The organism is Kitasatospora sp. NPDC001132 (assembly GCF_053598415.1).
Genome location: NZ_JBSFKF010000012.1, coordinates 169170 through 221115, shown reverse-complemented (window position 1 = coordinate 221115; position 51946 = coordinate 169170). Strand labels below are relative to the sequence as shown.

Sequence of the window (51946 nt, the reverse complement as noted above, 5' to 3'; positions counted from 1 at the left end):
ACGCCCTGCAGCAGCGTGCGTACCCGCACCCGGTCCTCGTCCCCGAAGTGCCGGCTGGCACAGATCATCCGCACCAGCGGGTCGTCGAGGACGACGGAGCGCCCCAGTTCCTCGGCCAGGCCGTCCACCAGCGCCTGCAGCACTTCGCCTCCCGCACGCGCGCGCCGGATCCACATCGCCATGATCAACTCCTTCCTGGCCCGCCATTCATACAAGGAGCGAAGCGGAAGGACAACGTTCAACAAACCGAGGATCCGACGGCTCCACCCGACCGGGGCGGGCGGTCACCCGGGACGGCGCCGAACCCCCGGAGGGAGCCGCACAGGGACTTCCGGGGCGAACCGGAGGAAGGCCAAAAGGCTTTCAGCGCGGCCGAGTTCACCCCTGATGGCGGCCGGGCCGGGATGCCCCTTCGGCCGTGCCGCTCCCCGGCCGCCGGACCGGGCGGACAGGACGGGAACGAGGCCGAGGAGCGCCCGCACACCCCGCGAACGGTGCGCAGAGTGTCGTATCGCGGTGCACCGCCAGCACATCGGCGCATGTCCGGACATCGGCCGGCCGGCCCCGGGGCCGCACCCGACCCGCCACCCTGAGCCGCCGGCCACCGCGTCGCCACGCCGCCGCGGGCCGTCAGCCCCGGATCGCGCCCGTCGCCAGGCCCGCGGCGATCCGGCGCTGGACGAGGAGGAAGGCGACGACCACCGGCAGTGCGGTGAGGGTCGCACCGGCCATCAGACCGCCGTAGTCCAGCCCGGCCCAGGGCGGGGCCGTGCCGGCGAACAGCTGCTTGCGGGTCATGTCCTCGAAGGAGAGCAGGACCATGTCGACCAGCGGGTAGCCGAGCTACGCCGTGCGACGGGAATTCTGATGGAACGTCAGATCGAGGGCGCCGGCACATGGGCGGATCCCCTCGGGGGCGCGGACGACCGACCGCGCCATCGGCCTCGACGATGGCGCAAAGAGGACGGAGATCGTCACAGTGGTCGACGGCGTGCGCCACCAGGGGGAAAAGGAAAGGGACTTGACGAACAGTCAGTTGACAACAGATGCGGATGCCGGCCGCTCAGGCACCGCTCCCCGACGCCCCGGGTTCACGGCCGAACGCCTTGAGGAAGGTGTCCACCGCAGCCCGGGCGATGCCGTTCAGCTCGGCGTCCGGGACCTGCCGGGTGCCACAGCGGGAACGGGCCTCCATCGGACCGGCGAGCAGCGCCATGAACTGTTCGGCGGCGCAGGCCGGGTCGGTGGCGTTCAGCCGCCCGGAGAGGGTCAGCCGGGCCAGCCGGTCGGCCATCGCCTCGGTGACCCGGTCGACGCCCCGGCCCTGGACGGTGTCCAGCAGGTCGGGGAAGCGGGCGACCTCCGAGTGGAGCAGCCGGCGCAGGGCCCAGGACTGTTCGCTGCGGTGGCAGAGCAGCAGGGCCTGGGCGACGGACACGAGCGCGTCGTGAAGGTCGTCGCAGGACAGGAGCAGGCCCTCGACGGCGGCCAGGTTCCGGGCCGTCGCCTCGTCGGCGGCGATGAGGACGGCCTGGCGGAAGAGGTTCGCCTTGTCGTTCAGGTGGTTGTAGACGGTCGGCTTGGCGACACCGGCCTCGTCCGCGATCTCCTTCACGCACGCGTTGGCGTAGCCCTGGCGGGCGAACACCGTGAACGCGGCGGTCAGGATGGCCTGCCTCTTGTCGATGCGGCCGCGCGGCGCCCCGCGTCCGGCCTCGACTGTCGCACGTGCTTCGGTCACCCGGTCATCGTACTCGCGGCGAACTCGACTTGGACTCACGGGTTCAAAATTGTGGACTTGTGGGTTGCGAACCTGACTGAGTGGCCGTTAGGTTCGAATCGTTGATCCAAAATCTTTGAGTCCGGCGCAACCCCACGCACTCGACCGGAGAAGCAGCCATGTCCCGAGACCGGGCCGATCGGCTCGCACCCCCACACCTGCTCGACGTCATGAGCGCGTCCGTCTCCCCCGGCGTCCGCCGGATCGTCCTGGACGCCGACGGCGCGGCCCTGTCCGCACTGCTCTGCGAGCCCGAGCACGGCTCCGCGCGGGCCGTGGTCGTCGCCCTGCACGGCGGCGGCACCAGCGCGTCGTACTTCGACGGCCAGGCCGACCCTGACCAGTCGTTGCTGACCCTCGGCGCGCACCTCGGCTACACCGTCCTCGCCGTCGACCGTCCCGGCTACCGCGGGTCCGCCGGGCGCTTCCCGGACGGGCAGCGGCTCGCCGACCAGGCCGGTACCGTCCGCGCGGCCCTGCGGGACTTCACCGCCCGGCACGCCCCCGGCGCGGACCTGTTCCTGCTGGGGCACTCGCTCGGCGGCAAGCTCGCCCTCGGCCTCGCCGCCGACCCGGACGGACTCGACCTCGTCGGCGTCGACGTCTCCGGCTGCGGCCACGAGTACGCCGTCGACCCGCGCGACATCCTCGCGCCCGGCGGCAAACTGTGGCGGCACCACTGGGGTCCGGTGCGGCTGTACCCGCCGGACACCTTCCGCGCCGGCGGCCAGGTGGTCGCCCCGATGCCCGACCGCGAGAAGGCGGACGCCATCGCCTGGGCCGAGGACTTCGCCGCGCTCGCCCCGCGCGTGCGGGTGCCGCTCCGGCTCACCTTCGCCGAGTACGAGGCCTGGTGGCGCCACGACGACCGGGCGCTGAGCGACCTCGCGGCCCGCTTCACCGCCGCCCCCCGGGTGCTGGTGGACCGCCAGCCGCAGGCCGGCCACAACATCAGCCTCGGCTGGGCCGCCCGCCCCTACCACCTGCGGGCGCTCGCCTTCCTGGCGGACTGCCTGGCCGCACGCGCCGCGGCCGGCCCCGCGCGGACGGCCGCCTGACCCGATCCGCCGCCGTACGGCAGTGGCCCCCCCGAAGCTCCGGTGCGCGCAGCCGCGCGGACCGGCCGCCGGACTTCCGGCGAACCCACCCACCCACTGGAGGACACCATGAGCACTGTCACCGCCGAGCTCGAGTTCGACCTGGACCTGGACCTGGAGATCGTCGTGGAGGAAGGCGCCGTCGCCGGCGCGAAGTCCTTCACTGGGACCGGCACCTGCCTGTCCTGCCCGATCACCTCCTGGCTCTGCTGATCCGGTGACCGGTGCCGGGCGGTGCGCGCACTCCGCGTCCTCCGCCCGGCACCGACGCGCGCGCCCACGGGCCGCGCGGGACGACGGACGGACGGGACGGACGAGCGGAACGGGGATGGACAGGATGCGGACGGACAGCGGGACCGGCTTCGAATCGGCGGGAGTGGCGCTGCTCCGCGCGGCCGTCCTGCCACTGCCCGCGGACGGCGGCGGGTCACCCTCTCCCGATTCCGGTGACCCCGACCGCCTGCGGGCCGAAGTCGAACGCCTGGCATCCGAAGCGGAGTTCATGGCCGCGGTGGACCTGGCGAGCCCCGCCCTGGCGGCCGAGGCCCGGCGGGTGATCGCCGGGGAGCCGCTCAAACCCCGCCGGTTGCGCCGCCTCGCCGTCTCGCTCCTCAAGTACCGGCTGCGGATGACCCACCGCGCGACCCCCTTCGGCCTCTTCGCCGGCGTCGCCGTCGCCGGCTTCGGAGCCTCGCCCGCCGCGGACCTGGGCACCGGGCACCGGCCGGTCAGCCGTCCGGACGCCGGGTGGCTGGACGAAGTGCTGAGCGCCCTGCTCGCCGACCCCGCGGTGCTCCGCGGCGGACGGCTCGTCGCCAACGCCCTGCGGGTCGAGCGCGAGGAGCGCCTGGTGCTGCTCGACGTCTACCAGGCCGACGGTGCAAGCCAGTTGCGCCACTCGGTCGGGCTGAGTCCAGCCGTGCGGTACCTGCTGGAGTGCGCGGCCGAGCCCGTCGGCTGGTCGGAGCTGCTGGCCCGGACGGCCGAGCGTTTCCCGCAGGCGGAGGGCGCCGCCGTCGACCGAGCCATCACCCAGCTCGTCCGCACCCGCTTCCTGTTAAGCGACCTCGTCCCGCCGCCCGAGTGCGCGGACCCGCTCCGGCACGTCCTGGACCGGCTGGACGGGCTCGACCACCCGGCGGCCGCGGCCCTGCGCGGTGTCCGGGCCTGCCTCGCCGCGCTGGACGCCGCCGCCCCGGGCGACCGGGGACGCGCGCTCACGGCGGCGCGCGAGCGGATGGCCGCACTGCACCCGACCGAGCACCCGATCCAGACCGACCTCGCCCTGGACGCCCGCGTCGTCCTGCCGGCGGAGGTCGCCCGCGAGGCCGAACGGGCGGCGGACGCCCTGTGGAGCGTCTCCCTGATCCGGCCCGGCAGTGCGCACCTGCGCGAGTACCACGAGGCCTTCCTGGAACGGTACGGCACCGACCGGGCCGTACCGTTGCTCGAACTGCTCGACGAGGGCCGCGGATTGGGACTTCCCGCGGCGTACCGTGCGGCCCCCGGACGCCCGGCCCCGCATCCGGGGGCGGAAGCCCGGGACCGGGTGCTCGGCGAACTCCTCCTCGCCGCCGTCCGGCGGGCGGCCGACGGCTCGGTGCCGGAAGTCCGGCTCGACGAGGGGGCGTTGGGCGACCTCGCCGGGCCGGTGTCGCGACGGCGCCCCGGCTCCCTCGAACTCGGCGCCGAACTCCTCGCCGACAGCTGGGAGTCGTTGTGCGCGGGCGACTTCCGGCTCGTCCTGGGCGGCAACCCGGGCTCCCCGCTGGCCGGTGCCACCTTCGGCCGGTTCGCCCACCTCCTGGGCGAACGGGCCGACGACGTCGCCGCGTTCGTACGGCGGGCCGGCGGCGGCGCCGAGCCCGGGGAACGCGCCGCGACCGTCGCCTACCGGCCCCGCGCGATCCGCTCGGGCAACGTCGCCGCCGTCCCGCAGTGGCTCCCGGACCGCATCCCGCTGGGCGTCGGCCCCGCCACGACGGAGGGCACCCGGGACCTGCCGGTCGAGCACCTGGCCGTCCACGCCGACCTCGACGGCCTCCGGCTCACCGACACCCGCAGCGGGGAGCCCGTCCGCCCGGTCTCGTACTCGATGCTCAACCCGGCCGGCGGGCACCTCCCGCACGTCGCCCGGTTCCTCCTGGAGCTCGGGCAGGAGGGCCAGGACTGGTGTCTGCCCTGGAACTGGGGCTCGTGGTCGACGGCCCCCGTCCAACCCCGGGTCAGCCACGGCCGCACCGTCCTCGCCCCCGCGCGCTGGCTGCCCGACCGCGAGCTGACCGCGAGCGCAGGAGGGCCCGACTGGGAGGCGGAGGTGGCGCGTTGGCGCGGGCGCTGGAGCGTGCCCCGGCACGTCCTGCTGACCCGCGCGGACCACCGCATCGCCGTCGACCTCGACCAGCCCCTGCACCGGACGGTCCTCGCCGAGGAACTCGCCCGCCCCGGGCTCGCCGTCGTGGAGCGCCTCGGCGCCGACCGCCCCGGCACGTGGCTGACCGGCCCGGACGGCCCGCACGCCACCGAGCTCGTCCTCCCGCTGCTCGCCGCACGCGAGCCCGCGAACCGCACCGCGCCGCGGCGGCCCGCCCCCCGCCCCCTGCCGGACCGGGCATCCGCCACCCACCTGCCCGGCGGGGAGTGGCTGTACGCCAAGGTCTACGTCCCGCAGGCGCGCCAGGACGGGCTCCTCGCCCGGCGCTCGGCGCTGCTCACGGACCCCGACCTGCTCGCCGAGGCCGGTGTCGACGACTGGTTCTTCCTGCGCTACGCCGATCCGGATCCGCACCTGCGGCTGCGCTTCCACGGCAAGCCCGCCGGCCTCTGGACGGCCCTCCTGCCCCGCCTGCACGGCTGGGCCGAGGACCTGCGCGACGCCGGGCTCGGCGGGCGACTCGTCCTGGACACCTACGACCCCGAGACCGAACGCTACGGCGGGCCCGCCCCGCACGACCGCGCCACCCGGGTCTTCCACGCCGACAGTCGACTGGTGATCGCCCAACTCACCTCCGGCAAAGAGGTGTTCGGCCTGTCCGGCACGGCGCTCGCGGCCCTCGGCGTGCTCGACCTCGTCACCGCCCTCGGCACCCCCGAGGAGGCCCTCGCCTGGCTGAGCGGCGAGCCCGTCCGCGCCCGCATCGGGGACGTCGACCGGGACGGCAAGAGGACGATGGCCGCACTGCTCGACGAGAACTGCCGGCCCGGGCCCGGGCTGACACCGGAGACGGCCGGGCCGTGGGCCGCACGGGCGGACGCCCTCGCCGACCTGCGCACCGCCCTGACCGCCGCCGCGACCTCTCCGACCCGCCGGGCGTCCATCGCGACGAGCCTCGCCCACATGCACTGCAACCGCCTCCTCGGCCCCCGCCCCGACGACGAGGCCCTGGCCCACGCGATCGCCCGCGAGGCCCTGTCCCTGCGCATCGACCGGAAGCGGCACGGCCGATGAGCACCCACGAGACCCACCGCACCGGGACGGCCCGGCCCGCCGCGCACCAGGAGCGACCGAGCGGCGCGGAACGGACCGCGCGCACGGCCCGGGCCGTCGCCCACCGGGTCGGCGAGCGCCTGCGTGACCCGCAGCACGTCGCCGAGACCGCCGGGCGGGCGTTCGCCACCGCCCCGGCCGACCTGCTGCTGCCCGGCTGGCAACCCGCCTCCGCCCTGCTCGGGCATGCCGGGATCGCCCTGCTGCACATCGTCCGGGCGCGGCACGAGCCCGACTGGTCGTCCGTCGCGCACGCGCACCTGGCCGCCGCCGTCCGATCCGCCCCCGCGGCCGGCCCGGCCGGGGCGGGCGATCTGATCCTCCCGGCCCTGCTGCACGCCCGCCTGACCGGCGGATACGCCAAACTGCTCGCCCGCAGCACCGAGTTGGCCACCGCCCACACGGCGGCCGTGGTCGCCGCGCTCGACGCCCGGCTGACCGAACACGGGCCGGGCCTCTCCTACCTGGACTACGACGTCGTCGCGGGTCTCGCCGGCCGGGGCCGCGCCCTGCTGGCCGCCGCGAGCTCCGGAGACGAGCGCGTCGCGGCGGTCCTGTCCGACCTGCTGCGCCTGCTGGTCCGGCTGACCCGCCCCACCGAGGTGCGGGCCCGCGAGGTGCCGGGCTGGTGGTGCGCCCCGGAGCGCTACGTCGTCGACCGCGACCGGCTGGCGTACCCGTCCGGAGACTTCAACCTCGGTGCCGCACACGGGATCTGCGGCCCGCTCTCACTGCTCGCCCTCGCCCACCGCGCGGGAGTCGTGGTGCCCGGCGGGTCGGAGGCGATCCGCTCCGTCACCGACTGGCTCCTGGCCAGGGAGCTGACGGACGCGGCGGGCGCCTACTGGCCCGCGCGGATCCCGTACGAGGAGGAGACCGGCCAGGCCGTCGGCACCGGTGCGGCCACCCCCCGGGCGGGCTGGTGCTACGGCGCGTCCGGCATCGCGTGGTCCCTCCACCTCGCCGGTGACGCCCTCGCCGATCCGGCGGTCGGGGCCCGCGCCCGGGACGCCATGCGCGCCGCCGTCAGCCGGCCGCTCCCGAGCACGATGGCGGACGACCCCGGCCTGTGCCACGGCCGCGCCGGCGTGCTGCACACCGCCGTGCGGATGGCGGCCGCGACCGGCGACCCGGCGCTGTGGGCGGCCGCGGACCGTGCCGCCGCCGAACTCGCCGCCGCCTTCGACGAGGACGCGCCGTTCGGATACCGCCAGCACGTCCCCACCGGCACGGGCCCCCGGTACCTGGACAGCCCGGCCCTGATCGACGGCGCCACCGGAGCGGCCCTGGCCCTGGCCGGCTACGCCGACGCGCGGGCCGATCCGGACGGGGCGGACGACCCCGACGGGGCGGACGAAACCGACTGGGACGCGGCCCTGCTGCTGACCTGAGGCCGCCGACGCCGCCCCGAGGTCACGCGGGCGCGAGGACCGACAGCGCCCGCCGTCGGCGCGGCCTCGGCGCGGCTCCGCCATGGCTTCGACGCGCCTTCACCCGGCTTCGACGCGCCGTCGCGCGGCCGCGCGCGCCGCGCCTCCCCCCGCTCCCGCGTGCGCCGCGAGTCCCCGACAGCGGCCGCGAATCGCCAGCACATTGGGAGAACACCGCCCCCGGTAACCATCTTCTTGGAAGCGGCTGCCCCTCCGCTCTCCCACACCCGACGGCCGAGGTTCAGGCGAGGAGACCATGCGGGATGCAATCAGCGACGGCACGGGCAACCGCGTCGTCATCAAGGTGGGAACGTCGTCTCTGATCACCCGGGGAGAAGTCGACCCCGTCAAGCTCGACACCCTCTGCACGACGGTAGCGAAGGGCATCGAGGCCGGTCTGGCGCCGGTGCTCGTCACCTCCGGGGCGATCGCCCTGGGCCGCACCAGGCACGGCGATCTGACCCGGGACACGGCGGAGGCCGCACAGACCGCGGCGGCGCTCGGTCAGGGAATGCTGTACTCGGCGCTCCGTGCCCGGTTCGCCGCGCACGGCCTGGAGACGGGGCAGATCCTGCTGACCCCGCACGATCTCGTCGCGCCGGAACGCGGTGGCGGTGTCCGCCGCACGTTCGACCTGATGCGCTCGCTGGGCATGGTGCCCATCGTCAACGAGAACGACGCGCTGGGCGTGCGCAACAACGACGTCCTGGCCGCTCTGCTCGGCGGATTCCTCGAAGCACGGCTCCTGCTGCTGCTCACCAACGTGGCCGGCCTCTACGACGGCAACCCGATGCTCGCAGAGGGCGCCGTGCGCATCGCCGAGGTGACGGGTCCGATCTCCGAAGTCGAGGCGATGGCCGGAGGATCCACCGGAGACGGCGGAACCGGCGGCATGCTCGTGAAGCTGAGCGCCTGCTGGATCGCCGCGCACGCCGGGGTCCGCACCGTGGTGGCCGACGCCATGGACTCCACCGTCCTGATCGCGGCCTTCCGTGGCGACGAGGTGGAGGGAACCGTCTTCCCGCCGCGCACGACCCACGCCGCCGCGCCCGATCTCGGCCGCCTGTGGCGGGCCTTCCGGTACCCCCCGAGCGGGACCGTGGTCTGCGACGCCGCGGGGCGGCAGGCCGTCGAGTCGGGCCGGGCCCTGCTCGCCGGGAGCGTCGGCGTGCTCAAGGGGCCGTTCGACCGCGGCGACGTCGTGGACGTCCTCGGTCCGGACTCCCGGGTGATCGCCCGCGGCACCGTCCGCCTCGGCGCGGCGGAGGTCCGGGCCGGCGACCGGTCCGCCTCGGAACTCATCGACGACTGTGACTACGTACGGATTTTTGGAGGCTAGTTGTGTCGGTAATCGAGATCTGCCGTGCTGCCGCGGAAGCGACCGCCGCCGTCAAGAGGCTAACCACGGCGAAGAAGAACCAGGTCCTCCTGGACATGGCTGCCGCCGTCGAGCGCAACCGCGACTCGATCATCAAGGCGAACGAGCAGGACATCGAAGCCGCCCGTGCGGCCGGTATCACCCCGACCCTCATCGACCGCCTGACCCTGACCGAGAGCCGGATGGCCGGGCTGGTGAACGCCATCCACACGGTGGCGTCGCTGGCGGACCCGGTCGGCGAGGTCGTCAAGGGCTGGACCCGCCCCAACGGCCTGCTGATCGAGCAGGTGCGGGAGCCGCTGGGCGTCATCGCGGTGATCTACGAGGCTCGGCCCAACGTCACCGCCGAGGTCGCCGCCCTGTGCCTGAAGACCGGCAACTGCGCGGTGCTGCGCGGTTCGTCCATGGCCGCCGCCACCAACGCCGCGATCATGGAGGCGCTGGCGGAGGCCATCGCCGAGCACGACGACGTGCCCCCCGCGGCCGTCCAGCTGATCTCGGACCCGTCCCGTGACGCCGCCCTGGAGCTGATGCGCGCCAAGGGGTACGTCGACCTGCTCGTCCCGCGGGGCGGCCCCGAGCTGATCGCCTCCGTCGAGAAGAACGCCACCGTGCCCACGGTGATCGACGGCGCCGGCAACTGCCACACCTACATCGACGGTTCCGCGGACCCGGACGTCGCGACCGCGGTCACGATCAACGCCAAGACCTCACGGCCGAGCGTGTGCAACGCGATGGAGACCCTGCTGGTCCACGCGGACCTGGCGGAGTCCTGGCTGCCCGGAGTCCTCGACCTGCTGGCCGAGGCGGGCGTGGAGATCCGCGGCGACGAGACCGTCCGCCGCGTCTGGCCGAAGGCGGTCGCCGCGACCGAGGAGGACTGGGGCACCGAGTACCTGCGGCTCGTCCTCGCGGTCAAGGTCGTTCCCGACGCCGACGCCGCCTTCGCGCACATCCGCCGGTGGGGCACGTCCAACGCCGAGGGCATCGTGGCCAGGGACATCGACGTGGCGCGGCGCTTCGCCCGGGAGGTCGACTCCGGCAGCGTCTTCGTCAACACCTCCACCCGCTACTCCGACGGCGGCGAGTTCGGCTACGGGGTCGAGATCGGCGTCTCCACCCAGAAGCTGCACGTGCGCGGCCCGATGGGCCTGGAGTCGCTGACAACGGTGAAGAACGTGGTCTGGGGCAGCGGCCAGACGAGGGTCGTCTGATGGCCGGGCAGCCGCACGCCGCGACGGAGCGGTCGCTGCGCACCTCCCGGCTGATGGAGGGCATCACCCAGGCACTGTCGGTCCAGCACAACAACGTCGTCTACGACATGAAGGCCGCCGGACGGGACATCATCACGCTGTCCCTCGGCGAGGCCTTCTTCGACCTCCCCCTTCCGTCCTTCGACGGCCTCACCACGCCCGGCCTGCACCACTACTCGCACTCCCGGGGACTGCCGGAGCTGCGGAGGCTGCTCGCCAAGTACTACGGGTCCGGGTTCGCGCTCCCGGTGGATCCGGACACCGAGGTGATCGTCACCGCCGGTTCGAAGGCCGCCATCTACATGGCGCTGATGGCGATCGTCGACCCCGGCGACCAGGTGATCGTGCCGGAGCCGTACTGGCTGAGCTACCCGGCGCAGATCCGCATGTGCCAGGGCGAGCCGGTGATGGTTCCGCACGACGTGCCGGTCTTCGACTTCGAGCGGTTCGTCACCGCGCGCACCCGTGCGGTCATCATCAACAACCCGAACAACCCGAGCGGGCACGTCTACACCCGCGCCGAGCTGGAGTACCTGCACGAACTGGCCGACCGCCACGGGCTCCTGCTGATCGTCGACGAGGCGTACAACGAGTTCATCCCGCCGGGCGCCGAGTTCATCTCGGCCGGGTCGCTCGACCCGGAGAAGCGGCACACGGTCACGGTCAACTCGATGTCGAAGAACTACGGCGTCTCGGGCTGGCGGATCGGCTACCTCATCGCCAACGAACGGCTCACCGAGCAGATCCTGAAGATCAACCAGCACCTGGTCACCTGTGCGCCCACCATCCTGGCGGCCTACCTGGCCGAACGCTTCGACGACCTCCTGGACGTCACCCGGCCGCAGATCCAGCGCACCGTCCGGTTGCGCAACCGGGTCGCCGGCTGGTTCGCGGACGAGGGCATCGACACCATGCCCGGCACGTCGACCTTCTACCTCTTCGTCCACCTGGGCGGATCCGGCCTCGACTCCACCGAGTTCGCCGACCGGCTGCTGAGGGAGAGCGCGATCAGCGTGGTGCCCGGCATCGGGTACGGGGACTCCTGCGACCGCTACGTGCGGGTCTCCGTGGGCAGCGAGTCCGAGGAGCGCATCGCCCGTGCCGTGGCCGCGATCCGGGACCTCATCGAGAGCACCACGCCCGAGCACCCGACCTCCCGACCGCGGCCGAGGGTCGAATCCGGGGTGTGACCCGCAAGCCGCAGCGCCGAGTCCTTCCGGCCTCGCGGTCCCGACCGCGAGGCCGGAAGGAACCCGATCATCCGACAGCAATCCGAGGGGAAGGCCCATGACGAGGGACTCCGTCACACGCAGCTACGTCGAGCGGTGCCTGGAAGAGGGCAGCGCCTTGCGGAACCTCGTGAGCCGCGTGCCGTTCCCCAAGGAAGCCGACGCCGACTACCGGAGCATCCTCCTGCCCCGGCCGATGTTCGTGCCGCACGGCTCCATCGCCGCGTGCGCCGACGACCTGACGTCGCTGTTCCACGTCCTGACCTCGCTGCCGGACCGGCTCTTCGGCGGGGACGTCGACGGCTACTCCCGGGAACTGGGCATCGACCCCCGGCGGGCGGCGCTGATCCAGCGGCTCGGCGGCGAGATCACCCTCTACGGGCGCGCCGACCTCTACCGCGTCGACGGCTCCTTCAAACTCCTCGAGTTCAACATCAACAGCAGCGTCGGCGGGGTCTCCTGGTCGGACATGGCCAAGTACATGCTGGAGGTGCCGGAGTTCCGGGAGTTCGCCGACGAGCACGGCCTCGACTACGTCCACACCGGCGAGCGTTTCGTCCGGGCCCTGCGTGAGGCGTCGAGGACCGTCACCGGCGGTGCGCCACCCGTCGTCGGCGCGGTCGACTGCGACGGCGCCATGGCCAAGTACCGGAGCATGTACCTGAGCCTCCAGGAGATGATGCGCGGGTTCGGCATCGAGATGGTCCTCGGCGAGCTGAGCGAGGTCCGGGAGAAGGGAGGGAGGCTGTACCTCCAGGGCCGGCCGCTGGACGTCATCGCGCGCTACTTCACGGTGGAGGAGGTGGTGGCGAGCCCCGACGGCGAGAAGGTCCTGGAGCCGATCTTCCGGGCGCACGAGGAGGGCCGCGTGGTCCTGTGGACCACGATGCGCACGGGACTGGTGCACAACAAGGCCTGCCTGGCGATGCTGCACGACCAGAGGTGGCACGACGCCTTCTCCGCCGAGGAGAGGGCGCTGATCGACCGGATCCTCCCCTGGGCCCGGGTCCTGGACTCCGGGACCGTCGAGGCCGGGGGGACCCCGGTGGATCTGCTCGACTACTGCCGGGAGCACCGCGAGAAGATCATCATGAAGCCCGTCAACGGATACTCGGGGATCGGCAGCTACGCCGGCTGGGAGCAGTCCGACCGGGACTGGCGGGAGCTCCTGGCCGGGGCCCGGGGGCGCGGGTACATCGTTCAGGAGAGGGTGGTCCCGGATCCGGAGCCGATCGTCGATCCGGAGAGCGGGGCCGTCCAAAACCACGACTCCGTCTGGGGCGTCTTCATCACTCCGGAGGGGTACGGCGGGGCTCAGGTGCGAGCCACACCTTCCGGCGGTCAGGCGGTCATCAACATGGGTGCCGACCGACGCGTCAAGGCGGCCCCCGTGTTCCGCCACGCTTCCTGAGACCGCGGAGGACTCCACGAATGACTCGGTCCCGGACGAGCGCGGACGATCCTTCCAGGGCAGTGGGAAGGCAGACGCCGATCGAGGGCGGTTCGACGGCGGGGAGCAGCACCGCCGCCGAACCGTCGATCTTCAGGAACGGAAACTTCAGAAGGCTCTTCGCCGCGAACTCCGTCAGTCTGTACGGCTCCCAGGTCAGTTACCTGGCCGTGCCGCTCACGGCGGTCACCGCGCTCGACGCGAGTGCGGCACAGGTCGGCCTGCTCGGGGTCCTGAGCACGGTCTCCTTCCTCCTGATCGGCCTCCCGGCCGGCGTGTGGGTCGACCGCATGCCCCGGCGCCCGATCATGTTCACCGCCGACTTCGGGCGGGCACTGCTGCTGGGATCGATACCCGTGGCGTGGCTGTTCGACGCGCTGACCCTGACGCAGCTGTACCTGGTCGTGTTCGTGAGCGGAACGCTGACGGTCTTCTCCGACATCTCCGCGCAGAGCTTCCTGCCGTCCATCGTGCCCCGGGAGCGCCTGCTCCAGGCCAACGGGTACATCGGCAGCGTCAGGGAGAGTTCCGGGGTCGCGGGGCCCAGTCTGAGCGGTCTTCTGCTCCAGCTGATGGCGGCCCCGGCCGCGGTGCTCGTCGACGCGCTCGGCTTCCTGCTGTCGGGAATCCTGATCTCCCGGATCGAGCGGGTGGACGAGTCCCACGCGGGGGCCGCGGAGAAGAAGGCGCTGTACCGGGGGATCTGGGAAGGGGTGAGGTTCGTCTTCTCCCATCCCCTGCTCCGCCCGATCGCGATGGCCGGAGCGATCACCAACTTCTCGCTCCAGATGGTCACGATCATGCTGCCCCTGCTCTTCGAGCACACGCTCCACTTCTCCGCGTGGAGGTTGGGCCTGTACCTGGCCGTCGGGGGCGTCGGCTCGCTGATCGGCGCGTACACCGGGCCGCGGTTGGCGGAGCGGGTGGGGCAGGGCAGCGTGCTGTGGCTCGCCGGCCTGGTCACCGCGCCGTTCGCCTGCCTGGTGCCGCTGGTCGACGGCGGGGCGGTGTACTGGGCGTCCGCCGTCTGCTGGCTCGTGGTCACGTACCGCATGGGGATGAACAGTGTGGTCCTGGTGAGCTTCCGGCAGCGCGTCACCCCGAACGACCTGCTGGGCCGCATGAACGCGACCATGCGTTTCGCCCTGACCGGAGCCACCGCGCTGGGTGCGGGGGCCTCGGGACTGGTCGGGGAGTTCTTCGGTGTACGGGCGTCGCTCTACGTCGGGGCGGTGGGGTTGGCGGTCGCCTGGCTCCCCTATGTCTTCTCCCCGCTTCGGCGAATGAAAACCCTTCCCTAGCGCCGGTCCTCTCCAGAGCGGTACACCGACCCGTTGTGGGGCCGCCCGGGCGACGGCATGCCCCCTCGACGCTCTCGCGCCGGGGGGGCATGCCGTCGCCTCCTTCACGCCAAGGATCGCTGACGTTCTATCAGTTTTCTATCAGGATGCGACGGTTCGATCTTGACCCCCTTGCCGGGGCCCCGGCTTCATGGTCTACTTCTCCGGTGCCGCTTTGACGTCAGGTCGTCAAGACACCGACCAGTGCACCTGACTTAGGAGTTGAATGAAAGTCAGAAACCGGGCGGCCGAATGCGCCGCCCGGCCGTAGGTTAGAAGCTGGTCCTTTCGGGGGAAAGGGGATGGCCTTGCTTTCCGGTACGTCTGGAGTGTTGGACGCCGTCGTCGTCGGCGGCGGCATCGTGGGTGCGGCCGTCTTCCATGAACTCGCTGACCGCGGCGGCCGCGTGTGCCTGGTCGAGCAGGACCGGACCGGGCTCGGCACCACGGCATGGAGCGGCGGGATCGTGCGCTGCTACCATGACGATCCGGTCCTCGTGGAGCGCGCGGTACAGGGGCTCTCCTTCTTCCGGAACTTCGCCGAACGGACCGGGATTCACGCGGATTTCATCGAGAGCGGATTCCTCTACATACCGCGCCCGAGCATGCGTGAACAAGCCCGGTCCCTGACGGACCGCATCGCCCGGTCCTTTCCCGTCGAGTTGCTCTCCTCGGCCGATCTGGACCGCAAATTCGGCCATCTCCTCAACAGTTCCGCCGAATTCGCGGTATGGGAACCGCACGCCGGATATCTGGACGCCACGCAGGTGACGCGCGCGCTCGTCCGGTCCGCGGTCCGCAAGGGCGGCCGGCTGCTGGAAGGCGTCCGGGTCGACGGCCTGAACCGGGTGGGGGGACGCATTCGCGGGGTACGGGGCAGCACGGGCGTGGTGGCCGCGGACGCGGTGGTCCTCGCCACCGGCGCCCACACGCCACGGCTCCTCGACTCCTGGGGCGTCCCGCACGACCTCTGGGCGCAGGCCATCCAGGTCGAGCTGCGCGGCGTCGACGGTGCGCCGGCAGACCACCCCGCGTACATGGACGACGTCTGCTCCGTCAACGGCAGACCGGATCCCGACTCCGCCGGGATGCTGCTCGGCCACCCCACCGGGTACCGCGTCGACGGTGCGATCGAACGCACCGCCGTCGACCCCGAGCAGTCCCGGCTGGCCGTCGAGGCCGGGCGACGGCGCTTCGGCTGGGTCGAGGCGAGCGTGTCGCTCGGGGGCTTCAGAGCGGCGGAGTGCTACGCCCCGGACGGGCGGGGCCGCGTCGCGTGGGTTCCGCGGGAGGCCGGCCTGATGCTCGCCACCGGCTTCAACGGAGGCGCGTTCAAGCTGGCCCCGTGGGCCGCCGGAGAAGCAGCCCGACTCCTGGCCGGCTGAGCACCGGACCGCCGCGGTCTCCCCGCAGTTCACGACAGTCCATTCCGACTGCCGTTCCTCCGCCATGCCCACACGAAAGGTGGATGTCGATGTCCCAGGACATCAAAGGAGTTCTCCCGGTCGTCCTCATGCCGTACACGGAAGACGGCTCACGGGTCGACGAGGACGACTTCCTCTCGCAGACGGAGTTCATGTTCCAGGCCGGCTGCAACGGCTTCGTCGTGGGCCAGGTGTCCGAGGTGCTGCGGCTGACCCACGAGGAGCGGCTGCGGGTCGCCGAGCTCTCCGCCAAGGCCGCCCGGGGCCGGGGCGTCTCCGTCATGAGCACCGGCGCCGAGACCCCCCAGGCGGCGGTGCAGTACTCGCGCCACGCCCAGGAGGCCGGCGTCGACGCCCTTCTCGTGATGCACCCGGCGACGATCCCGCTCGACGACGACGGCATGGTCGCGTACTACAGCGAGGTCATCGAGTCCGTCGAGATCCCCGTGATCATCCATCACGCCAAGAGCCTGGCGAAGCAGCCACTGAGCATCGCCGCCCAGGTGCGGCTGCTGGAGGAGTACGGCGAGGAGCGCGTGCTCTTCAAGCCGGAGGCGCAGCCGACGCCGCCGCGCGTCAGCCTGCTGCGCGACGCGACCGGAGGCCGGGCCCGCATCTTCGAGGGCGACGGCGGAATGATGCTGCTCGACTGCCACCGGCGCGGCCTGACGGGCACGATCCCCGCCACCGAGATCGCCGAGATCGTCGTGGCGCTGTGGAACCTGCTCGAGCAGGGCAGGCGCGCGGAGGCGGAGCGGATCGCGCACCCGCTCTCCTACCTCATGTGCCACATGATGAACAGCACCGACTACTACGTGTCCATCGCGAAGCGCTTCCTCAAGGAGCGCGGAATCGTGAAGAGCACCCACGTCCGCGGGCCGAGCCGGCACGTGCTCGACGACGAGACGTGGACCGAAGTCAACCACACCTACCAGAACCTGCTTTCGCTCGCGAAGGAGCTCACCCGATGAAGAACCACGCCTTCACCATCCGTCTCAAGGACGCCGCCGCCGCCGAGAAGTACATCGCGCTGCACCGTGACGTCATCCCGGAGATCGTCGCCCCGGGCGGCGCGCTCGACACCATCGGCGTCCGCAAGCTCCAGATCTTCTTCATCGAGCCGCTGATGCTGTTCATGTACGTCGAGGCCGAGGACCACTTCGACCCCACCCGTGACTTCCTGCGCGCCAACGACCTGCACCCGGCCGTGCAGGAGTGGGACGACATGATGCACGCCGACGGCGGCCTCCTCGTCCGGCACGAGAACCACGGCAACAAGCTGAACTGGGCCGAGATGCAGCGCATTCACCACGTGGACTTCACCAACACGCTGCCCGACCTCGACGGGAAGTGAGCTCCTGTGGACCGCGTCGGGTTGACCGTTCTCGACTGCACGCTGCGTGACGGTGGTTACTACACCAACTGGAATTTCGACACCGCTCTCGTCGAGGAGTACCTGGCCGCCTGTCCGGGGCTCGGCATCGACGTGGTGGAGCTGGGCTACGTCCGTTTCACCAAGAGCGGGTTCGGCCCGTACGGGCAGCTTCCCGAAGGGCTGACCCCCAATCTGCGCGAGGCCCTTCCCGCGGACCACGCGCTGCGCTTCGCCGTGATGGTGGACGCCGCCGACATGGTGGGTCTGCCCGCGGCGGAGGTCGGCGGCCTGCTCAGGGAGAAGCTGGCCCCCGGCTCGCTTCCGGTGGACCTCGTGCGGGTCGCGGTGCGCTACGACAAGGCGGCCGGCGCCGTGGCCGCGGTCCACTCGCTCCGCGAGGCCGGGTACGGTGTCTGCATCAACCTCATGCAGATCGACCTCGCGACCGCAGACGAACTCGCCGTCTGCCTGGACGCCGTGGTCGCGATGGGCCCGCTCGAAGCGGTATACATAGCCGACTCGCTGGGTTCCCTGCGTCCGGAACGCACCGTCGAACTCGTCGAGTTGTTCCGCACCGGGCAGGACGCCCCGGTCGGCATCCACGCCCACGACAACCAGGGCTTCGCCCTGCACAACACGGTCGTCGCGGCGCAGCAGGGCGCCCTGTGGCTGGACGGCACCGCGTACGGCATGGGCCGCGGCGCCGGCAACACGCGCATCGAGCAGCTGCTCGCCGTCCTCGGCGAGGACGCGGACCGGCTGCAGCCGCTGATGGAGCTCATCGTGCGGCACTTCCACCCGCTGATGGACCGGTACCGGTGGGGCCCGAGCGGGCTCTACGCGATCGCCGGCATGCGCGACATCCACCCGACCTACGTCCAACGCGTCGAGGAGGACGCCTCGTTGGGTGCGGAGGAGAAGCTGCGGGCCGTCGGTTTCCTCGCCGGGGCCGCGTCCGCGGGATTCTCCGCGGCCCTCCTCGGCGAGGCCCTCGCCCATGCGGCCGGCGAGCGGCTGGCGGACGTCCTGGCGCGCTACCCGGTGGTCGTGTTCGACCTCGACGGGGTGCTCGTCGACTCCAACGAGCTGAAGGTCGAGTGCGTCCGCGCCGCGTTCGACGGCTTCCCGGCCGACCTCGTCGAGCAGTTCACGGACGAGTTCCGGCGCACGTTCGGCCGGTCCCGGCAGGAGCACTTCGCCCACTTCCACCGGGTGAGCGTGGAACGCGGCCTGGCGGGCCCGGACTTCGAGGCGTTCTACGAGCGGTACGCGGGCGCGTACGCGGACCGGCTGGCTCACCGCTACCCCGCGGCGCCGCTGTGCGCGGGCGCCGCGGAGACGGTCCAGCACCTGGCCGACCGGGGCGTCCCGCTCTACGTCGCCACGGGCACGCCCCGCGGCGAGGCGGACAAGGTGCTCGCCGCGGGCGGACTGCTCGGCGCCTTCCGCGCCGTGCTCGGCGGGGAGGAGCCGAAGTCCCGCCGTCTCGCGGAGATCCTGCGGCACGCCGGGGTCGACGCGCGGGACGTGGTGCTGGTCGGTGACTCGCGCCAGGACGTCCTCGCCGCGGACGAGACGGGCATCGACTTCGTACTCGTGACCCGCTACGGGTTCTTCCCGGCCGAGCGGACCCTCCGCGACCGCGTCGGGCGCCCGGCCCGTATCGTCACCGAACTGAACCCGAACGCTCCGGTCAGGCTTCTGACCGAGCATCACGACTGACCCGACGGTTCGGGCGTCGGCAGAACAAGGTACCGAGTCACACGGGAGGCACACAGTGACGGACAGCAGGCAGCCGGTGGTCATCTCAGGGGTGACCAGAGGGCTCGGACGAGCCCTGGCCCAGCGCTTCGCCGTCCTGGGCCACCCGGTGGCCGGGTGCGGCCGCGACGCCGACGCGCTGAGCGGGCTGGCGTCCGAACTGGGTGACGGCCACCGCTTCGAACGGGTCGACGTCACCGACGCCGACTGGGTCGACGCCTGGGCCGAGCGGGTGCACCGCGAGCTCGGCGCACCCGGTCTGGTCATCGCCAACGCCGGTGCCATCACCGGGCCGGCCCCGGTGTGGGAGGTCTCTCCGGAGGACTTCGACACCGTGATCCGGGTGAACGTGGGCGGCGTGTACGCGATGACGCGGGCGTTCCTGCCGCGCATCGCGGACGGCGGCACCCTCGTCACCGTCTCGTCGGGCTGGGGGCGCAACCCCCGGGGCATGCTCGCCGCGTACACGGCGAGCAAGTTCGCGGTCGAGGGCTTCACCCGGGCCGTGGCCCAGGAGGCGGCCCAACTGCGCCCGGGCGTCCGGGTGGTGGCCGTCGACCCGGGCGGCGGCGTGGACACCGCGATGCTGGCGACCTGCCTGCCCGACGAGCACCACACCTACCCGGGCGCCGACGAGTGGGCCGAGAAGGCCGTCGACTATCTACTCCACCGGTTGCCGGCGCACAGCGACGCGACCGGCCTCACCGTGAACTGAGGAACACCACACGCATGAACACCGCACTCCTGAACAACACCCGCGTCGTCGTCACCGGAGCCGCCCGTGACTTCGGTCGGACCCTGGCCATCCGGTTCGCCCAGCTGGGCGCCGAGGTCTACCTGTCCGCCCGCAGCCTGAAGGCGGCGCAGGCGACCCGCGACGAGATCCTCGCGCTCGGCCACGACAAGGTCCACGCCTTCTCCTGCGACCTGACCGACCCGGCCTCGGTCCGGGAGTTCGCCGAGCAGGTCGGCGCGCTCACCGACCGGGTGGACATCCTCCTCAACAACGGCGCCATGTGGCTGGAGGGCTTCGACCTCGGCACCGCCACCGACGAGCAGATCATGGCGACCGTCACGTCCGGCGGCGCCGGCACCGTCCTGATGGTCAAGCACTTCCTGCCGCTGCTGCGCGCCTCGGAGCGTCCCGACATCGTCAACATGGTCTCGGTGGCCGCGTCCTCGCGCACCGACTCGTGCTCGGGCAGCCCGGCCTTCTACGCCGCAAAGGGAGCCCAGTCGAACTTCGCCGAGATCCTGTCCCAGCGGCTGCGCCCGGAGGGCGTGCGGGTCATCTCGCTGTACCCGCCGGACTTCGAGAACGTGGACCCGCTGAGCGCGGACTGGGAGACCACCGACCGCCGGGCCGGGGCACCGCTGACCGCGCAGTCGCTGCTCGACTGCGTGCTGTTCGCCGTGGGCCAGCCCAGGGACTGCTTCATCCGCAACTTCAACTTCGAGCCGCTGTCCAAGACCGTCAAGGGATAGCCGACATGTGTGGAATAACCGGCTGGTACTCGCCCGTCCGCGTCCTCGTCGACGAGCGCGCGACGGTCGAGGCCATGACCGACACGATGGCCCTGCGCGGGCCCGACGCCGGGGGCGTGTGGCTGCGCCCCCGGGTGGCGCTCGGGCACCGCAGGCTCGCCGTCATCGACCTCGAGGGCGGGGCGCAGCCCATGGTCGTCGACGCGGCCGGCGGGGAGGTGGCGCTCACCTACAGCGGCGAGCTCTACAACTTCCGTGAGCTGCGCGACGAGTTGCGCCGGCGCGGCCACGACTTCGGCACCGCCAGTGACACCGAGGTCGTGCTGCGTTCCTACCTCGAGTGGGGTGACGCCTTCGTCGAACGGCTCAACGGGATCTACGCGTTCGCGATCTGGGACGGGCGCACGGAACGGCTGCTGCTGGTCCGCGACCGGCTCGGCGTCAAGCCGCTCTACCAGTACCGCCTGGGCGACGACGTCCTGTTCGGCTCCGAACCCAAGGCGATCCTCGCCCACCCCGAGGTCCCGCGCGCCGTCGACCTGGCGGGCCTGCGCGAGGCGTTCTCCTGGATCCGCACCCCGGGCCACGCCGTGTGGCGGGGGATGTCCGAGGTGCGGCCCGGCACCCTCGTCGCGGTGGACCGGGACGGGCTGCGCGAGCACACCTACTGGGAGCTCGAGGCCACTGCCCACGAGGACGACACGGACACCACGGTGGAACGCGTCCACGAGCTGCTGTCGGACATCATCCGACGCCAGCTGGTGACCGACGTGCCGCGGTGCACCCTGCTCTCGGGCGGCCTCGACTCCAGTGTCATCACCGCCTTCGCCCAGCGGGAGCTGGGCGCGTCCGAGCGGATCCGCAGCTTCTCCGTGGACTTCACGCGGCACGGCGAGCGCTTCACGGCCGACCGGTTCCGGGACTCGCCGGACGCCCCCTTCGCCCGCGAGGTCGCCGAACGCTCCGGCACGCTCCACACGAACGTCGTCCTCGACGCGGTGCGGATGGCCGACCCCGAGGTGCGCCGCGCGGTCGTGGGCGCGCGCGACCTGCCGACCGGTTTCGGTGACGCCGACAACTCCCTCTACCTGCTCTTCCAGGAGATCAGGAAGGGCTCCACCGTGGCCCTCTCGGGGGAGTCGGCGGACGAGGTGTTCGGCGGCTACCGGTGGATGCACGACCCGGCGGCCCAGGGCGCGGACGACTTCCCCTGGGTGGACCACACCCACGTCACCAGTCCGCACACCGGGATCGACGTGTTCACCCCCGAACTGCGCGCCTCCCTGGACCTGCCCGGGTACATCCGGCAGGGCTACGCGGACGCCGTGGCGCGGGCCCCCCGCCTGGCCGGGGAGACCGGGCTCGACGCCCGGATGCGGACGCAGATGCACCTGCACCTCACCCGGTACATGCGCATCCTCCTCGACCGCAAGGACCGGCTCAGCATGGCCGCCGGGCTGGAGGTCCGCGTCCCGTTCTGCGACCACCGCCTGGTGTCGTACGTCTTCAACACGCCGTGGTCCATGAAGACCTTCGACGGCGCGGAGAAGAGCCTGCTGCGGGCCGCCGCCCGGAACGAGCTGCCCCGGTCGGTGGTCGAGCGCAGGAAGGCCCCCTACCCCTCGACGCAGGACCCGGCGTACACCGGCGAACTGCTGCGGCAGGCCTCCGACGTCCTGGCCGACGGCGGCCACCCGGTCCAGGAACTGACCGACCGGCGGGTGCTGAAGGAGGTCCTGGGCCGGCGCCCGCAGGACGTGTCCCCCGCGTTCCGGACCGGCCTGGAACGCTGGCTCGACATGGCGACCTGGCTCGACATCCACCGTCCCACGCTGCAGCTCGCCTGACCCCGGGCCCGTCCGCCCCACAGGGAAACAGAGAAGGTGACACCGATGGCACTGCTCCATGTCACGCCCGAGACGGACGCCGCCCACACGCTGCTCCGCACCCGGGACGACCGGCGGATCGCCGAGGTCCTGGCCCCGCTGGGCGTGCGGTTCGAGAACTGGGAGACCGGCCGGGTCGACCGGGACGCCCCGGACGCGGCACTGATCGACGCCTACCGCCCGGAGATCGCGTCGTTCGACTCCGACGGCCGGCACCGCAAGGCCGAGACCATCACGGTCCGCCCCGACGAGACGAACCGGGAGTGGGTCGAGGACGTCCTCGCCTCGCGCCACAAGTACTTCAACGAGCACACCCACTCCGAGGACGAGATCTGGTTCTTCGCCGACGGCGGAGCCTGCTTCTACATCCGGGCCCGGGGCAGGGTCCACATCCTGGTGGCCACCGACGGCAACCTGCTGTCCCTGCCCGCCGGGACCCGGCACTGGTTCGACATGGGGCTGCGCCCCGACTACCGCGCCATCCGGCTGTACCTCACGTCGGAGGGATTCGACGGCGAGTTCACCGGGGACCGGATCGCGAACGGTTTCCCGTACGTGGAGGACGTCGTACGCGAGGACACCGCGACGACGGGGTGACCGGGAGTCACCGACGTGTACTGCAAGGGCGGATGCCCCGGATTCGCCATGCCCGCAGGGCGGTCCGGGGCCCGCCGGACACCCTTCTCGACACACAATCGGTGGAGCTACTCACGCCATGACGAACAGCAAAGTGGTCCAGCACGAGACCGTACGGAACGTCGATGAGCAACTCGCCTTCGAGACGGTCTGTTTCAGCGACCCGCAGGCGCTCGACCGCTATCTGAAGGACACCGCGGGCAGCCTCAAGGTACTCCGGCCCGAGTTCTCGACCGACACGGGGTCCGCGTTCTTCACCGGCCCGGACCGGCCGCTGCCGGCGGCCGAGCTCGGCGGGCTGTGGCGCGAGGGCGGCCGGGCCGTCGTCCACGACCACGTCCCGGGCACACCCTACTTCGCCAACGGCGTCGTGGTGGACGGGCAGCTGTGCCTCACCGACACCTGGCGCTGCTACACCATGGACGACGGGCCGCGCTCGCTCCTCACCTCGGTGGTGAACGTCCTGCCCGACGCGCCGGAGGTCAAGCTGCTGCGCGACCGGCTGCAGCCGCTGGCCGCGGCGACGGCGGACGGCGACGGGCCGGTCTGCTTCGAGGTGGTGCTCGGCGACGACCAGGTCAAGGTGGTGAAGTTCGCGCACCGGGTCGCCGGGGCGCCGCTGCCGGACCTCTGCGCGTTCGTCGGCATCGCCGGCCAGGCCGGGCGGACGGCCGAGACCCCGGACGGGTTCGTGGCCGACTACGCCTTCAAGGTGCGGCGGCGCGGCACGCTGAGGGGGTTCACCGGCCTGGACGAGGTGCGCCGTCTCCCGTCGTACCGCCAGGACCTCTTCATGCCGGCGCTCGGCGATCCGGTCGAGCCCACCGTGGACGAGGGCGCCGGCGCCATCGTCCTGCTCAGGCACGCGGACGAGGACGTCCTCCTCCGCGACCTGGCGTTCCTCCAGGAGCTCAACCGCTCCGGGGTGTTCGTCGTCGACTGATCCGACCGACGTCCGCCCCCCTCCTCGCCCCCGCAGACGCGCCGGTGCCGACCGCACCGCCGCGGCGCTGCCTCGCGCCCACCACCCGGTGCGCCTCCCGCGGGCCTCCGGTGGGCCGGTTCTCGTCTACGCAAAGGGAAACAACCATGCCGTACTCGGACTCCATCGCCCCCTCCGACCGACCCGGATCGATCGCGCCACGGCCGCGGCGGACCGCGAAGCCCAAGCGGATCCTGATGTGCGCCCCCCGGTACTTCGACGTCACCTACTCCATCAACCCGTGGATGCACCCCGAGAAGCCGTCGGACGCCGGGAGCGCGCTCGTCCAGTGGGAGCGGCTGCGCGACCTCTACCGGGACCTCGGCCACACCGTCGAACTCATCGAGCCGATCCCCGGACTGCCCGACATGGTCTTCGCGGCCAACGGGGCCACCATGGTCGACGGCAAGGTCCTCGGCGCGCGCTTCCGCCACATGGAGCGCACCGCGGAGGGCCCCGCCTACCTGGAGTGGTTCCGCGAGCAGGGCTACACCGACGTCCACTGGCCGGAGTTCATCAACGAGGGCGAGGGCGACTACCTGCTGGCCGGACGCCGCCTGCTGGCCGGCACCGGGTTCCGCAGCGACCTCCGCTCGCACTTCGAGGCGCAGGAGTTCTTCGGCGTCCCCGTCACCGGGCTCACCCTGGTGGACCCCCGCTTCTACCACCTCGACACCACGCTCGCGGTGCTGTCCGACGAGGAGGTCATGTACTTCCCCGGGGCGTTCTCCGCCGGCAGCCAGGCCGTACTGCGCGAACTCTTCCCGGACGCGGTCATCGCGACCGAGGCGGACGCCGAGGTGTTCGGGCTGAACGCCTTCAGCGACGGCCGGCACGTCCTGCTGCCGAGCGCCGCGACCCACCTCGCCGAGGAGCTCCGCACGAGGGGTTTCGAGCCCATCGGCATCGACCTGCCCGAGCTGCTCAAGGCCGGCGGCGGCGCCAAGTGCTGCACCTTGGAACTGCGCGGCTGACGTGCTCTCCAGCGTCTGAGACCCGAACACCGAATCACCGCCCGCACGTTGTGAGAGGACCCGACCGTTGATCACGAAAATCCGCATCGACCGGAACTCCGCCGCCGAGGAGTTCGGCATGCGCTGCCAGCGGATCATCCCCTGGCCCGGTGCCGCCGGGGAGGAGCCGCCGGTCGGTGCCATGGCCTGCTTCCTGCCGGCCGGCAGCAGCTCCGCACCGGACTGCCACGACCAGGACGAGGTCATGATCGTGGTGTCCGGAACCGGCCGGGTCACCCTCGCCGGCGAGGAGACGTCCTGCGGCGCCGGCGACGTGGTGGTGCTGCCCCGCAACCAGGAGCACGTGGTGCACAGCACGGGCGACGCGGAGCTCCAGTGGGTCTCCTTCTACTGGCCGCTGCACGAGCCGGCCAAGGCCGAGGAGGCCTCCGCATGAGCACCGCCGAGTGGATCACCGCCACGCCGCCCACCCCCAACGGCCCCCTGCACCTGGGGCACCTGGCGGGCCCCTACCTCGCGGGGGACGTGCTGCGCCGCTTCCTGGCCGCCGACGGCGTGGACGTCCGCTACACCACCGGCCTCGACGACCACCAGAGCTACGTGCCGGTGCGCGGGCTGAAGGACGGCGGCCTCAAGGGCGAGGAGGTCGCCGACCACTACGGCGACTCCATCGAGGAGGTCTGGTCCCGGGCCCACGCGGACTTCGACACGGTCGTCCGCCCGCGCCGCACCGCCGGCTACCAGGCCCACGTCCAGGACTTCTTCAAGGAGCTCCACGACGCCGGCCACATCGTCGCGCGCACCCGCCCGCTGCCGTACTGCACCGGCTGCGAGCGCTGGCTGTACGAGGCCTACGTCAAGGGGGACTGCCCGCACTGCGGCTCCGCCTCCAACGGCAACGCCTGCGAGCCGTGCGGCCGCCCCAACGACTGCGGCGATCTGCGCGACCCCGTCTGCACCGGCTGCGGCTCCCCCGCCGAACTGCGCGACTGCGAGCGGCTCTACTTCCCGCTCGCCCCCTTCGCCGAACGGCTCCAGGACTTCTGGCAGCGCGTCGACATGCCGCCGCACCTGCGCGCGCTGTGCGAGCGGATGCTGCACGAGGGGCTGCCCGAGATCGCCGTGAGCCACCCCTCCGACTGGGGCGTGCCGGTTCCCGTCGAGGGCTTCCGGGACCAGCGGGTGTACGTCTGGTTCGAGATGGCCCCGGGGTACCTCGTCGAGTGGGAGCAGTGCGGCACCGGCCGCCCGGCCCCCGGCCCCGTGCAGTTCTTCGGCTTCGACAACGGCTACTTCCACGCCGTGCTGAACCCGGCCGCCTTCCTGGCCCGCTCCGCGGACGCGCCGCTGCCCCGCGCCTTCGTCGTCAACGAGTTCTACCGACTGGAGGGGCTGAAGTTCTCCACCAGCCGCGGCCACGCCGTCTGGGCCCGGGACGAACTCGCCCGCACCAGCGCGGACGTCCTGCGCTACCACGTCCTCTCGGACCGCCCCAACGGCCGTCAGACCAACTTCACCCCGGCGGCGCTCGAACGCAGCCGGCAGCACCTCGCCGACGCCTGGGACGGCTGGCTGCACGGCCTGTTGACCACGGTGGCCGAGGACTTCGGCGGCGTCGTGCCCCAGGAGCGCCCGCAGGGAGCGGCCTGGGAGCGGCTGCGGGGCCGGCTGGCCCGCCTGGCCGACGACCTGCGGGAGGCCTACGGGGTGGCGGGTTACGACACCCGCCGCGCGGTCGCCCTGCTCGACGAGGCCATCGCGCTGGCGACGGACTTCGGGCACGTCCACAGCCACGAGCGGGACCGCCCCCAGGGCGCGGCCGCCCACCGCTCGGCCGTCGTCGCCCAGCTCGCGGTCGCCGTCGGCCTCGCGGCCTGGGCCGCCCCGGTCCTGCCCGCGGCCTCGGCCCGCCTGGCGGAACTCCTCGGTGTCCCGGCGGGCCGCCGGGTGGACGCGGCGGCGATGGCCGCCCCGCCGGCCGGCACCCCGCTCGCCGTGCCCGACTCGGCGGTGTTCGGTGGCTGAGGCGGGCACCACGGCCGACGACCGGGGAACGGGCACCGTGCGCGTCGCGGTCGTCGGCCCGTTCTCCGGTCCGCGCGCCGCCTGGGGCGAGCTGCTCGAAGGCGCCGCGGCGGCGCACGACGGCGTGCGGTGGGAGTTCCACGACGACCGGGGCGACGCCATCGTCGCCCGCAAGGTCGCCGAGACGATCGTCGCCGACGGCGGCCACGCCCTGGTCGTCGGCCACTTCAACAGCGCCGGTGCCCGGCTCGCCCTCCCGGTCTACCGCTGCGCGGGCGTGCCGCTCCTGCTCCCGCTCGCGACCGCGCCGCGCCTGCTCGACGGGCCGGCCGGCGCCGCGCTGCGGTGGTGCCCGGACGACCTGGCCCAGCTCGTCGAACTGCGCTCCGCGATCCGCCGGGCGGGGCACACCCGCCTCGCGGTGGCGGACGACGGCAGCACCTACGGCGCGGTCCTCGCCCAGCTCCTGCGCGGCCTGCCCGCCGACGGTGTGCGGCTCGTGGACGCGGGCGGCGCCGACGCGCTCGTCGTCTGCGGCACCCACGTGGGCGCCGCCCGCGAGGCCCGTGCCCGGCGGGCGGCGGGCTTCACGGGGGCGCTGTACTTCACCGACGACTGCGCGGTCGACGAGTTCCCCGGGCTCCTCGGGGACGCGGGCCACGCGGCGAGCGTGGCCCGGCTGCGCGGCGGCGCCGCCGCCTACGTCGAGTCGGCCCTCGCCACCGCCGCCGCCGTCCTCACCGCACGGCCGGAACTCACCGGGACGGCGCTCCTGGACGCCGTGCGCGCCCACGCGGACCGCCGCTTCACCCCGCAGGGGGACCCGGAACCGAGCGCGGCCGGCACGAGCGGCCCCGGCTGGGAGGTGGTCCCGCTGGACCCGCCCACCCGGCCCACGGCGGCCCGGCACGGTGCCGGGAACGGCGCCGGGCACGACGGCAAGGCCTACGACGTGCTGGTCGTCGGGGCCGGCGTCCTCGGCGCCGCCACCGCCGACCTCCTGGCCCGCCAGGGCCTGCGCGTCGCCATGACGGCCCCGTCCGCCGAGGACCCGGCGGCGACCCGGTACTCGGGCGGGCTCGTCCGGGCCTACGAACCGGACCCGGCCATGCGCGAACTCGCCGTGCGCAGCCACCGGCCGGCCTGGCGCGAAGGCGCCGCCCCGCACGGCCCGAGCGGCTTCCGGCGGACGGGTTCCCTGGTCCTGCTCGGCGAGGCGGACCTGGACGAGGCCGCGAAGGGCGTGGCCGAGCTCAGCGGCGCCGGGATCGAGGCCGCCCTCCTCACCCCGCGCGAACTCGACGACCGCTTCCCCGGGCTCCGTACCCGGGACGTGGCCGGCGCGGTGTGGGAACCGGGCGGCGGCTACGCCGACCCGGCCGCCACCTGCCTGCGGCACCGCCGGGACGCCGCCGCGCACGGGGCCTTCGTCCTGCCCGGCCGGGTCCTGCACCTGGACCAGCGGCCTGACCACGTCCACGTCACCCTGGAGCGGGGCGAGGTCGGCGCCCGCGTCGTGGTCCTCGCGGCCGGCGCCGGAACCCCGGGGATCCGCGGACACGGCCTCACGGCGACGGCGGACGCGCCCGCCGGGCAGCCGCGCACCAAGCGCATCCGCTACGCCTTCTTCCGGCTCCCCGGGAACCCGGCCACGCCGACGGTGGTGGACCTCGTCACGGGGCTGTGGGCGCGCCCCCAGCACACCGGGCTCGGCGCGGGCGGCTGGCTGGTGGGCCGCCCGGCGGACGAGTGGGACGTCCCGCCCGGCGGCGCGGACACCGTCACCGCCGCCCAGGCCGAGCACATCCGGGAAGGTGCCGTACGGCGCTGGCCCGGACTCGCGCGGGCCGAGTTCCTCGGCGGGCGCCACGGTGTCGACCTGTTCACGGCCGACGGCCGCCCGCTGGTCGGCCCGGACCCGTCCGCGCCCCGCGTCGTGTTCGCCACCGGCGGCTCCGGCGCCGGCTTCAAGACCGCTCCCGCGGTGGCGGAGTCGGCCGCCGCCCACGCCCTCGCGGCACTCGGCTGACCCCCTGCGCCCTTCCCCTCCCCCCACACCAGAAGCCCTCTCGCCGGGGCTTCGCGAGCGAGAGACGTTCGACGATGACCTTCCTGAGCTCCCTGTCCGAACTCGACCGGCCGGACTCCGTCCACGACATCGTGGGCGTGGGCTTCGGCCCGGCCAACCTCGCCCTGGCGATCGCCATCGAGGAACACAACGAGACCGTTGCCCCCGCCCAGCGGCTGACCGCCGCCTTCCTGGAGAAGCAGCCGTCCTTCGGCTGGCACCGCGGCATGCTCATCGAGGGCGCCACCATGCAGGTGTCCTTCCTCAAGGACCTCGCCACGATGCGCAACCCGAGCAGCCGCTTCAGCTTCGTGTCGTACCTGCACGACCAGGGCCGGCTGGTGGACTTCATCAACCACAAGCTGCTCTTCCCGAGCCGCGAGGAGTTCCACGACTACCTGTGCTGGAGCGCCGCCGGCGTGGACCACATGGTGCGCTACGGCCTGGAGGTCACCGCCGTCGCCCCGGTCGGCGGCGGTACGGAACACGGCCCGGTGCGCGAGGTCGAGGTGACCGCGCGGGGCGTCGACGGCACCGAGCGGGTCACCTACCGGGCCCGCAACCTCTCGATCGGCACGGGTCTCGTCCCCTGCATGCCCGAGGGCGTCGCGCGCTCCGCACGGGTCTGGCACTCCAGCGAGTTCCTGCACCGCCTCGCGGAGTTCCCGGCCACGGCGCCGCGCCGCTTCGTCGTGATCGGCGCCGGGCAGAGCGCCGCCGAGGTCGCCGACCACCTCCACCGCACCTACGAGGGGGCCGAGGTCTGCGCCGTACTCTCCCGCTACGGCTACAGCCCGGCGGACGACAGCCCGTACGCCAACCGCATCTTCGACCCGGAGGCGGTGGACCTCTACCACCGCGCGGACCCCTCGGTGCGCCGCCGGCTCATGGACTACCACCGCAACACCAACTACGGCGTGGTCGACATCGACCTCATCGACGAGCTGTACCGACGCGCCTACCAGGAGAAGGTCCGGGGCGAGAACCGGCTGCGCATCATGGGCACCGCCCGGGTCACGCACGTCGAGGACGGGGCCGAGGCCGTGACCGTCCACGTGCGGAACCTGGCGGACGGATCCGTGGAGCAGCTGACCGCCGACGCCGTCGTGTACGCCACCGGCTACACCGAGCCCGACCCCACCGTGCTGCTCGGCGCCCTGGCCGGGAGCTGCCGGCGCGACGAGAGCGGCCGGCCGCTGGTCCACCGCGACTACCGGATCGACACCGACGAGACCGTCGAGACGGGCTTCTACCTGCAGGGCGGCACGGAACACACCCACGGCATCACCGCGAACCTGCTGTCCATGGTCGCCGTCCGGGCCGGCGAGATCCGGGCCTCGCTGGTCGCCCGCCGCCACGCCTCGGTCACCGTCCCGGCCTGAGGGACGTGAGCCGAACGATGCGTCAACAACCTGTGAAGTTCCGCATCCTGGGGCCGGTCGAGCACCACGACGGGGAGAACTGGGTCGCCGTCAAGGCCGCCAAGCAGCGTGCGCTCCTGGCCGTCCTGCTCCTGAACGCCAACCATCTGGTACCCGCACCGCAGTTGCACGCGGAACTGTGGAGCGACGGGCCGTCGAGTCACGTGGGCAGCCTGCTCGCCGGCTGTGTGTGGCGGCTGCGCGCCGCCATCGGCGACCCGGAGGGGAAGGTTCTCCTCACCCGCCCCGCCGGGTACCAACTGGCCGTGCCGGCCGGCGGACTCGACCTGCACGAGTACGAGTCGCTGGTCGCCGCCGGCCGCACCCAGCGCGCCGCGGGGAACCCGGTCGAGGCCCTGAGGTCCTTCAGTGCCGCGCTCGACCTCTGGCGGGGCGCGCCCCTCGCCGACGTCGCCCTCACCTCCTCGATCATGGCCGAGTCCGCCCGCCTGGAGGAGTCCCGGCTGGCGGTGATGGAGGCGAAGCTCGGCGTCCAGATCGCCCTCGGGGAACACGAGGACGTGCTGCCCGAGCTCAAACTCCTGGTCGCCCAGCACCCGTTGCGGGAACGGCTCCACGAGTACCTGATGACGGCGCTCTACCGGACCGGGCAGCAGGCCGAGGCTCTGGGGGTGTACCGGGACCTGCACCACCTGCTCGCGGACGAGTTGGGCATCGACCCGAGCCGGCCGCTGCGCGAGCTCCAGCAGCGCATCCTGGAGGAGGATCCGAGCCTCAACGACCGGGCCGCCCGCCACGAGCTGACGGTGACGGCGGCCGCTCCCGGCGGGCCGGCGGCGGCCGCGGAGGCTGCGCCGCGACTGCTCCCGCGCCGGCGCGTGCCGTTCGTCGGCCGGACGGCCGAACTCGACGAGCTGGTCGGGCTCCTGGCCGAAGGACGCCCGGCGGTCGCGATCCACGGGCCGGCCGGGTCGGGCAAGAGCGCACTGGCCGTCGAGGCCGCGCACGCCACGGCGGGCGACTTCCCCGGCGGGCAGGTCCACCTGGACCTGCGGGGCACGGCGGGCGCCCGCGCGCTGCGGCCCGAGCAGGCGATGGAGCTGATGCCGGCCTCCTTCGGGATGGAGCGGGGCAGCGAGGAGGAGGCGGCGCTGCGCACCGGGGCCGGTCCGGCCGGGCGCCGGGCCCTGGTCGTGCTCGACAACGTCCGGGACTCCGCGCAGATCCGGGAGCTGCTCCCGGCGGCGCCCGGCATCACGTTCCTCATCACCAGCCGGTCGCCCATCGCGGGGGTGGACGGCCTCACACATCTGCGCCTGGGAGGGCTGACCGAGTCCGCCTCGATCGACCTGCTCAGGCAGAGCGTCGGTGTGCCGCGCATCGACGCGGAACTCTCCGCCGCCGCCTCACTGGTCGAGTCCTGCGACCACCTGCCCTTCGCGCTGCGGCTCGCCGCGGACCGGCTCGCGACCCGGCCCGACTGGACGGTCGCGGACTTCGCCCGGTACGTGGCCGAGCCGCACCAGCGGCTCGACTTCCTGGCCGACGGCAACGTCAGCCTGCGGGAGTCGCTGATGGCGAGCGTCCGCCTCCTGACCGACGGGGCCGACGGAGCCGACGGGAGCGACGGGGCCGACGGGAGCCACCGGTCCGGCGGGACGGGCGCGTCGGCGCTGACGGCGCTGCGCCGACTGGGCTTCCTCGACCGGGCCGTCGTCACCGTCACGGCGCTGGCCGTGCTCCTCGGCAGGGCCGAGGGCGAGGCCCACCGGGTCGCCGAACGGCTCGTCGACGTCGGGCTCCTCGAGTCGCTGGCGATCGACCGCTACCGGGCTCCGCAGAGCGTCCGGGCGCTGGCGCGGGAGATCGCGGCCTCGGAGCACATCGCGGCCTCGGACCACGAGGACGCCGAGGCCGTCCGGCGCGTCGTCGACCACGACGCCGGCGCCGCGCGGGACCAGGCGAGGGCGAGGCTCACGGCCCTGGTCCCGCGTGACCGGACCGGGGCCCAGGCCGAGCCGCTCGGCGGAGCGCGGTACGTGTCGAGCGCGAACGGGTCCCGCTCGGCACGCGCGGCGTCCTAGGCCGGCCACGGCCGGCGGGGAAGGGGCCCGGACGGGGTGACAGCCGTCCGGGCCTCCTCCGTCGACGCCCCTTCCGTCCGGGACGGGTCGCGGGGGAAGGGCCTACCACGCGGCGAGCGCGGACCGGGTCCGCACCCGTACGCCGCCCACCGGCCGGTCCGGGTCCTCCCCGGCCGCGACCAGGACCTCGTCCATGTCGCGCAGCATCCGCAGTACCGTCTCCTCCTCGTACGCCTCGGTGTTGTACTCGGTCTCGGAGAGGATCCCGTCCTCGCCGTCCCAGTAGCCGACGACCATGTCGGCGCGGGCGGCGCGGTTCGGCGTCTCCAGCATGGTCAGGCGGACGTCGCCGAGGCTGAGGTTGCGACCGATCGGCCCGAGGTAGTTGAGGGTCAGCTTGACGTTGGTCAGACGGGCCCGGGTCTCCTCCGGGAGGTTCGCGTGCACGACCGGGAACGGCACGCCCTGGCGGCCCAGCACGTCCCAGGTCGCGTCCCGCGCCGCCCCGATCACCTCACGGATCGACGCCCCGTCGTCGACCGTGGCACGGACCAGGCAGGCGTTGCTGACGAGTCCGACCAGTGCCAGCTCGCTGCGGGTGGTCCGGTTCATGCTGCGGACGCCGATGGTCGACTCGCGTACTCCGCCCCGCGCCAGGACGATCTGCCAGGCGGCCAGCATCACGGCGAACGGGGTGGCGCCTAGTTCCTGGGCCAGTGCCGTACGCGCCGCGTCGGCCCGCTCGCTGAACCGGTAGCGCACGGTCGTGCCGGGATCCCCGACCGCCGTGGGCCGGCCGAGCTCACGGTCGTGGGCGACCGTGCCGAGGGTGACCCCGTCGAGCGCCGTGCGCCAGTGGTCGATGGTCCGCCGCCATCGGCCCTTCGCCTCCTCGGCGCGCAGCTTCTCGGCGTACTCGTGGAAACTGACGGCGTCGTGGGCGAAGACCGGCTTCTCGCCCCGGGTCAGGCTCACGTACGCGGCGGAGAGCTCCTCGAACAGGACGGTCATCCCCCAGCCGTCCACCGCGATGTGATGGATCGTCAGGACGATCTCCTGCTGGGCGCCGATCCTGACCAGGGCCAGCCGGCCCACGGGGCCCGCTTCCAGGTGGAACTCCCGCAGGTGCAGTTCCGCGGCGACGCGCGCGAACTCCTCCGCGACCCCGCCGGCCTCCGGCACGTCCGGCTCGATCAGCTGCGCGGCGACGTCCACGGTCGGCTCAATGATCATCTTCAGCTCGCCGTCGAGCTCCTCGAACCGGGAGCGCAGGCTCTCGTGACGGTTCGTCACGACCTGCCAGGCGGCGGCGAGCGCGTCGAAGTCGACGCGGCCGGCGCACCCCAGGCGCCAGGTGACGTGGTACACGGACCTGTCCCTGGCGGTCCGCAGGGCGCGCCACCTGGCTGCCTGCTGGGCCGTCGCCGGGATGGTCAGGGATCTGGCGGTCACGCTCGTCTCCTCGGTCACTGGGCGGCCCGTACGACCGGTCGGGTCGGACACCGGACGCACGTCAGTGCGCCAACTCTTCGGTGAGCCGCTTGCGGTCCACCTTCCCGACGGTGGTCAGCGGGAGCGAGTCCCGGTGGTGGTAGCTCCGCGGGCGCATGTAGCGGAGCAGGGCGGAGACCAGGTCGGCGAACTCCTCCGCCGGGACCTCCTTGCCCGTGTACACGGTGCGCAGCTCGTTCTCGCCGTCCGCGGCGGGCACGACGAGGACGATGGCCTCGTCGATCGACAGGTGGCAGCGCAGCGCCGTCTCGATCTCGCCGAGTTCGATCCGGTTGCCGCGGATCTTGACCTGTCCGTCGATCCGCCCGAGGTGGAACAGTTCGCCGTGCTCAAGCCGGCACCGGTCGCCGGTGCGGTAGTAGTGCTCCGGCGTGAGCGGCTCCCGTCCGTCGTGGAGGCGGCCGCGCCGCGGGCCGCCGTCCGGGCCCGGCTCCATGCGGACGAAGCGCCCGACGTTGTCGTCCGGGTCCAGGTAGCCGGGGAAGCGCTGGGGCCCCCGTACGCACAGCTCGCCGTCGTCGGTGGGCCGGAGGTCCTCGTCCAGCAGGAGCCAGTCCATGTGCGGGTTCGGGATCCCGATCGGGAGGGACCGGCCGGTGGTCTCCGGCCAGTCGGCCCGATCCCGCGGCACCGCGTACCCGGTGATGACGATCGTGGTCTCGGTCGGGCCGTAGCAGTTGCTGATGACCGCGTTCGGCGCCGCGGCGGACCAGGCCTCGGCCTGGTCGAAGGCGAGCCGTTCCCCGCCGAACATGGCCCGGCGCAGCGTCGGCATGCTCCCGGGGGCGAGCGCGCGCAGGCGCTTGGCGAAGGAGATGACGGACGGCACCGACATCCAGTGGGTGATCCGCTTGGCGTTGATGAACCGCACCGGGGTGAACACGTCACCGTGCTGCGCCACGCAGAGGGTCGCTCCCGAGCCCCAGGTGGCGAAGATCTCGGACACCGATCCGTCGAAGGACATCTCGAAGGACTGCGAGACCCGGCAGCCGGGGCCGAGTTCGTAGCGCGCGATGGTGTCCGTGAGGAACGCGTTGATGCTGGCGTACCGGATGGGCACGCCCTTGGGCCGGCCGGTGGTCCCGCTGGTGAAGATGATGTACGCGGTGTCGGTCTCCGCCGGGTGGCCCTGGTCCGGGATGTCGTCCGAGGGCTCGGGGGCGAGCAGGGGGCGCCACTTGTCGCCCGTCATGTCGAGCAGCGCCACTGCGCAGTCGCGCCGGTACTCGGCCGCGCCATCGCCCGCGTTGTCGTCGAACACCGTGAGGCTGAGCCCGCCCTCCTCGGTGATGTCCAGGTTGCGCGACGCCGGTGCGGCGGGGTTCAGCGGCACGACGGTCGCACCGAGCCGCTGCGCGGCCAGGTAGGCGACGTAGCTGACCGCGGTGCGCGAGGTGAGCAGGCCCACCCGGCCGGGCCGGCCGCCCGCCGCCTCGACCATCCGGGCCGACATCCACTCGGCGGCGGCCCGCAGTTCGGCGTAGCTGAGGGTGACGCCGAGCACCTCGAGGGCCGAGGCGTCCGGATTCGCCTCGGCCGAGGCGCGGAACCAGTCGTAGAGGGAACGGGTCGTCATGGTGCTTCCCTTTCGGAGGAGTCGCTGGTCGGGAGGTCGCGTGGACCGGGAGGGCGACGGAGCGGTCTGCCGCCCGCCTCCGAACGTGCCGCCGGGCCCGTCACCACATGAACTGTCCGCCGTCCACGACGAGCTTCTGTCCCGTCATGTAGGCGCTGTTCGGGCCGACGAGGAACTCCAGGGCGTCCGCGATCTCGTCCGGGTCGGCGATCCGCCGCTGCGGGATCTCGGCGAGCATCCGGCGCCGGGAGTCCGGATCGTTCAGGTTGAACCGTTCGACCAGTTCGTCGGTCTCGGTGTTGCCGGGAATCAGGCAGTTGACCCGGACGCGGGGTGCCAGTTCCAGCGCGAGGCACTTGGTCAGGTGCAGCAGGCCCGCCTTGCTCGCGCAGTAGTTGGCGCCGTTGAGGCGGGGGCGGATGCCCGTGGTGGCACCGACGTTGACGATCGTCGCGTCGGCGCCCGAGGCGACCATCGCCGGGGCGAGCGCGCGGGTCAGGTAGAAGACGCCGGAGAGGTTGGTGTCGACGACCCGCCGCCAGTCGTCGTGGCTCATCTCCAGGAACGGGCGGTCGATGTTCATCCCGGCGTTGTTCACCAGGACCGTCGGCGGCCCGTACCGCGCCAGCACCGCCTCGGCGGCCGCGGCCACCGCGGTCCCGTCGGACAGGTCCACCCGCACGGTGTCCAGCCGGGGGCCCAGCTCCCGCTGCGCCGCGCGCGCGCCTTCCTCGTCGGACCGGTACAGCGCGCTCACCTGGAAGCCCAGCTTCACCAGCCGGCGGCTGAACGCGAGCCCGATGCCGCGGGTGCCGCCGCTGACGACGGCCACCGGGGGCCGGGCCGTCGCGGTCGTCGCTGTTTCCTCTGTCATCGCTCGTCCTGGTTCTCGTCCTGGTTGTGGAACGTGTGAATGGCCATGGCCAACTGGGGGAGGTGCGCGGGCTCGAGGACCTCGTAGTGGCCGGCGTCGAGGCGGACGACGTCCAGGTGCGGCGCGAGCTCCCGCCAGCGCCGTACGGCGTCCTCCCGGCCGTCCTCGTCGTACGGGGAGCACACGAGGAGCAGCACCCGGCCCGGGTAGGGCGACTCGGCCCGGTAGTCGGCGAGGGCGGCGGCCTGCGCCGCGAGGGTGCGCAGCACCCGGTCGACGGTCCGCGGATCCGCCTTCGGGCCGAGGTCGGCCACCATCCTGTCCGCGATCTCCTCGTCCTCGCCCGGGCCGGGCACCCGGGGCAGTGGAGAACTGTCGATGACCACGAGATCGGGCCGGTGTCCGGCCTCGGCGAGCCTGACGCAGAGCTCCCACGCCACGACGCCGCCGAGCGACCAGCCGACCACCAACCGCGGCGCCGCGGCCGCCGCCCCGACGATGTCGAGGACCGACGCGGCCATCTGCGCGACCGAGGTCTCCGGCTCCTCGTCCGGCATGAGCCCCAGGGGCCGAACGAAGTCCACGGCACGGGACCCGCCGAGCAGCGAGGCCAGGTGCAGGTACGGGGTGAGGCCGCCGCCGGCTCCGGGCAGGATCAGGCAGCCGGGGCGGTCCTTGCCCCGGGCCATCCTGAGGAGCCGGCCGGGCGCCGCCGCGGCGGTCATGCCCGGGCCCCGTCCGCGTCGCCGTCCTCTCGGCCGTCCTGCGCGTCCTCGTCCTCCGGGGCGTCCCGCGCGTCCTCGGCCTCCAGGCCGTCCCGCGCGTCCTCGGCCAGGCCCGCGCGGACGAGTTCGGCGAGCGTCGCGATGGTGGGCGAGCGGAAGAACTCGGGCACCGGGACGGCCGTGCCGTACTCCTCCTCGATCTCGGCGAAGGCCGCGAAGATGTTCAGGGAGTGGGCGCCGTAGTCGATCAGGGACCGGTCGCGGGCGATGCCGTCGGTGTCCAGGATCGACGACCAGATGGCGGCCAGCCCGCGCTCCAGCTCGGAGGCGTAGGCGACCGTGGTCGTGGCCGCGCTCGTCCTCCGCTCGGCGATCAGCCGCTCCGCCAGGGTGACCAGGGCGTCCCGGTCGGTCTTGCCGGTGCGCGAGGTCGGGATCCGGTCCGTGTCGAGGATCCAGGACGGCGCCATGTACGACGGCAGCGCCGTGGTGATCCGGGCCTGGACCTCCGCGTGGTCGGGGTCGGCGCCGGGCTCCGCGAGGAGGAAGAGGACCAGTTCGCGGTCGGCTCCGAGCCCGCGCGCCACGGCGACGGACTGCCGGACACCGGGCGCGGCGTTGGCGACCGCCTCGATCTCGCCGAGTTCCACCCGGTACCCGCGGATCTTCGTCTGGCTGTCCTGCCGGCCGAGGAAGACCATCGTCCCGTCGGCGTCGCGCACCACCTGGTCACCGGTGCGGTACATGCGCGCGGTGCCGTCGGCGGAGAACCGGTCGGGCAGGAAGCTCGCCGCGGTCCGCTCCGCGTCGAGGTAGCCGTCCGCGGGGCTGACGCCCCCGAGGTGGAGTTCGCCCGGCACGCCTACGGGTGCGAGGTGGCCCGTCACGTCGACCACGTACGCCACCACACCGGGCAGGGGGCGGCCGATCGGTGCGTGGGCGGGCCAGTCAGGGTCGTCGCCCCACAGCTCGTGCACCGTGGCGGCGTTCGTCTCGGTCGGGCCGTAGAGGTTGACGAGGACACACGCCGGGTGGGCGGCGAAGAACCGGCGGATCTCGTCGTCGACGAGCAGCTGCTCACCGGAGACGCAGACGCGCCGCAGGTCGGGGAAGCGGACCGAGGCGCGCTGCGCGGCCTGGACGAACGGGCGCAGGGCCGCCACCGGCAGGAAGACGTGGCTGACCCGGGTCTCCTCGACGCGGCGGACCAGCGCCGGGAAGTCCCGCCGGTCGGCGGGCTCGCGGGAGACGACGGTGCCGCCCGAGGCGAGCGTCGGAACGATCTCCTGGAAGGAGACGTCGAAGCCGAGCGGCGCGTACTGGAGGAAGCGCGTCGTCGCGCCGTGCTCCATGGCGGAGATCTGCCACGCCGCCAGGTTCAGCAGCGGCCGGTGGCCCATCACCACCCCCTTGGGGGTGCCGCTGGATCCCGAGGTGAACATCAGGTACACCGCCGAGTCCGCGGAGCCGCCCGAGGCGCGGGGCCCGTCCCCGGGGACGGAGAGTTCGGCCAGGCCGGTGGTGCGCATCCCGGGGAGGTCCAGGCCGTGGCCGACGACCAGGCGGCAGCCCGCCCGGTCCACCATGTGGGCGAGGCGCTCGGCCGGCAGGCTCGGGTCCAGCGGCAGATAGGTGGCACCGCAGCGCAGGACGGCGAGGATCGCGGTCGTGGCGTCGCACAGCCCGCCCAGGGACAGGCCGACGACCTGCCCCGGCGTGACGCCGTGCCGGGCCAGTCCGTCCGCGGCCCGCTCGGCGGCGGCCAGGAGTTCGCCGTACGTCAGCTCGCGCCCGGGCTCCTCGACGGCGATCGCGTCGGGCGTGCGCCGGGCGGCCCGCTCGATCCACTCGGTGAGACCGCGGGCCGGCGCCGGACCGCCAGCGCCCGCCGACTCGACGGCCGGGTACGGCAGTTCACTGTCGACGAAGAGCTCGGCCAGCGAGCGGGTGCCGTCCTCGAGGGCGCGTCGCAGTGCCGTGCGCAGCGACGCGAGCAGCGCCTCCGCGACCGGCTCCGATATCAGCTGCAGGTCGTACTCGAGCTCCAGCAGCCATCGGCCGTCCACCTTCGTGGCGCCGAGCCACAGGTCGAACTTCGCCGTTCCGTTGCCCGGTTCCCGCACCCCGAGGACGGCGCCGTCCGAGGTGCCTTCGAAGGTGTCCTGCATCGCGAGCATGCAGGAGAACAGGGGGTTGCGGTTGCTGGTGCGGTCCTGCCCGACGTTCGCCACGAGCTGGTTGAGCGTGACGGCGACCCTGGCGCGGCAGTAGTCGACGGCTTCCCGGACGGTCCCGGCGACGTGCTCGTCCACCGTGCGCGACCAGTCCACGTCGACCGTGACGGGCAGGGTGTTGACGAAGAAGCCGCAGAGGTCGTACGCGCGGACGGTGCGCCGGGCCGACAGCGGGCTGCCGATCAGGACGGTGGACACACCGCCGTGCCGGGCGAGGACGGCCCCGTACACGGCGCTGAGCAGGACGAACGGCGTGACGGAGAGCCGCTTGCAGGCCTCCTGGAAGGCGGCCGTCTCCTGCTCGCCGAGCAGCCAGGAGAGGCGCCCACCGGTGAAGTCCGTCTCCTCCGGCCGCCCCGGCCGGGGATTCAGCACCAGCGGCGGGACGTCACGCAGCCGCTCGGCCCAGACCTCGGCCTGCTCGGCCGTCTCCGGCGAGCCGGAGGCCCGGTTCTGCGCCTCGAGCTCCCGGACGAAGGCGGACTCGCGTGCCACCCGCAGCACTTCGACTGCCTCGGCGGTGGGCTTCGAGGTCAGCGCGGACTCCAGGTCACGGACGAGCGGCTCCGCCGAGACGCCGTCCCCGATGAGGTGGTGGCCGCACATCACGAGGACGGCCGCGGAGCCGTCGGTGGCGCGCACGAGCCCGAACCGGTAGGCCGGCCCCGCCGCGAGGTCGAACGGACGCCGTCCGAGCCGCTCCGCCAGGGCCTCGACGGCTTCGGCGTACCCGCCCGGCGCCACCTCCACCCGCTCGCACGGCACCTGCCCCGGCTCCGGCGGCGGGGTGAACCTGGCGTGCATCCGCGGCAGGTGACCGAAGACCTGACGCAGCGCCGGCTGGACCGTGACCAGGACGGTGAGGGCGTCGCCGACGGCGTCATCCGAGACCCCCGGGTCGAGGTCGAACAGCATGGTCTGGTTGTAGATCTCGCGGGCCGACACCCGGCTGTCGACGACGAGCAGCCCCTTCTGGGGGTCCGTGATGGGGAGCAGGGCGGGGCCCGCCGTGCCGACGGCCGAGTCGTCCTTCAGCATGCGGCACCGGGCTCGTCCGCGCCGGCCGGGAGCAGGCCGGTGAGCCAGACCTTGAGGTCCCCGACGGTCCGTACCTCGACCAGGCCCGCGGCGTCGATCTCCACGTCCTCGTCGGCGACCTCGACGGCGAGGCGCAGGAGCGACAGCGACTCGAGGCCGGCCTCCTGGATCAGCGTGGAGTCGTCGAAGTCTGCCGTGGCATATCGCGCGATCGTCGAATCAAGGTCTGGCGGTGTGGTCAGCACGTTGTCTCCACCTCATGCCGATGGCTCGTACGCCGAGCGCGGGTCCGCTCGTGCAGCAGGCAGCGGTGTGTGCGGCCCGCGAAGAGGCTCCGCCGGGCGCTCGCGCCGCCTGCACGGCCATCATTCCGAGCCGAGTTGTTCGCTCGATGTGCTGTCGATGCGCCTGCCCTGTGAGCACCCGGGGCGGGGACGGAGACCGCGGTGGATCCGCTCACCGCACCCCCCGCCGGGCCGAACCCCCGGGTCAGCGCTCGCGCCCCCGGGCCTTCAGCGGCACGTCGGGCAGCTCCGGGGCGGGCAGCCGGTCGCCGGCGCAGCCGTGGACCTCGCCCAAGCGCTCGCCTGCCATCCAGTCGGCGCGGGCCCGGGCGATGTCCTCGGTGGTGCGGCCGATGAAGACGATCTTCTCGTCGAAGGACTCGCGAGGAGGAGGACGGCCGTGTCAGGGTCAAACCGCAGGGGGAGGTCGGGGCGGCCGCAGCCGAGGTAGAGCATGGAGCCGGGCTCGCCCGGGACGCCGTCGACGTCGACCCGGCCGGACATGGCGAGGACGGCGTACTCGAAGTCGGGGACGAGCGGGAGGCGGAGGTCCGCGTCCCCGACGAGGGCGAGGTCGGCGCCGACCAGCGGGGTGTGGGTGTGCCCGGCGAGGTGGCGATGTCGGCGGGGCCGTAGTGGTCCACGAAGCACCAGGCCCCGACCATCCGGCGGCCGAGGTTGGGCAGCAGTCGGCGGACCATCGTGCTGCCGCCGCGGGGAACTGACGAGCCGTCAGCAGATCCCTCATCGGCCCGATGCCGGCCTCGCGGCCGCAGGCGGTCGGGGTGGGCTGGAGGTAGAGGTTGCTCGTCGCGGTTCCACCACCGTACGGAGAGGGGCCGGGCGGGCCCCCGGGGGCATCGTCACCGATCATGCGTCACGATGCGACGTTCCTCCACCCGTGCCCGGCCATCCGGCGGCCCCCCGCCCGCAAAGGGCGGGGGGCCGCCGGACGGCCGCAGGCTCAGTGCCCGCAGGCCCACCAGGCCTCGGCCGACGCCTTGTCGGCGCGCTCCCGCAGGTTGCGCACCGCCGCGGCCGGGTCCTCGGCCCCGTACACCGCCGAGCCGGCCACGAACACGTCCGCGCCGGCCTCCGCGCAGCGCTCGATCGTGCTCGCCGCGACGCCGCCGTCCACCTGGAGCCACAGTTCGAGGTCGTGCTTGGCGATCAGCTCCCGGGTGCGGCGGATCTTCGGCAGCATGATGTCCAGGAAGGCCTGGCCGCCGAAGCCGGGCTCGACGGTCATGATCAGCACCATGTCGAGCTCGGGCAGCAGGTCCTCGTACGGCTCGATCGGGGTGCCCGGCTTGAGCGCCATCGAGGCGCGGGCGCCCTTGGCGCGGATCTCGCGGGCGAGCCGGACGGGCGCGGCGGCGGCCTCGACGTGGAAGGTGACCGAGCCGGCGCCGGCCTCGACGTACTGCGGGGCCCAGCGGTCCGGGTCCTCGATCATCAGGTGGAGGTCGAGCGGGATGTCGGTGGCGCGGGCGAGGGACTCGACCACCGGGACGCCGAGGGTGAGGTTGGGCACGAAGTGGTTGTCCATGACGTCCACGTGCAGCCAGTCGGAACCCCGGACGGCCTCGGCCTCGTCGGCGAGCCGGGCGAAGTCCGCGGACAGGATGCTGGGGTTGATCTGGGCCATGACCGACTACCTTCGTACGAGGGCTTGCGAGGGCTGGGCACCCCCGGAGCGGGCACCTCGTCCCATCATCCCGCGCCGCACCGCCCCCGACCGCACACGGTGACCCCCGCGTGACCGTCATCACACCCCTCGCGGGGTTACCGGGGCCGTCACCGTGGTCATCAGCCCTGGAACGGGCCACGACCCGCCGCGGCTCCCGCCGGGCCGTCCCGACCAGCCGAGCGCCCCGGCCCACCCGGGGGCTCCGTCCGAGGAAGGTCCCCCGATGACCGATCTCGTCCACCCCGCCCGCGCGCTGTGGTGGCTCTTCGAGCCGGTGCACGCCGTCACCTACTTCCTGCCCGAGGGCCGCACCGCCTTCGAGGAGGCCGGTCTGCACGGCCGCCTGCACGGCTACTTCGGCACCCGGGCGGCCCCGCTCGGCGCGGTGGACGCCCCGCCGGTGACCGCCGCGTTCTTCAACTTCGCCCCGGCGATGGTCGAACGCGCCCTGCCGGAGGTGTGGGGCCACGCGAGCCCGGAGGAGGCGCTCACCGCCCGGCTGAAGGCCTCGGCGGCGATCCTGGGCCGGCTGCTGGAGCACGTGGACCGGGAGCAGGTCGAGCTGGTCGCCGAGACCCTGGAGCAGGCCGCCGCCCGGCTGGACTGCGCCGGCCGGGTGCTGGCCGCCGCCAACGCCGCGCTTCCCCGCCCGAGCGGCCTGTACGAGCGGCTCTGGCAGGCCGCCACCGTGATGCGCGAGCACCGCGGCGACGGCCATGTGGCCGCGCTGGTGACGGCCGGGCTGGACGGCTGCGAGGCCCTGGTGGTCCGCTGCGCGATGGACATGCGGCGCGAGATGATCCAGCCGCTGCGCGGGTGGACCGACGCCGAGTGGGAGGCGGCCGCCGAGCGACTGGTCGAGCGCGGCTGGCTGACCGCCGAGGGGACGGTCACCGAACTCGGCCGGACCCGCCACCAGGCCCTGGAGGCCGCCACCGACCTGGCCGCCGCCCGGGTCTGGAACGACTACCCGCGCGCCGAACTCGACCGGCTGGCGGCGGCGTTGAAGCCGATCTCGGCGCTCTGTCGCGGCGAGCTGCCGATCAACCCGATGGGGCTGCCGGACAACCAGTGACGACCGGCCCGCGCGAGCAGGGCGCGGTCCACGCCCGGAGCGGGTCCCGGAGCCGGCCCTGGGCCTCGCCACAGGGCGGGCCGAGCACGATCCCCCGCCCGGCGTAGAACCGGCCGAACGACCGCCACGGCACGCGCGCGAAGGCCTGCGACTCCCCCGGGAACCCGGAGGGGTTGTGGACCAGCAGCGCCGTGTCCGTGGCGCCCACCGCCAGCACCAGGTGCCCGCCGCGCCGCACCGGCTCGGGCCCGTACGGCTCCCGGATCGACGGGTGCACCGAGACCATCACCAGCGCGCCGCCGGCCACCTCGGCCGACACCTCCCCGGGCGTCAACTCCCTTGCCTGCGCGGCCAGTCCCCAGCGCTGCCGGACGTACGCGGCGAACGGCGCGTGGATCAGCCCGTGCAGGCTGTCGCCGTCCCGCAGGTACGCGCCGGCCGCCAGGCACTCGCCCGCGAGCGCCACCGCCGCCGGGGCCATGCCCCACCAGTGCGCCAGCGCCATCCGCAGGCAGGCCACCCCGCACAGCCGCCAGGACCACCACGCGTACTCCTCCGCGGTGGCCGCACCGGACTGCCCCCAGCGCGGGTCGGCGGACGCGTCCAGCCGCCCGTCGACGATCTCCCGCACCAGCTCCGCCGACTCCCACTGCGCGTGGTAGGGCACCTCGTGCACCACCCGCACCGACCGCGCCGGCGCCTGCGGCCGCGCGTCGCCCCGATCCACCATCCCCCGACGCTCTCACGGCCCGACGGCCGGGCGACCCGCGACACTCCCGGGGCCGCCGGACTCAGACGCCGGACTCAGGCCCCGGAACGGGCACCGGCTGCGACTCCGACTGCGGCTGCGGCTCCTGCTGCAACTCCGGCTCCGGTGTCGGCGCCGGCTCCGGCTCCCGGTAGGCCAGCCGCTGAGCCGCGTGCCGCCCGCGCGCCTCCACCGGCAGCGAGCCGGTGGCGCCGGCCAGCCCGAACAGCGGCATGTCGAGGTAGATCGACTCGTACCCGCCCGGCGGCGCGATGTACGTCTCGTGCCAGATCCCGACGTGCCCGCGCACCTTGCCGTCCCGCAGCTTGCGGTTGGCGATGCCCCACACGGTGTGGTGGAAGCCGTCCGGCGCGTGCGCGTAGTCGTACAGCTTCTCCCTCGACTCCCAGTACTGGACGACGTAGTAGGTGCGCGGCGAGGCGGTCAGCAGGACGCGGCCGCGCAGGCCGCGCTCGGGGGCGCGGCGCAGCTCGTACAGCATCCGGAGCATCGCGAACATCACCGGGCCCCAGTGGTGCACGGCCCAGAACCGGTTGATCCGCATGCCGATCAGCAGCACCACGGTGTCGCCGGTGGCGGCCGCGGTGGTGATGCCCCGCTGTGGTTTGGCGAACAAGGCCAACTGTTCCTCCCCCATCCCTTGCCCGTACAAGCGGTGACTACATCAGCACCGGACGCCCCGGTCAAGGCTCGCCGCCCTCACAATTCGGCTACTACGCTGGGCAGTTGACACTCACTGCCGCCTATGGTGCCGAACCCGGGCCGGCCCCTCCGGACGCACCGGGGCCCCGGCCCCCGCGAAGGGCGGGGGCCGGGGCCGGCCTGGTGCGGCGGCCTACCAGGCGTAGTCCTCCGGGGCGGACTTGTGGCCCGGGAAGAGTTCGTCGAGGCGGTCGAGGGTCTTCCGGTCGAGCTCGAGGTCGAGCGCGCCGATGGCGGCGTCGAGGTGGGCCGGGGTGCGGGGGCCGACGATCGGGGCGGTGACGGCGGGGCGGGAGAGGAGCCAGGCGAGGGCGAGGGCGGCGGGGTCGGCGCCGAGTTCGTCGGCGAAGTCCTCGTAGGCCTGGATGCGGTCGCGGTGCTTGGCGAGGAGTCCACTGACGTACGGCATGGCGCTGCGGTCGCGGGTGCCCTCGCGTTCCTTGCGCAGGACGCCGCCGAGCAGGCCGCTGCGCAGCGGGGACCACGGGATCAGCCCGAGGCCGTAGTGCTGCAGGGCGGGGATGACCTCGAGCTCGATCGTCCGGTCGAGCAGGTTGTAGAGGGACTGCTCGCTGACCAGGCCGAGGAAGTTCCTGGACCGGGCGGCCTCCTGGGCCTGGGCGATGTGCCAGCCGGCGAAGTTGCTGGAGCCGACGTAGATGATCTTGCCCTGGGCGACCAGGACCTCCATCGCCTGCCAGATCTCCTCCCACGGCGTGGCCCGGTCGATGTGGTGCATCTGGTACAGGTCGATGTGGTCGGTCTGGAGGCGGCGCAGGCTGGCCTCGACGGCCTTGCGGATGGCGAGCGCGGAGAGCTTGCCCTCGTTGGGCCAGTCGCTCATGTCGGCGTAGGCCTTGGTGGCGAGGACGGTGCGCTCGCGGCGGCCGCCGCCCTTGGCGAACCAGCGGCCGATGATCTCCTCCGTGCGGCCCCGCAGCCGGCCCTCGCTGTCGCGGCCGTAACTGTTGGCGGTGTCGAAGAAGTTGATGCCGCGCTCGTGGGCGGTGTCCATGAGGCGGTGGGCCTCGGCCTCCTCGGTGTGGGGGCCGAAGTTCATGGTGCCGAGGCAGAGGCGGGAGACGGTCAGGCCGGTGCGGCCGAGGTGGGTGTACTCCATGGCGCCCACCTTCCGTCGCACCGGCCCCGGTGTCCAGCGCATTCCACCGGACTCGGCGGATCACCGCCAGTGGGCGGATCACCGCCCGTGGGTGGCGAACTTCCTTACGGCGAGCGGCATGCAGGCCGCGAGCAGTACGGCACTCCAGAGCAGCGCGGCGAGGACCGCGTGCTGCGTCGGCCAGGCGGTGCCGGCCGCCGAGGGGTTGCCGAACAGCTCCCGGCAGGCCTGGACGACGGAGCTGACCGGGTTCCAGTCGGCGAGGAACCGCAGCCAGCCGGGCATGCCGCCGGTCGGCACGTAGGCATTGGTGACCATCGCCAGCGGGAAGACCGCGACGGACAGCTGGCCGGCCGCCTCCTCCTTGCCGACGGCCAGCCCGAGCAGTGTGCCGACCCAGGTCATCACGAAGCGGAAGAGCAACAGCAGGGCGAACGCCCCTGCCGCGTCGGCGAGTCCGTGCCGGGCGCGCCAGCCGGCGGCGAGCCCGACCCCGGCCAGCAGCGCCAGGACGACCACGCTGACCAGCAGGTCGGCGAGGGTCTGCCCGAGCAGCAGTCCGGTGCGGGAGACGGGCATGGAGCGCAGCCGGTCGGTGACCCCGCGCCCGACGTCGCGGGCGGCGCCGACCATGGTGGGCATGACGCCGTTGGTGGCCACCATGGCGAACAGGCCGGGCATCAGGAACTCCCGGTAGTCGCCGCCCCCGGGCACCCGCATGGCGCTGCCGAGGACGTACCCGAAGACCACCACCATCACCACCGGGACGCCCAGCGAGGCGGCCAACAGCCCGGGCGAGTGGCGGTAGTTGAGCAGGACGCGGAGCATCGAGGTCCAGGTGCCGGAGGCGAGTCGGCCGAGGGCGGAGGGCCGCGCCGCGGCGGCGTACACGACGGCCATCAGGCGGCCCTCCCGGCGTCCGCGGACTCCCGGGTGCCCGCCGACTCCCCGGCGTCCGCGGACTCCTGGGTGAGCGCGAGGAACACGTCGTCCAGTGAGGGCCTCCGCACCGCGACGTCCTCGGCGACGACCCCGGCGCCGTCCAACTCCCTTACCAGCGAGGGCAGCAGGACGGACACTCCGGGCATCGTCAGCACCGTGACGGTCCGCTCGGCGACGTCCACCCGCGCGTCGCCGCCGGTCATCGAGGACAACACCACGGCGGTGGAGGCGAGTTGCGCCGGATCGGCCAGGGTGACGGCGACCTGGCTGCCGATCGCGGCCTTGAGGCGGTCGGGCGGGCCGGTGGCGATGGCGGCGCCGTGGTCGACCACCACGATGTCGTCGGCGAGCCGGTCGGCCTCCTCCAGGTACTGGGTGGTGAGCAGCACGGTGGTGCCGCCGTCCGCCAACTCCTTGACGGTGTCCCAGATCGCCTGCCGGCTGCGCGGGTCGAGTCCGGTGGTGGGCTCGTCCAGGAAGAGCACGGACGGGCTGGTGACCAGGCTGGCGACGAGGTCGAGGCGTCGGCGCATGCCGCCGGAGTAGGTGCGCACGAGCCGGTCGGCGGCGTCGGCGAGGCCGAAGCGGGTGAGCAGTTCGTCGGCGCGCTCCCGGGCCCGGCGGGCACCGAGGTGGTGCAGCCGGCCGAACAGCCGGAGGTTGTCGCGGCCGGTGACGCCCTCGTCGACGGCGGCGTGCTGCCCGGCGAGGCCGATGACGCGCCGGACCTCCTCGGCGGCGCGGACGACGTCGTGTCCGGCGACCCTGGCGGTGCCGCGGTCGGGGGCGACCAGGGTGGCGAGGACGCGCACGGCGGTGGTCTTGCCGGCGCCGTTGGGGCCGAGCAGGCCGCAGACGGTGCCGGCCAGGACGGCGAGGTCGAGGCCGCGCAGGGCCTCGGTGGCGCCGAAGCGTTTCGTCACGCCCGCCATCTCGATGGCGGGTCGGGTGGTGTCGGACATGGCTCTGCCCTTCTCTAGGTACAGCGTACGTAGAAGCGCGCGCGAGCGCCATCGTACTACGTACGCCGTACGTATCTAAGATGGGGAACCGAGGTGATCTTCCAGTGCCGTCCAGCGAGTCCACGCCGTCGAGCAGCGCAGCGCCATCGAGCGGACCCACGCCGCCCAGCGGCCCCGCGCCGTCGAGCAGGCCCACGCCCCCCGAGGCCCCCGAGGTGATCTGGCTGCGCCCCGAGCGCGCCGGCCGCGGCCCGCGCCCGGCCCACAGCCGGGCCTCGATCGCCGCCGCGGCCATCGGGATCGCCGACGCCGAGGGCCTGGACGCGGTCTCCATGCGGCGGGTCGCGGCGGCACTCGGCGCGGGCACCATGTCGCTCTACAACTACGTGCCGAAGAAGGAGCACCTGCTCGACCTGATGCTCGACGCGGTCGCCGCCGAGTACCGCTTCCCGCCCGCGCCGAGCGGCGACGTCCGGGCCGACCTCGCCGACCTCGCCCACCAGCAGCTCGACATCTGCCGCCGCCACCCGTGGCTGCCCGCACTGGTGCTGGCCCGCCCGGGCATCGGCCCCAACGCCCTGCGCTACACCGACCGCTTCCTCGCCATCACCGCCCCCACCGGCCTCGACGGGGGCTCCCGACTGGAGGCGATGGCCCTGTTCAACGGCTTCATCGGCCAGTTCGCACAGTACGAGCGGACGGCGGCAGCCGGCGCCAAGTGGCAGGCCGAGCTGGCCGGTTACCTCGGCCGGGCGGCGGCGAGCGGCGAGTACCCGCACCTGGCACAGGCCTTCGCCGCCGCAGGGCCGCCGGCCGACCCGGACCGGGCGTTCGAGCGCGCCCTGGCCCGGGTGATCCCCGCCATCCTGACGCCGACGGACGACAACTGATACACCAGTCATCCCGCGAGAGCCCCCGGGCAGCGGCCCCGCCACCCTGACGCCCAGTCTCCCGCAGGGCCCCGGCAAGCAACCCCGCTCCGTCGTCCTGACGAACCGTCAGCCAGCGAGGTCCTCCCTGGGGAGCAACCCCGCCACCCGGCCGTCCACCAGCACCAGCACCGCCGGCCGGCCGCCCGTCAGCGCCGCCCGGGCCTCGGCCGCCGACTGCCCGACGCCGACCGTCGGCAGCGCCGGGCCGAGCAGCGCGCCCAGCGGGTCGCCCGGCTTGGCCGCGCCGTCCGCGAGCGCCGCCGTCAGCACCTCCCGGGACACCGAGCCGACCACCTCGGTCGCGCTCACCCCGAACGGGCGCTCCGCCCGCGCCAGCACCGCCGGGGCGACGCCGCCCGGTGCCTCCCGCACCGCCTCCACCGCCTCGCCGACGGTCGCGTCGGCGTCGACCGTCACCAGCGGGCGGGCGGCCTCCAGCAGCGGCCGCAGCCCGTCCGCGTCCTCCAGGAACCCCCACCCCCGCATCCAGGCGTCACTGTGCACCTTGGACAGGTAGGAGCGTCCCGAGTCCGGCAGCAGCACGACCACCAGGTCGTCCGGGCCCAGCTCCCGCGCCACCCGCAGCGCGGCCGCCACCGCCGTCCCGGAGGACGGCCCGGCCAGGAGGCCCTCCTCGCGCGCGAGCCGGCGTGCCGTCAGCAGCGACTCGCGGTCCGGGATCCGCTCGTAGGAGTCGACCACCTCCGACCGGTAGGCCTGCGGCCAGCGGTCCTCGACGGTCTGCGGGTGCAGGTAGTGCCCGATGCTCTCGACGTACCACGGGCTGCCGTCCCCGCCCCCGTACGAGGAGGACTCCGGGTCCGCGCCGACCACCGTCACCGAGCCGCCGGACACCTCCTTCAGGTGGGCGCCCGTACCCGTGATGGTGCCGCCGGTGCCGACGCCCGCGACGAAGTGGGTCACCCGGCCGCCGGTCTGCTCCCAGATCTCGGGACCGGTGGTCCGGACATGAGCGTCGGGGTTGGCCAGGTTGTCGTACTGGTTGGCGAGCCAGGCCCCGGGGATCTCCTCGGTCAACCGCTCCATCACCTTGAACAGGTGCCTCGGGTCCTCCTGCGGCACCGCCGTCGGGGCGAGCACCACCTCCGCGCCGTACGCCCGCAGGATGTCCGCCTTCTCGGGCGCCGACTTGTCCGCCACCCCGGCGATCACCCGGTACCCGCGCTGCCGGCCGACGATCGCCAGGCCGATGCCGGTGTTCCCGGAGGTCGCCTCGATGATCGTCCCACCCGGCTTCAGCAGACCGTCCCGCTCGGCGGCCAGGATCATGGACAGCGCGGCGCGGTCCTTGACGCTGCCGCCGATGTTGAGGAACTCCGCCTTGGCGTAGATCGGCGCGGCGATCCCGGCGCCGAGCCGGGCGAGGCGGAACAGCGGCGTCCCGCCGATCGCGTCGAGGACGGATTCGTGCACTGCGGTCATCATCCGACTCCTTCACTGGTGCTGTCCGCCCGAGCCTGCCCAGCCCGGCGGGTCGGTAGACGGCGGTGACACCCCGCTCATCCGGCCGAAACACGGTCCGAGGAGCACGGAGGGCGCGAGGAGGCGCATTCGCGCCCCTCGGCGCGTGGGCGGCGAGGCCAGTGGCGCTCGCTAGAGTCCCGGCATGACGCGTCTGAAGATCGAGATATCGGTCCCCGAGAGCCATCTCGACCAGGTCCTCGAGGCCCTCCACACGGCCGGTGCGGGCCGGGTCGGCGAGTACGTCCGCTGCACCAGCGTCTGGCGCATCACCGGCAGTTGGCTGCCCTCGCCCGACGCCCAGCCCTACCAGGGCACGGCGGGTGTCGTCCAGACGGCCCCGGAGGTCCGCGTGGAGTCCGTCTGCGACCAGGCCCGGGCCGCCGCCGTGCTGCGAGCCGTCCGGGCCGTCCACCCGTACGAGGAGGCGGTGATCAACTTCCTTCCCCTCTTCGAACCCGTCCTCGACTGAGCCCGCGACCGATCCCGCGACCGTGCTCGCGGCGGCGCCGAGCGCGGCCCCCGGCAGCCGGGCTCACGCGCCCCTTCGCCGCCCCAGCCACGCCGTCAGCGCGGCCCGGAGGCCCCGGCGCTGCGGCGGCTCCGGAGCCGGCTCGGCCACCGGCCCGGCCGGCGGCCGCACCGCCGGGCCCTGGGGCGCGATGCCCTGGGCCCGGGCCGCCGCGAGCCAGGCGGGAACGTCGGCGAGCAGCAGGTCGTACAGGTCCCGGTCGGACACCTTCCGGGGATCACGCCCCAGGTGAACGAAGCCCGCGTTGTCGATGGGGCGCATCTCCGGAACCGCGAGCCCGGTGAGCTTGCGCAGGAAGTCGAACTGCCGGCTGCCCGGGTCACCGAAGCCGATGAACTGCCAGAAGATCGGCAGCTTCGCCGCCTCGCACAGGCCCACCTCCGCCGCCCTCTTGTTGATCGGCCCGCCGTCCGTCTGGAACAGGACGAGGGCCGGCGCCGTGGAGCCGCTCGCGCGGTAGTGCCGGACCACCGCCTCCATCGCCAGGTGGTAGCTGGTCTTGCCCATGTGGCCGAGGCTCGCGACGATCCGGTCGATCCAGCCCTCGTGGTCGGCCAGGGCTATCTCGGCCTGGGCGTCGACCTCGGTGGAGAAGAAGACGACCGGCACGCTCCCGTCGTCGTCCAGGTGGGCGGACAGGCCCAGGACCCGGTCGGCGAGTGCCTGGACGCTGCCGTCCTTGTAGTAGGGCCTCATCGAGCCGGAGTAGTCGATCACCAGGTACACCGCGAGGCGCTGACCGCTCAGCCCGCGCCGTTCCACCGAGGCGCCGGCCGTCTTGTAGAGGCTCACCAAGGCGGGCGCACTCTGCTCGACCTTGCTCAGACTGACGGCCATGGGCTCGCTCCCTCGCTCACTGCGGCAGCCGGACTGCCGGGGCGCGTGATCGTCAACGCGCTCCGGACACTCTGTGGGGAGAACCCGGACGGCGGCAAGCCCTCGCGCGAGCCGGGCCCGCACCGGCCGGGAGC

At 73.2% G+C, this 51946-nt stretch carries 43 protein-coding genes and 2 pseudogenes; 27 read left to right on the top strand and 18 right to left on the bottom strand.

Annotated features, from left to right (window positions below):
• The 3 genes and pseudogenes from ACWDBE_RS19165 to ACWDBE_RS19155 all read right to left on the bottom strand — a co-directional run.
• Nucleotides 1–182: pseudogene (locus ACWDBE_RS19165) on the bottom strand (PucR family transcriptional regulator); the annotation flags it as partial.
• 448 nt (nt 183–630) lie between these two features.
• A complete protein-coding gene (locus ACWDBE_RS19160) occupies nt 631–822 on the bottom strand; it encodes a hypothetical protein (RefSeq protein ID WP_449792540.1) in 192 nt (63 codons plus the stop codon).
• 241 nt (nt 823–1063) lie between these two features.
• Nucleotides 1064–1741, bottom strand: coding sequence for a TetR/AcrR family transcriptional regulator (locus ACWDBE_RS19155; RefSeq protein ID WP_449808600.1), 678 nt, complete (start codon nt 1739–1741; stop codon nt 1064–1066).
• 209 nt (nt 1742–1950) lie between these two features.
• On the opposite strand from ACWDBE_RS19155, the gene ACWDBE_RS19150 reads away from it, so the two are divergent.
• The 24 genes from ACWDBE_RS19150 (at nt 1951) to ACWDBE_RS19035 (ending at nt 32526) form a co-directional block, all read left to right on the top strand.
• Complete coding sequence (locus ACWDBE_RS19150; protein WP_449808603.1) at nt 1951–2838, top strand: alpha/beta hydrolase; 888 nt, start codon at nt 1951–1953, stop codon at nt 2836–2838.
• A gap of 108 nt (nt 2839–2946) precedes the next feature.
• Nucleotides 2947–3090, top strand: a complete 144-nt coding sequence (locus ACWDBE_RS19145; RefSeq protein WP_402406701.1) for a hypothetical protein — start codon at nt 2947–2949, stop codon at nt 3088–3090.
• Nucleotides 3091–3214: 124 nt separating this feature from the next.
• Nucleotides 3215–6325, top strand: a complete 3111-nt coding sequence (locus tag ACWDBE_RS19140) for a lantibiotic dehydratase (protein WP_449808599.1) — start codon at nt 3215–3217, stop codon at nt 6323–6325.
• Complete coding sequence (locus ACWDBE_RS19135) at nt 6322–7755, top strand: lanthionine synthetase LanC family protein (RefSeq protein ID WP_449808598.1); 1434 nt, start codon at nt 6322–6324, stop codon at nt 7753–7755. Before ACWDBE_RS19140 ends, ACWDBE_RS19135 begins: the two co-directional genes overlap by 4 nt.
• Before the next feature lie 295 nt (nt 7756–8050).
• Complete coding sequence (gene proB, locus ACWDBE_RS19130) at nt 8051–9133, top strand: glutamate 5-kinase (protein WP_449808597.1); 1083 nt, start codon at nt 8051–8053, stop codon at nt 9131–9133.
• Between the two features lie 2 nt (nt 9134–9135).
• Nucleotides 9136–10386: a glutamate-5-semialdehyde dehydrogenase gene (locus ACWDBE_RS19125; RefSeq protein WP_449808596.1), complete on the top strand. Its 1251-nt coding sequence runs from the start codon at nt 9136–9138 to the stop codon at nt 10384–10386.
• The gene (locus ACWDBE_RS19120) at nt 10386–11615 is read left to right on the top strand and encodes a pyridoxal phosphate-dependent aminotransferase (RefSeq protein WP_449792545.1); all 1230 of its coding nucleotides are present in this window, start codon (nt 10386–10388) and stop codon (nt 11613–11615) included. The genes ACWDBE_RS19125 and ACWDBE_RS19120 overlap by 1 nt, the downstream gene beginning before the upstream one ends.
• A 97-nt stretch (nt 11616–11712) precedes the next feature.
• Nucleotides 11713–13065: a hypothetical protein gene (locus ACWDBE_RS19115; protein ID WP_449808595.1), complete on the top strand. Its 1353-nt coding sequence runs from the start codon at nt 11713–11715 to the stop codon at nt 13063–13065.
• Nucleotides 13066–13127: 62 nt separating this feature from the next.
• Nucleotides 13128–14405 (top strand): MFS transporter, encoded by a 1278-nt coding sequence (locus ACWDBE_RS19110; protein WP_449808594.1) that lies wholly within the window; start codon nt 13128–13130, stop codon nt 14403–14405.
• Between the two features lie 371 nt (nt 14406–14776).
• Nucleotides 14777–15829 carry an NAD(P)/FAD-dependent oxidoreductase gene (locus ACWDBE_RS19105; protein WP_449808593.1) on the top strand — a complete coding sequence of 351 codons (1053 nt, stop codon included), beginning with the start codon at nt 14777–14779 and terminating at the stop codon, nt 15827–15829.
• Nucleotides 15830–15918: 89 nt separating this feature from the next.
• Nucleotides 15919–16839 (top strand): dihydrodipicolinate synthase family protein, encoded by a 921-nt coding sequence (locus tag ACWDBE_RS19100; RefSeq protein WP_392917698.1) that lies wholly within the window; start codon nt 15919–15921, stop codon nt 16837–16839.
• Complete coding sequence (locus ACWDBE_RS19095) at nt 16836–17222, top strand: L-rhamnose mutarotase (RefSeq protein ID WP_449792549.1); 387 nt, start codon at nt 16836–16838, stop codon at nt 17220–17222. Before ACWDBE_RS19100 ends, ACWDBE_RS19095 begins: the two co-directional genes overlap by 4 nt.
• Before the next feature lie 21 nt (nt 17223–17243).
• Nucleotides 17244–18965, top strand: a complete 1722-nt coding sequence (locus tag ACWDBE_RS19090) for an HAD hydrolase-like protein (protein ID WP_449808592.1) — start codon at nt 17244–17246, stop codon at nt 18963–18965.
• A gap of 55 nt (nt 18966–19020) precedes the next feature.
• Complete coding sequence (locus tag ACWDBE_RS19085; protein ID WP_449792551.1) at nt 19021–19719, top strand: SDR family oxidoreductase; 699 nt, start codon at nt 19021–19023, stop codon at nt 19717–19719.
• A gap of 14 nt (nt 19720–19733) precedes the next feature.
• A complete protein-coding gene (locus ACWDBE_RS19080; protein ID WP_449792552.1) occupies nt 19734–20489 on the top strand; it encodes an SDR family oxidoreductase in 756 nt (251 codons plus the stop codon).
• A 5-nt stretch (nt 20490–20494) separates the two neighbouring features.
• Nucleotides 20495–22336 (top strand): asparagine synthase (glutamine-hydrolyzing), encoded by a 1842-nt coding sequence (gene asnB / locus ACWDBE_RS19075; RefSeq protein WP_449792553.1) that lies wholly within the window; start codon nt 20495–20497, stop codon nt 22334–22336.
• Between the two features lie 45 nt (nt 22337–22381).
• Nucleotides 22382–22972: a cupin gene (locus ACWDBE_RS19070; RefSeq protein WP_449792554.1), complete on the top strand. Its 591-nt coding sequence runs from the start codon at nt 22382–22384 to the stop codon at nt 22970–22972.
• 118 nt (nt 22973–23090) lie between these two features.
• Nucleotides 23091–23954: a hypothetical protein gene (locus ACWDBE_RS19065; protein ID WP_449792555.1), complete on the top strand. Its 864-nt coding sequence runs from the start codon at nt 23091–23093 to the stop codon at nt 23952–23954.
• Nucleotides 23955–24100: 146 nt separating this feature from the next.
• A complete protein-coding gene (gene ddaH / locus ACWDBE_RS19060) occupies nt 24101–24967 on the top strand; it encodes a dimethylargininase (RefSeq protein ID WP_449808591.1) in 867 nt (288 codons plus the stop codon).
• Between the two features lie 67 nt (nt 24968–25034).
• Entirely contained in the window at nt 25035–25403 is a 369-nt protein-coding gene (locus ACWDBE_RS19055) for a cupin domain-containing protein (RefSeq protein WP_392874953.1), read from the top strand.
• On the top strand, nt 25400–26992 hold the full coding sequence (locus tag ACWDBE_RS19050; protein WP_449792557.1) for a methionine--tRNA ligase: 1593 nt from the start codon (nt 25400–25402) through the stop codon (nt 26990–26992). The genes ACWDBE_RS19055 and ACWDBE_RS19050 overlap by 4 nt, the downstream gene beginning before the upstream one ends.
• A 37-nt stretch (nt 26993–27029) precedes the next feature.
• A complete protein-coding gene (locus tag ACWDBE_RS19045) occupies nt 27030–29021 on the top strand; it encodes an FAD-dependent oxidoreductase (RefSeq protein WP_449808590.1) in 1992 nt (663 codons plus the stop codon).
• Between the two features lie 74 nt (nt 29022–29095).
• The gene (locus ACWDBE_RS19040; RefSeq protein ID WP_449792559.1) at nt 29096–30442 is read left to right on the top strand and encodes a lysine N(6)-hydroxylase/L-ornithine N(5)-oxygenase family protein; all 1347 of its coding nucleotides are present in this window, start codon (nt 29096–29098) and stop codon (nt 30440–30442) included.
• Between the two features lie 32 nt (nt 30443–30474).
• Nucleotides 30475–32526 carry a BTAD domain-containing putative transcriptional regulator gene (locus tag ACWDBE_RS19035; RefSeq protein WP_449808589.1) on the top strand — a complete coding sequence of 684 codons (2052 nt, stop codon included), beginning with the start codon at nt 30475–30477 and terminating at the stop codon, nt 32524–32526.
• Nucleotides 32527–32628: 102 nt separating this feature from the next.
• On the opposite strand, the gene ACWDBE_RS19030 is transcribed toward ACWDBE_RS19035, so the two are convergent.
• The 8 genes and pseudogenes from ACWDBE_RS19030 to rpe form a co-directional block, all read right to left on the bottom strand.
• Nucleotides 32629–33978, bottom strand: coding sequence for a condensation domain-containing protein (locus ACWDBE_RS19030; RefSeq protein WP_449808588.1), 1350 nt, complete (start codon nt 33976–33978; stop codon nt 32629–32631).
• Between the two features lie 61 nt (nt 33979–34039).
• Entirely contained in the window at nt 34040–35614 is a 1575-nt protein-coding gene (locus ACWDBE_RS19025; RefSeq protein WP_449808587.1) for an AMP-binding protein, read from the bottom strand.
• A gap of 100 nt (nt 35615–35714) precedes the next feature.
• Nucleotides 35715–36488, bottom strand: coding sequence for an SDR family NAD(P)-dependent oxidoreductase (locus ACWDBE_RS19020; protein WP_449808586.1), 774 nt, complete (start codon nt 36486–36488; stop codon nt 35715–35717).
• On the bottom strand, nt 36485–37213 hold the full coding sequence (locus tag ACWDBE_RS19015; protein ID WP_449808585.1) for an alpha/beta fold hydrolase: 729 nt from the start codon (nt 37211–37213) through the stop codon (nt 36485–36487). Before ACWDBE_RS19015 ends, ACWDBE_RS19020 begins: the two co-directional genes overlap by 4 nt.
• The gene (locus tag ACWDBE_RS19010; protein ID WP_449808584.1) at nt 37210–40485 is read right to left on the bottom strand and encodes a non-ribosomal peptide synthetase; all 3276 of its coding nucleotides are present in this window, start codon (nt 40483–40485) and stop codon (nt 37210–37212) included. The genes ACWDBE_RS19015 and ACWDBE_RS19010 overlap by 4 nt, the downstream gene beginning before the upstream one ends.
• Complete coding sequence (locus tag ACWDBE_RS19005) at nt 40479–40730, bottom strand: phosphopantetheine-binding protein (protein WP_449792566.1); 252 nt, start codon at nt 40728–40730, stop codon at nt 40479–40481. The genes ACWDBE_RS19010 and ACWDBE_RS19005 overlap by 7 nt, the downstream gene beginning before the upstream one ends.
• A gap of 244 nt (nt 40731–40974) precedes the next feature.
• Nucleotides 40975–41517: pseudogene (locus ACWDBE_RS19000) on the bottom strand (hypothetical protein).
• 216 nt (nt 41518–41733) lie between these two features.
• Nucleotides 41734–42417 (bottom strand): ribulose-phosphate 3-epimerase, encoded by a 684-nt coding sequence (rpe, locus tag ACWDBE_RS18995; RefSeq protein ID WP_392874914.1) that lies wholly within the window; start codon nt 42415–42417, stop codon nt 41734–41736.
• A gap of 265 nt (nt 42418–42682) precedes the next feature.
• Between rpe and ACWDBE_RS18990 the strand changes: the two genes are divergently transcribed.
• Nucleotides 42683–43534, top strand: coding sequence for an SCO6745 family protein (locus ACWDBE_RS18990; protein ID WP_449789431.1), 852 nt, complete (start codon nt 42683–42685; stop codon nt 43532–43534).
• Here ACWDBE_RS18990 and ACWDBE_RS18985 read toward each other — a convergent pair.
• The 5 genes from ACWDBE_RS18985 to ACWDBE_RS18965 all read right to left on the bottom strand — a co-directional run bounded on the left by ACWDBE_RS18985 (nt 43503) and on the right by ACWDBE_RS18965 (nt 48029).
• Nucleotides 43503–44264, bottom strand: coding sequence for a C39 family peptidase (locus ACWDBE_RS18985; protein ID WP_449808583.1), 762 nt, complete (start codon nt 44262–44264; stop codon nt 43503–43505). The genes ACWDBE_RS18990 and ACWDBE_RS18985 overlap by 32 nt on opposite strands.
• 61 nt (nt 44265–44325) lie before the next feature.
• Complete coding sequence (locus tag ACWDBE_RS18980; RefSeq protein ID WP_449808582.1) at nt 44326–44919, bottom strand: DUF4188 domain-containing protein; 594 nt, start codon at nt 44917–44919, stop codon at nt 44326–44328.
• A gap of 219 nt (nt 44920–45138) precedes the next feature.
• Nucleotides 45139–46125 carry an aldo/keto reductase gene (locus ACWDBE_RS18975; protein WP_449789434.1) on the bottom strand — a complete coding sequence of 329 codons (987 nt, stop codon included), beginning with the start codon at nt 46123–46125 and terminating at the stop codon, nt 45139–45141.
• Between the two features lie 78 nt (nt 46126–46203).
• Nucleotides 46204–47025: an ABC transporter permease gene (locus tag ACWDBE_RS18970; protein WP_449808581.1), complete on the bottom strand. Its 822-nt coding sequence runs from the start codon at nt 47023–47025 to the stop codon at nt 46204–46206.
• Nucleotides 47025–48029: an ATP-binding cassette domain-containing protein gene (locus tag ACWDBE_RS18965; RefSeq protein WP_449808580.1), complete on the bottom strand. Its 1005-nt coding sequence runs from the start codon at nt 48027–48029 to the stop codon at nt 47025–47027. The genes ACWDBE_RS18970 and ACWDBE_RS18965 overlap by 1 nt, the downstream gene beginning before the upstream one ends.
• 215 nt (nt 48030–48244) lie before the next feature.
• Between ACWDBE_RS18965 and ACWDBE_RS18960 the strand changes: the two genes are divergently transcribed.
• Nucleotides 48245–48919 (top strand): TetR/AcrR family transcriptional regulator C-terminal domain-containing protein, encoded by a 675-nt coding sequence (locus tag ACWDBE_RS18960; protein WP_449808579.1) that lies wholly within the window; start codon nt 48245–48247, stop codon nt 48917–48919.
• A 108-nt stretch (nt 48920–49027) separates the two neighbouring features.
• Here the strand turns inward: ACWDBE_RS18960 and ACWDBE_RS18955 are convergent, their stop codons facing one another.
• The gene (locus ACWDBE_RS18955) at nt 49028–50404 is read right to left on the bottom strand and encodes a pyridoxal-phosphate dependent enzyme (protein WP_449808578.1); all 1377 of its coding nucleotides are present in this window, start codon (nt 50402–50404) and stop codon (nt 49028–49030) included.
• A gap of 184 nt (nt 50405–50588) precedes the next feature.
• Here ACWDBE_RS18955 and ACWDBE_RS18950 point away from each other — a divergent pair, with 184 nt between their 5' ends.
• Nucleotides 50589–50915 carry a hypothetical protein gene (locus ACWDBE_RS18950; protein ID WP_449789439.1) on the top strand — a complete coding sequence of 109 codons (327 nt, stop codon included), beginning with the start codon at nt 50589–50591 and terminating at the stop codon, nt 50913–50915.
• A 63-nt stretch (nt 50916–50978) separates the two neighbouring features.
• Here the strand turns inward: ACWDBE_RS18950 and ACWDBE_RS18945 are convergent, their stop codons facing one another.
• Nucleotides 50979–51812 carry a VWA domain-containing protein gene (locus tag ACWDBE_RS18945; protein WP_449808577.1) on the bottom strand — a complete coding sequence of 278 codons (834 nt, stop codon included), beginning with the start codon at nt 51810–51812 and terminating at the stop codon, nt 50979–50981.
• Nucleotides 51813–51946 lie beyond the last annotated feature (134 nt).

Coding starts and splice junctions, on each gene's coding strand:
- ACWDBE_RS19160 (WP_449792540.1), bottom strand. CDS start 822: ATGGTCCTGCTCTCCTTCGAGGACATGACCCGCAAGCAGCTGTTCGCC.
- ACWDBE_RS19150 (WP_449808603.1), top strand. CDS start 1,951: ATGAGCGCGTCCGTCTCCCCCGGCGTCCGCCGGATCGTCCTGGACGCC.
- ACWDBE_RS19145 (WP_402406701.1), top strand. CDS start 2,947: ATGAGCACTGTCACCGCCGAGCTCGAGTTCGACCTGGACCTGGACCTG.
- ACWDBE_RS19140 (WP_449808599.1), top strand. CDS start 3,215: ATGCGGACGGACAGCGGGACCGGCTTCGAATCGGCGGGAGTGGCGCTG.
- ACWDBE_RS19135 (WP_449808598.1), top strand. CDS start 6,322: ATGAGCACCCACGAGACCCACCGCACCGGGACGGCCCGGCCCGCCGCG.
- proB (WP_449808597.1), top strand. CDS start 8,051: ATGCGGGATGCAATCAGCGACGGCACGGGCAACCGCGTCGTCATCAAG.
- ACWDBE_RS19120 (WP_449792545.1), top strand. CDS start 10,386: ATGGCCGGGCAGCCGCACGCCGCGACGGAGCGGTCGCTGCGCACCTCC.
- ACWDBE_RS19115 (WP_449808595.1), top strand. CDS start 11,713: ATGACGAGGGACTCCGTCACACGCAGCTACGTCGAGCGGTGCCTGGAA.
- ACWDBE_RS19100 (WP_392917698.1), top strand. CDS start 15,919: ATGTCCCAGGACATCAAAGGAGTTCTCCCGGTCGTCCTCATGCCGTAC.
- ACWDBE_RS19095 (WP_449792549.1), top strand. CDS start 16,836: ATGAAGAACCACGCCTTCACCATCCGTCTCAAGGACGCCGCCGCCGCC.
- ACWDBE_RS19080 (WP_449792552.1), top strand. CDS start 19,734: ATGAACACCGCACTCCTGAACAACACCCGCGTCGTCGTCACCGGAGCC.
- asnB (WP_449792553.1), top strand. CDS start 20,495: ATGTGTGGAATAACCGGCTGGTACTCGCCCGTCCGCGTCCTCGTCGAC.
- ACWDBE_RS19070 (WP_449792554.1), top strand. CDS start 22,382: ATGGCACTGCTCCATGTCACGCCCGAGACGGACGCCGCCCACACGCTG.
- ACWDBE_RS19065 (WP_449792555.1), top strand. CDS start 23,091: ATGACGAACAGCAAAGTGGTCCAGCACGAGACCGTACGGAACGTCGAT.
- ddaH (WP_449808591.1), top strand. CDS start 24,101: ATGCCGTACTCGGACTCCATCGCCCCCTCCGACCGACCCGGATCGATC.
- ACWDBE_RS19050 (WP_449792557.1), top strand. CDS start 25,400: ATGAGCACCGCCGAGTGGATCACCGCCACGCCGCCCACCCCCAACGGC.
- ACWDBE_RS19040 (WP_449792559.1), top strand. CDS start 29,096: ATGACCTTCCTGAGCTCCCTGTCCGAACTCGACCGGCCGGACTCCGTC.
- ACWDBE_RS19025 (WP_449808587.1), bottom strand. CDS start 35,614: ATGACGACCCGTTCCCTCTACGACTGGTTCCGCGCCTCGGCCGAGGCG.
- ACWDBE_RS19020 (WP_449808586.1), bottom strand. CDS start 36,488: ATGACAGAGGAAACAGCGACGACCGCGACGGCCCGGCCCCCGGTGGCC.
- ACWDBE_RS19015 (WP_449808585.1), bottom strand. CDS start 37,213: ATGACCGCCGCGGCGGCGCCCGGCCGGCTCCTCAGGATGGCCCGGGGC.
- ACWDBE_RS19010 (WP_449808584.1), bottom strand. CDS start 40,485: ATGCTGAAGGACGACTCGGCCGTCGGCACGGCGGGCCCCGCCCTGCTC.
- rpe (WP_392874914.1), bottom strand. CDS start 42,417: ATGGCCCAGATCAACCCCAGCATCCTGTCCGCGGACTTCGCCCGGCTC.
- ACWDBE_RS18990 (WP_449789431.1), top strand. CDS start 42,683: ATGACCGATCTCGTCCACCCCGCCCGCGCGCTGTGGTGGCTCTTCGAG.
- ACWDBE_RS18985 (WP_449808583.1), bottom strand. CDS start 44,264: ATGGTGGATCGGGGCGACGCGCGGCCGCAGGCGCCGGCGCGGTCGGTG.
- ACWDBE_RS18975 (WP_449789434.1), bottom strand. CDS start 46,125: ATGGAGTACACCCACCTCGGCCGCACCGGCCTGACCGTCTCCCGCCTC.
- ACWDBE_RS18970 (WP_449808581.1), bottom strand. CDS start 47,025: ATGGCCGTCGTGTACGCCGCCGCGGCGCGGCCCTCCGCCCTCGGCCGA.
- ACWDBE_RS18965 (WP_449808580.1), bottom strand. CDS start 48,029: ATGTCCGACACCACCCGACCCGCCATCGAGATGGCGGGCGTGACGAAA.
- ACWDBE_RS18955 (WP_449808578.1), bottom strand. CDS start 50,404: ATGACCGCAGTGCACGAATCCGTCCTCGACGCGATCGGCGGGACGCCG.
- ACWDBE_RS18950 (WP_449789439.1), top strand. CDS start 50,589: ATGACGCGTCTGAAGATCGAGATATCGGTCCCCGAGAGCCATCTCGAC.
- ACWDBE_RS18945 (WP_449808577.1), bottom strand. CDS start 51,812: ATGGCCGTCAGTCTGAGCAAGGTCGAGCAGAGTGCGCCCGCCTTGGTG.